Source organism: Actinomadura sp. DC4, from assembly GCF_030406325.1.
Classification (GTDB): Bacteria; Actinomycetota; Actinomycetes; order Streptosporangiales; family Streptosporangiaceae; genus Actinoallomurus.
Window position 1 is genome coordinate 1 of sequence record NZ_JAUEQY010000053.1, and the last position, 44,530, is coordinate 44,530.

Here is a 44,530-nt window from a genome sequence, read left to right on the forward strand (position 1 = left end):
AGCACCATGCGGACCGCTTCGTCCTTGAACTCCTGAGAGAACGCCCTACCGCGAGCCAATTACCCTTCCCTTCCGAACATCCCCAAGCCTACTTGGGGACGCTGTCCGGAAGATCCGAGGCACCTCACATCGACCAGCCCGGCACGGGGGGCGCACCCGATCCATCCGCCAAGCCGCCAGCAAATTCGACTACAACGATGGCGCAACGCGCCGCACCCTCGGCAGACACACCACGCTACGCAATCGCGGCGAGAATGCCGCGTTGGAACGTCGAGGGCGAGTCACCACTGACGTCACGTCTGCGCTAGCGACGCGGCAGCGACGAATAGGACGGCACCGCAGCAGACCAAAGGCCGTCCCACCGACCTCAACCCGTGGGGGGCCGTGAGGGAGAAGCCCCCCATAGCGGGGGGGTTCCGCGGGGGCCGCCCCCTGGCAGATACCGAGCCTCCGACCGGGCTCGAATCCTTCGCTGACCTTGATCAACGGGCGTAGCCGGCGGTCGATCTGGCCTCGGGACTCAACCGATCACTCAGGACGTCGGCTGCTGACCGCCAAACCACATCCTCTTGCAACCCCTGGATCGGCAACAGTCGCTCCCAGGTCGGGTTCTCCCACCGGGAGGAGGTGAACTCTGGTGTGGCGAGCTGAGCGAGCGTGCTGCGGACCGCCCCAGGATCGAACACTCGATGGCCACCGGGCGATCGCTCCGACGGGATGACGCCCCTGTCCGCGAGATGCCGCAGCCGGGAGGCTGAGACCCCCAGCTCGCGTGCGACGTCGCCGACTCTGACCAGCTTTCCCACATCCAGAATCTATCGGATGCGTGAAGTTCTGACGCTGACGGCAGATGAAGGATCTACTGGCGCCATGAAGTTCTTGGTCGCGGCGGCCCCGAGAACTTGCAGGTTCGATGAGATTTTGAAGATCAATAACGGATAAACGGGACGTCGACGACAGGCAGCGACCTGTCGTCAAGCCGCTTGGTGACCGTCACGGCGGTCGCCGACTCCGTGTATGGGCCCGCAACTGCGGCCTGTCCGTCAGCAAGATGATCACCTCGGCCTTCCCCCGTCCCTCTCGCGGATCCTGGCCTTGCCAGGTAGTCGGCGCCTGGACCCTGTTGGTGGTTGACAGCTTGCTGCGCAAATAACACGAAAATCTGGTGCATCAGCTAACGGCGCAGTCGGTGCGGGACGCGACGGTACGACGTGATTCTCGGATTGCAAACGGTCTAATCTGATTCCGTGAGGCGAGGACGACCGTGATAGAGGACAAGCCGACCCGGACCGCAGGGCCGTTTACGGCCCGAGGACCAGAAGCGGCGCGTCAGCCCATCGCCCTCGCTCCCACGGCGCGCAACCATCCCGGCGATCGTCACGGCCCAGGCCAAGACAGACCTGGCAGCAGTCGCTCTTCCACCTCGTTCTCACCTTTCGGCGAGATGAGGAGCCGGCCGGTGGATTCCGTGTACTCGATCAGCTTGTCGTCGTGCAGGCGATGGAGGACGCGGCGGTAGTTGCCCAAGCGCGCCTGTTCGTGGTCACGAGCCAGGCTTTGATCCGTCGAGTCACTAGATTGGTTGTACAAGAGGAGCAAGGTCGCGTCCGCTAGCCCCAGGGACGTGTCGAGGATGCGCCGGATCTCTCCCACCTTCCACACGACGGGCAAGGTTCGTTCGACCAGGGCGTCAATGATCTTGGCAGCCGTGTCGACATCGGTACAAGACGCCGTCCGCCTCTACGAGCAGGGCTGGACCGTCCGCCAAGTCGCCGAGAAATTCGACTGCAGCCACGGCGCCATGTCCCGGGTCCTCGGCAGACACATCACGCTACGCAATCGCGGCGGGAATGCCGCACTGGAGAGTTCGGCGAATGACCTCTGACGCCACGTCTGTGCTAGCGATGCGACGGCGATGATGGGACGGCACCGCAGCCAACCGAAGGCTGCCCCACCGACGCCAGCCCGCAGGGGGCTGTGGGGGGCGGAGCCCCCCATCGGGGGGTTCCGGGGGGTCGCCCCCCCGGGCCAACACGAGCCTCCGGCCGGGTTCGAACCGGCGACCTGCCGCTTACAAGGCGGACGCTCTGCCATCTGAGCTACGGAGGCCTGCTCACTTCAACAGCCTCACCAACGATAGCGCGTGCCGGCGGGCGGTTGGGCGGGTTTCCGCCTATTAATGAACTGTGGTTCAATAATTGCCATGGCACGGCCCAGGGAGATCACAGACGAGCGGTTGCTCGAGGCCGCGGCGTCGAGTATCAGTCGGCTCGGGCCCGGGTTCACGCTCGCCGACGTCGCCGCTCAGGCTCAGGTTTCCGTCGGGACGGTCGCGCAGCGGTTCGGGTCCAAGCACGGGTTGCTCGCCGCGATGACGAGGAGCGCCATCGACGGGATGCGCAGCGGTATCCGGGAGTCCGTCAAGGGCGTCGAACCGGCTCATGCCGCCGTTCACGCGCTTCTCGTCGCGTACGCGCCGCTCGATGACGCGGGTACGGCGGCCAACAACCTCGCTCAGCTCGCCGTCGACCTCGCCGACTCCGAGCTTCGCGGGCTCATGGCCGAGTTCTACGCGGTCATGGAGGCCGAGATCGCGTCGCTCATCGACGCCGCCGCGCTGCCCCTGGCGCCTCGGCCGGCCACGGCGGCCCGGATTCTCACCGCGATCGCGGACGGGACGGCGATCCACTGGTCGGCCCGGCCGCAGGGCTCGCTGCGCGAACGGCTTCAGGACGATCTCACCACGGTGGTCGACGGCTGGCGGCCACGAGAAAGGCAGGAAGCGTGAACAGACCACTGGACGGACAGGTCGCCCTCGTCACCGGCGGTACGCGCGGGGCGGGGCGTGGGATGGCGGTGGAGCTCGGGGCGGCCGGGGCCACGGTGTACGTCACCGGGCGTACGACCCGCGACGCGAAGAGCCCCATCGGGCGTACGGAGACGATCGAGGACACCGCGGAGCTCGTCACCGAGGCCGGCGGGCGCGGGATCGCGGTGCGCTGCGATCACATGCGGCCCGACGACGTACGGGCCCTCGCGCGCAGGATCGAGCAGGAACAGGACGGGCGCTTGGACGTACTGGTCGACGACACCTGGGGCGCGGACCAGCTGATCGAGTGGAAGCCGATCTGGGAGCACGATCTGGACAAGGGGCTGCAGGCCCTGCGCAACGGGCTCGAGACCCATCTCATCACCCTCCACACCCTGCTTCCGCTGCTCGTACGGCGCAAGGCGGGGCTGGTCGTGGAGATCACCGACGGCGATGACATGTTCAACGACCGCTACCGGGGGACGATGTTCTTCGACGTCGTCAAGGTCGCCATCACGCGGATGGGCAAGATGCTCAAGGAGGAACTGGAGACGTACGGCATCACCTCGCTGGCGCTCACCCCCGGGTTCCTGCGCTCGGAGGAGATGCTCGACCACTTCGGTGTCACCGAGGAGACCTGGCGCGACGGGATCGCCGACGACAAGTATTTCGCCATCTCCGAGACGCCGCGCTACATCGGGCGCGCCGTCGCCGCGCTGGCCGCCGACCCCGACCGGGCCCGGTGGTCCGGGCAGTCTCTCTCATCCGGCGTACTCGCCAAGCACTACGGTCTCACCGACCTCGACGGTTCACAGCCGGAGGCGAGCAGGTTCTTCGCCGAGACCTACTTCGGCGACAAGAAGGACGCCGACGTCGCCGACTATCGCTGACACCCCCGTCCAATAGGGTTTTCCCCGCCGGATTCACCCAACGGGGAGCTTCATGAACATGTCCACACCCCCGCCCCCGCCGGGCGGCCCGTACGGCCCCTGGAACGGCCCGCCCCAAGGGCCGCCTCAAGGACCGCCTCCGGGCCCACCCCAGGGCCCGTCGTACGGACCGCCTCCAGGCCCGCCCTACGGACCGCCGCAGGGACCACCGCCCTTCGGCGCGTACCCGCCCCCTCCCGCTCCGCCGCACAACCGCAGGCGAGCGCGGATCATCGTCGGTCTCGCGATCCCCGTCGTGATCGGCCTGTTCATCGTGCTCGTCGCCCTGTCGCCCGACACCTCGGCGCCGACCGGCGACTGGAAGGCGGGCCAGTGCGTGTCGCCGGCCGGTCTCGTCGGCGACCAGGAGGGCAAGGAGTTCCATCGCACGGGCTGCGACGCCGACGAGGCCGCGGCGAAAATCATCAAGATGACCTCCCGCCCGCTGGCCGGGCTCAGCTCCCCGACCGACTGCCCCGACGAGACCGACGCCATGGTCGGCGTCGAGCAGACCAAGGGCCACCTCAACCTGTCCAACAACGTCGCGTGCATCCGCAACATCAAGGCGCCGCACCCCGGCGACGCCGGCCAGGGCGGCGGGGTGTTCCGCGGCGGCGACTGCGTCGTCGACCCGCAACAGTCGAGCAAGCTGGAGGAGACGCCCTGCACGTCACCCCACTGGGCGACCGTCGTGCGGTGGGCCGAGAACAGCGCCTCCTGCCCCCAGGGCGGGTCCTACGACTCGGTCTCCCTCATCGCCGGCGCGAAGGTCCTCTGCGTACGGCGCATCTGACGAGGTAACGGCCTTCCGGCTGAGGGGCCGACCGGGCGACGGCCGAGGCCGGGCGAAGAGATGGGCGAGGGGACGGTCTGTCGGCCGGAGAAGCAGCCGACCCAACTGAGCAGGCCGCCCCGGCCAGAGGAACCGCCCGGGGCCGGCCGAACAGACGGCCTACCGGCCGAAAAGGCTCAGCGGTGGCGGGCGATCTCGTACAGCGCGATGCTCGCCGCCACGCCCGCGTTCAGCGACTCGGCCTTGCCCGGCATCGGGATGTTGACCAGCAGGTCGCAGGTGTCGGCCACGAGACGCGACAGCCCCTTGCCCTCCGAGCCCACCACCAGCACGAGCGGCCCAGTCGAGGCGTCCAGCGAGTCCACCCCCGTGGTCCCGCGAGCGTCCAGCCCGGCCACGAACAGCCCAGCACTCTGGTACGCCTTCAGCGCGCGTACGAGGTTGGTCGCGCGGGCGACGGGCACCGAGGTCAGCGTGCCCGCCGACGCCTTCCACGCCCCCGCCGTGACCCCGGCCGCCCGGCGCTCGGGAACGAGGACCCCGTGCGCGCCGAAGGCCGCCGCCGAACGTACGACGGCGCCCAGGTTGCGCGGGTCGGTCACGCCGTCGAGTGCGACGATCAGCGACGGGGTGCCGCGTTGCAGCAGGTCGTCCGGGTGCGCGTAGTTGTACTCGGGGACCTGTAGCGCGATGCCCTGGTGGACGGCGTGGTCGGTGAGGCGGTCGAGTTCGGTCTTACCCGCCTCCAGCAGCGGGACGCCCGCGTCGGTGGCGAGTTTGATCGACTCGCGGATGCGGTCGTCCGAGGCGCCCGACATGACGTAGAGCGTGCTCGCCGGGATGCCCGCTCGCAGGGCCTCGACGACCGGGTTACGGCCGGTGACGATCTCCGGGGCGTCCGGTGCGGAGCGCCGCTGCGGGCGCTCGCCGCCGGAGGACGGCTGGCCACGCCGTGAGCCGGTCGTGTCGGTCCCGGTCCGGGTGGCCGACTTGGTGGCGCGCGCCTCCTGGCGCTTGCCGTACCAGTGCCGGTCCTCGGCCTTGAGGGTCCGACTCGGCCCCTTCTTACGACGCTTGGCCATTCATGTCCTCCGCGAGTATCAAGAAACCCCAAGACTACGCGGAGTCGCGCCCTGGCCCGTCCCGAAGAAGCCGTTCGATGCGCTCCAGTCGGTCCTCGATCGCGGTCAGCCGGCTCTCCAGCGACGAGCCGCCCGAGGCGAAGACCGAACGCGGCTGCTGGCGCGAGCGGAGGACGGCGAGAATGCCGCCCCGGAGCTCGTCGAAGTCGACGTCGAGTCCGCGCAGCACCTGGGCGCCGCCGCCCGAGCCCTCCCGCAGGAGGCCGAGCAGGATGTGCTCGCTGCCGATGTAGTTGTGGCCGAGCTGCAGCGCCTCGCGGAGCGAGAGCTCGAGGACCTTCTTGGCGCGTGGGGTGAAGGGGATGTCACCGGGGTCGCCCGGCTGCCCGCGGCCGACCATCTCCTCGACCTGTGTACGTGCCGGCGCGAGTCCGGCGCCGAGTGACGTGAGGACGTTCACGGCCGTCTCGGTGTCGTCGCGCAACAGGCCGAGCAGGATGTGCTCGGTGCCGATGTGGTCGTGGTCGAGCAGCAGGGCCTCTTCTTTGGCGTAGACCACGACGCGGCGGGCGGTGTCGGTGAACCGCTCGAACAACTGGACCACCTCGAATGCGGTGGGGTGTGTAAGCCTCTCGAACGTTACGTCCCCGGACTCCCACCCACCAACCGCCTCAGGAACGCTTGAGTTCCCATCGGGGGCCGCGCGGAGTGTCCTCGATGAGGATTCCGGCGGCGGTGAGGCGGTCGCGGATCGCGTCGGCGGCGGCGTAGTCCTTGCGCGCCCGCGCGGCCTGCCGCTGTTCGATCGCCACGGCGACCAGCGCGTCGACCACCTCGGTGAGGTCGTCGCCGGCGCCCTCCCACTGCGGCGCCAGCGGGTCGATGCCGAGGACGTCGAGCATCGCGCGCAGCTCGCCGAGGACGCGGACGACCACGTCCTTGTCACCGGCGGTCAGCGCGGTGTTGCCCTCGCGTACGGACTCGTGGATGACGGCGAGCGCCTGCGGCACGCCGAGGTCGTCGTTCATCGCGTCGGCGAACGCCTGCGGCGGCGTGCCGGGCTCGACCCGGCCGGCCATCTCGACCGCGCGTACGACGAACGCCTCGATGCGCTGGTACGCGGCCGCGGCGTCGTGCAGGGCCTCGTCGGAGTAGTCGATCTTCGAGCGGTAGTGCGCGGAGCCGAGGTAGTAGCGCACCTCGACCGGGCGGGCCCGCTCCAGCAGGTCGGTCAGGAGCACGACGTTGCCGATGGACTTGCTCATCTTCTCGCCGCCCACGCTGAGCAGCCCGTTGTGGATCCAGTAGCGGGCGAACTCGTCACCCGCCGCGGTCGACTGGGCGAGCTCGTTCTCGTGGTGCGGGAAGATCAGGTCGACGCCGCCGCCGTGGATGTCGAAGGCCGGCCCGAGGTACTTCGTGGCCATCGCCGAGCACTCCAGGTGCCAGCCCGGGCGGCCGGGGCCCCAGGGGGTCTCCCAGCTCGGCTCGCCGGGCTTGGCGCCCTTCCACAGCGCGAAGTCGCGCGGGTCGCGCTTGGCGTCGTCGCCCACAGAGTCGCCGGCGGCGCGCATGCTGTCGAGCCGCTGGTTGGACAGCGAGCCGTAGCGGCCGGACCAGGACATGACGTCGAAGTAGACGTCGTTGCCGACGTTGTAGGCGTGCCCGTCGTCGATGAGCCGCCGCATCAGCATGATCATCTCCGGGACGTGCCCGGTCGCCCGCGGCTCGACGGTCGGCGGAAGGCAGCCGAGCTCGTCGTAGCCGCGGTTGAACACGCGCTGGTTCGCCTCGGCCACCGCGAACCACGGCCGGTCGCTCTCGGCGGCGACATTGATGATCTTGTCGTCGACGTCGGTGACGTTGCGGACGAAGGTGACCTCGTAGCCGGAGGCGACCAGCCAGCGGAACAACAGGTCGTACGTCACGCCGGAGCGCATGTGGCCGATGTGCGGGGCGGCCTGCGGCGTGGCACCACAGACGTAGACGCCCGCCTTGCCCGCTGTCAGCGGGACGAACGGCCGGATGTCTCGGGTGCCGGTGTCATAGAGGCGCAGGCTCACGCGTAAGAGGCTATTCGATACGGGTCGGCGCCCGACCCTGAAACGCGCTTTGTTGGGCGATCCTGGCCGCCGGTCCTCACTTCGGCCTCATTTTGAGCGCCCTTCTCGTGCATAACGCGCCAATTCCCCGAAAGCGACCGCATTGGGCACCTCGCCGGCCGTGGCCGTCATGCCGGACGTACGGTCGCGGCGGTTGACGTACACCATGCCGTTGCTGATCTCGACGCCGGTGACGTTCGGCCAGGCCACCTCCTCGCCGTCCTTGGCCACGTGGTCACGGGAGATCGAGAAGGGGCCGAAGCGTACGGTGCCGCCGGTGTCGATCCGGGAGATGTACTTCGGCAGCAGACGCTCGGTGACCTTGGAGGACACCGTCTCGACCACCTCCTGCACGCCGGGGAACTCCGGGCCGATGACGGCCTCGGTGCCGTCCTCGCGTACGAGCCAGCAGCGCCAGCTCACCACGTCCGTCGACCCCATGCGCACGCCCGAGACGCGGATCTCCCGGACGGCGTCCCAGGGGAAGGTGGCGACGTTGCGCACCTCGACCAGGATCAGGCCGTTCTCGTACAGGTAGAGCATCCGGCCGTAACCGGGCAGGACGTCGCGCATCAGGATGCGCCCGGCCGCGCCGAGGTAGGCCGCGCACAGCAGCACGCTCAGGACCGTCGCCCAGCCGAAGCCCTGCAGCACGAAGCGCACGGCGAACGGGAGCAGCAGCAGTCCGGGCAGGCCGAGCACGACGAGCCAGGTACGGGACTTGGGGTTCACGGTGTGCGGATCGTGCACCGTGTACGGCTCGCCGAGCCGTTCTTCTTTTGCGAGCGCATCGATGGGGGAGGGGACTGTCACATCTGTCAAGGGGACACCATGATCGGAAGCCGTGGCCGACAAAACAACACGAATGGCCGCATACCCAGTTGGGCACCGCCCGAAGCGGGACAACATCCTTCCCGCTCCGCATCCCAGCCGCGCACGGGGGGTATGCCGAACGTCGAGCGCGACCGATCTCACGGCGACACGCGGTCCGCGCTCACCCCGAGACCCGATGAATACGGCCAAGATGGTGCCACCCCGTCCGCCCCGATGGTTGGCTTCCCCCCAAATGACACTCACCCCCGCGCAGTACTCCACGACACAGAGACGGCTCCTCTCCACGCTCGGCGGCCTCGGCGTCGCCGCGCTGGCCGCGGGCACGTTCGTGCTGTCCTATGACGACCTGCGGCTGCTCGCGCTCCGCGGCGGCGCCGCCCGCCACTGGGCGTTCCTGTACCCCGGCATGCTCGACGGCCTGGTCGTCGTCGTCATCCTGGCGATCCTCACCGCCCGGCGCTCCGGCTGGTTCTCCCGCGCGCTGCGCTGGCTGCTGCTCATCGCGTTGATCGCCGGAGCCGGCGCGGCCGGCGTCCAGCGCGCCGTCAAGGGTTACGGCCCCCTGGCGAACACGCCGATGCACGTCGGCGTCGCCGTGGCGCCCTGGGCGATCCTGATCCTCGCCGTCTGGCTGTGGGTCGCGATGATCAAGCAGATGCTGAGTCTCCGGACGCGGAGCGGCCGGTCGCGCGCCGACGCTCCCGATCGCGGCATCGAGCCGGGCGACCCCGGTACGGAGCCCGTGCCCGCCACCGTGGTCGACAAGTCCTCGTTCATCCCCGGGCTCGACACCGGCGAGATCCGTACGCTGCCCCGCCCCGCCTCGATCCGGGAGCTGGAGCCCGTACGGGAGACGGTGCCCGCCACGCCTCCCGACCTCGAGGAGAACCCCTGGGACGCCGCGCGCCTCGACCCGGCCGGGGACGCCCCGGGCGACCCCGTGCCGCCGTCCTGGGGCTCCGCCGCCCGGCGCGAGGACACCGAGCCGACCACGCCCAACCCCGTGATGGGCGAGCCGCTCCGCGGGTCCTGGCACGACCCGGAGACGCCCGGCGACGCCACGCCCCCCGACTGGACCGACACGAGGTCGGAGGAGGCCACCGCGCCCCACACGGTGCACGCCGAGCCGAGCGACCCCGTACCCGAGTCGTGGCAGGAGCAGGCCTCCTCGGACCTGCCCGGACGAGACGAGCCCCTGCTCCCTCCGGCCCCCCGCCGCGCGGACGAGCCGCCCGACACCGAACCCGAACAGAAGGTGGAGGCGCCCATGAACGACCGGCCGGACGAGCCGGACGAGGAACCCGCACCGCGCCTGGTGGCCCGGACCTCCCTCCCGACCGACGTGAGACTCGTGGGCGGGCCGAAGCCGGCCTCGTCTCTGACCGACACCCAGCCGGACGGCATCAAGCTGCCCAACACCCAGCCCGACGGCATTCCGATGGTCGGCGCGTCCCGCGAGGAGCACGAGGACGACGAGGAGGAGATCTACGCGGACGAGCGCGCCGAGGACCCTGACGCCGGGGAGGACCTGACGCCGCCCTCCAGCAAGTTCCGCAGTGGCCCCACCCCGCCCCGGGGCTGACTTGCGGCAATACCCCCTCGACTTGGTGAATTCGGCGCTGAGGGGGAACGCTGAGTGAATGAGTACCTGGGTGCCCGTGCCCGAGGGCAGCGGCTTCGGCGTGACCAACCTTCCGTACGGTGTCTTCTCCCAGCGTGGTGAGCTGCCGCGCGTCGGGGTGGCCATCGGCGACCATGTGCTCGACCTGGCCGAGCTCGCGGGAGCGGGGCTGCTCGCCGACCGGCGCTGGTTCGCCGCCGGGTCGCTGAACGCGTTCATGTCCGCCGGGCGCGCGGTCTGGCAGCCGACACGCGACCGGATCATCACCCTGCTGACGGACATGTCCTACCGGGACGAGGTCGAGCCGGCCCTGTCGCCGATGGCCGACGTCGAGCTGCACATGCCCTTCGCGGTGCCGGACTACGTGGACTTCTACTCCTCGCGCGAGCACGCCGCGAACCTCGGGCGGATCCTGCGCCCCGGCTCCGAGCCGCTGCTGCCGAACTGGACGCACCTGCCGGTCGGCTACCACGGTCGCTCCGCCACGGTGGTGCCGTCGGGGACGCCGATCGTACGGCCGAGCGGGCAGCGGCGCGGCGATCACGGCCCGGTGTTCGGCCCCACGCAGAAGCTCGACATCGAGGCGGAGATCGGCTGCGTGGTCGGCATGCCGTCCGCGCTGGGGCAGCGGGTGCCCACGACGGCCTTCCGCGACCACGTGTTCGGCTTCGTGCTGGTCAACGACTGGAGCGCGCGGGACGTCCAGGCGTGGGAGTACCAGCCGCTGGGGCCGTTCCTGTCCAAGTCGTTCGCGACGTCGATCGCGCCGTGGGTGGTGCCGGTCGAGGCCCTGGAGGCGGCGCGCGTACGGCCGCCGGAGCAGGACCCGCCGCCCCTGCCGTACCTCCGCTGCGACGAGCCGTGGGGCCTGGACATCCGGCTGGCGATCGAGCTGAACGGGCACGTGGTGAGCCGCCCGCCGTTCGCCGGGATGTACTGGACGGCGCCTCAGCAGCTCGCGCACACGACGGTGAACGGCGCCGTGGTGCGTACCGGCGACCTGCTCGCCTCGGGCACCGTCTCCGGCCCCACACGCGACCAGCGCGGCAGCCTCATCGAGCTCACCTGGAACGGCAACGAGCCGCTGGAGCTTCCGGACGGCGCGCGGCGCGTCTTCCTGGAGGACGGCGACACGGTGCGCATCACCGCCACGGCTCCGGGGACGGACGGGACCCCGATCGGTTTCGGCGGCGTCGTCGGCACCGTCTATCCGGCCACGGAATGACCGGTCAGCGAAGCACGAGCGCGTTGGCGACGGCCGCGATGCCCTCGCCCCGGCCGGTCAGGCCCAGGCCGTCCGTCGTCGTGGCCGAGATGCCGACCGGCGCGCCGCCCAGAGCCTCGCTGAGGGCCTTTTCGGCCTCCTGGCGACGTGGGCCCACCCTGGGGCGGTTTCCGATGATCTGGACGGCGACGTTGCCGATCGTGAAGCCCGCCTCGTCGAGGCGGCGCAGCACCTCGCCCAGGAGGACGACGCCAGAGGCTCCGGCCCAGCGCCGGTCGGCCGTGCCGAAGACGGCGCCCAGGTCGCCCAGGCCGGCCGCCGTCAGCAGGGCGTCGCAGGCCGCGTGGGCCGCGACGTCTCCGTCGGAGTGGCCTTCGAGTCCGTCACCCTCGCCGGGCCATTCGAGGCCGGCGAGCCAGAGGGGACGGCCCACAGCGAACGGGTGGACGTCGACCCCGACGCCCACCCGTGGAAAAAGCGTTGCCAACCGTCTAGCCGGCCAGGACTTCGTCGAGGAGCGCCTCGGCCTTGTCCTCGTTGGTCTTCTCGGCGAGCGCCAGCTCACTGACCAGTATCTGACGTGCCTTCGCCAGCATGCGCTTCTCGCCTGCCGACAGGCCACGCTCCTTGTCGCGCCGCCAAAGATCCCGGACGACCTCGGCGACCTTGTTCACGTCGCCCGACGCGAGCTTCTCGAGGTTCGCCTTGTAGCGTCGCGACCAGTTGGTGGGCTCTTCGGTGTATGGTGCCCGCAGCACCTCGAACACCTTCTCCAGCCCTTCCTGGCCTACCACGTCACGAACGCCGACCAGCTCAGCGTTCTCCGCAGGGACACGAACTGTGAGATCGCCCTTGTCGACCTTCAACACCAGGTAGGTCTTGTCCTGACCCTTGATGGCACGAGTCTCGATGGCTTCGATCCGAGCAGCCCCATGATGGGGGTAGACGACAGTGTCGCCGACCTTGAAAGTCATGTGACAAGTACCCCTTCCGCTATGGATAAGGGTAGCACGCTGCACGGACCCGCTGTACCGGCGTTACAGGTATATGCGCAGGTCAGCACGGTAATTAGGGTATTGACAAAGTTCGAATCGCGTGTAACAGACGGCCTTGCCATCGTCTCGCCCCATCGTCTCGGCCGCCGTCTCAACATCCTCTCACCATCGGATTGCGGCCGCACCGCGCACACAGCGGCGGAAGCGGCTCATACTGGAGATGGACGGATCGGCACGGGTCTGACGCCCCCCTGAGCCCGGCTCGGCGGGGGGTTTCGGCTCCCGCGCAGACCACAGTGGTCCGAGAAGGTAGGTGTGGCGTGGGGCTTCACGGCGACCATGACGACTACGGGCTTCCCAAGGTCGACGTCGTCGTCCCTGACGACGCGAGAGAGCTCGACCGTGACGTCATCGCGTACCGGCGTGAGCAGCGGCAACGGCGCCGGCGGGCACGCTGGGGACGCCTCGGCCGGCCGTTCACACGCTATGGCATCGCCGCGCCGTTCATCGCGAGCGCCGTGCTCATCGCCCTGATCAGCGGCGTGCTGATGACCGTCATCTCACCCCGTCCCAACCCGCGCACGATGCAGGTGCCGCCCACCGGCCCGCAGCGGCTGCGCCCCGGCGACGTCGGCGGCGGCCTGCCCACCGGCAACGTGATCTACCGCAACAAGCGCGTCCCGGTCGCCGAGCTCGTCAACGTGGCCGGCGTGGCGCTCATCGTCCCGCGTGACTGCCGGTGCGACGCCGCCGCGCAGAACGCCATCCGGCAGGCGGGGGGCCAGCGGCTCCAGGTCTGGCTGTTCGCCGACGCCCGTACGGACAGAAGCGACAAGGACGTCAGCGCACTGGTGGCCGGGACCGCGCCCGGGACCGCCCTTCTCGCCGACGACCCCGACCGGGTGCTCTCCGCGGCGTACAAGGCCACCGGGCTGACCGCGGTGCTGGTCCGCACCGACCGGATCGTCCGCAAGATCCTTCGCGGCCTCCAGCCCGGCCGCGACCTCACCGCCGACCTTCGCGCGCTGCAGACCCCGAGCTGATCGGGCCCGGCACGGCCCCCCGCGTCCCCTCGATCGGGCTACCGCTACGCTTCCGTGTGGCGTTTCGCGCGCCCAGATCAAGGAAGCTTCCGCCAAGGAGAGTACGACGCCGTGAGCCGCAACAGCCGCCGGGCCGCCGCCATCGCCGTCGCCGGCGTCTTCGCCGTCGCCCCGCTGGTGTCCGCTTGCGCAGCCGGACAGCATCCGCAGAGCGCGCTGCCCACCCAGCTCGGCGAGGGCGTCAACGCCTCCGCGCGCCTGGTCGACATCCGCAACACCTTCATCCTGGGCCCGCAGCCCGGCCAGCGGCTGGCCGCGGGGAGCTCCGCGCCGCTCTACGCCTGGTTCGTCAACAACAGCGGCGCCGCCGACCGGCTCGTCGCCGTCGAGGCGCCCGGCGTGGCGCAGTCGGTCCAGATCGCCGGTGGAGCCCTCAACCTGCCGCCGAGCAGGCTCGTCAACACCGTCGAGTCGGCCCCGCCGCCGCAGCCGTCCCCCACCGCCACTCCCCCGGCTCCCCCGGCGCAGAGCCGCACGCCGAAGGCCGGCGTCACGCCGCGCACCCGCCGCACCCCGAACACCCCCGTGGCGCAGGCCGCTCCGGCCGCCCCGCCGTCGCCGTCCTCCAAGCTGATCCTCAAGGGGATCGCCCAGGCCTACTCCGGCGGCGAGACCGTACGGCTGACCCTGCACTTCCAGCAGGCCGGCACGGTCACGCTGAACGTCCCGGTCGTGCCGCGGAACGGCTCCTACGCGACCTTCTCCCCCGCGCCGGCCGCGCCGACGGCCCCGCCCACGCCGAGCACGACCCCGCTGCCGACGCAGAGCACGCAGCCGAAGAGCGGCGGAAAGAGCAAGGCCCGGGCCGGCAAGGCGAAGAAGGCCTCGGCCACCCCGGGCGTCTGAGCGCGAGCGCCCGTCTCGTGACCCCGGAACGGAGTCACGAGACGGAGCCTCACTCGTCCGGCTCGAACTTGTAGCCGAGCCCGCGCACGGTGATGATGAACCTCGGTGTCGACGGAGCGGGCTCGATCTTGGCCCGCAGCCGCTTGATGTGGACGTCGAGCGTCTTGGTGTCCCCGACGTAGTCGGCGCCCCACACCCGGTCGATGAGCTGCATCCGGGTCAGCACCCGGCCGGCGTTGCGCAGCAACACCTCCAGCAGCTCGAACTCCTTCAGCGGGAGCGGCACCTCGCGTCCGGAGACCGTGACGACATGGCGTTCGACGTCCATGCGGACCGGTCCGGCCTCGAGGGTGGGCGGTGCGAGCTCCTCGACGTCGCCGCGTCGACGCAGGACTGCGCGGATGCGGGCGACGAGCTCGCGGGAGGAGAACGGTTTGGTGACGTAGTCGTCCGCGCCCAGCTCGAGGCCGACGACCTTGTCCACCTCGCTGTCCTTGGCGGTCAGCATGATCACGGGGACGTTGGACTTGGTGCGGAGCTCTCTGCACACCTCTGTGCCGGGCAGCCCGGGCAGCATCAGGTCGAGCAGGACGAGATCGGCACCGGCGCGGTCGAAGGAATCGAGGGCGTCGGGACCGGTCGACGCGACGGCGACCTCGAAGCCCTCCTTCCGCAACATGTACGACAGCGCGTCGCTGAACGACTCCTCGTCTTCCACGACGAGCACTCGGGTCACTGGGGGGCCTCCCGTACGGTGGCATGGCCTGCGGACGTCTCCGCGGACGCGGAGGCCGTCAACAGCGGCAGGCGGATGGTGAACGTCGATCCGGAGCCTTCCTTGCTCCAGACGTTGACCTCGCCCTGGTGGCGGGTCGCGGCGTGCTTGACGATGGCGAGACCGAGGCCGGTGCCGCCGGTCTGGCGGGACCGGGCCGGATCGACACGGTAGAAGCGCTCGAAGATGCGTTGCAGGTCGGCCTCGGGGATCCCGATGCCCTGGTCGGTGACGCTGATCTCGGCGTGGCGTTCGTCGGCCAGCCGGGTGCAGACGACCACCCGGGTGCGTTCGGGACTGTAGGCGATGGCGTTGTCGATGAAGTTGCGCACCGCGGTGATGAGCAGCTCCTCGTCGCCGTGCACCTGGAGCCCCTCACGCCCTCCGATGGCGAGGGTGATGTCCTTGGGCTCGGCCTTGAGGCGGCAGCGGTCCACGGCGTCGTGGACCACGTCGTCAAGGGTGACGACCTTGGGTTCGGCGACCGGTTCCCCGCCCTGGAGCCGGGAAAGGGTGATCAGGTCCTGGACGACGTTGGTGAGGCGCAGGGACTCGTGCTGCATGCGCTTGGCGAAGCGTCGTACGGCCACGGGGTCGTCGGCGGCGTCCTCCACGGTCTCGGCCAGCAGCGAGAGGGCGCCGACCGGGGTCTTGAGCTCGTGGCTCACGTTGGCCACGAAGTCACGGCGGATGGCCTCGACGCGGCGGAGCTCGGTCAGGTCCTCGGCGAGGACGAGGACGAGGCCCTGGGTGCCCATCGGCGCCACCCGTACGGCGAACCAGCGCCCTTCGCGCCGGCCGTGGATGACCTCGATCTCCTTCTCGCGGATCTCGCCGTCGCGGCGTACGAGCCGGGCCATGGCCACGAGGGCGTCGATGACCAGCCGGTCACCGCTGACGAGGCCGAACGCCCGCGCGGCGGAGCTGGCCCGCAGCACACGGTCGTCGCTGTCGACCACCACCGCGGACGAGCGCAGGACACTGAGCACCGAGGCGACGCCGGAGGGCACCCCCGCGGTCTGGGCGGGAACGTCCACGGGGCGCTGGGCGCGCTCACTGGCGCGCACCGCCAATGCGGTCACCAGACCGGTCACCAGCCCAGCGGCGCCTGCCAGAGTCGCGACAACCTCCACATCCACATCTTGGATCGTAGGCGGGACTCTGGCCAGGTCCGTTCGCCCACCTGCCCACCTGCGGGTAGGTTCGTCCAAAGTTAACCTGCAACTACACAACCGTTCATGGCAGGCGACCATCCTGTCTAATCGGATAAACGTGCCGAATGAAGGATGCGAATGCGAGACGCCTACCACGATGAGCTCGACGGACTCTCCGACAGACTCGTGGAGATGACGCGGCTGGTGCGGTCGGCGATGGCCCGGGCCAGCACCGCTCTACTGGATGCCGACCTGCGCCTCGCCGAAGAGGTGATCAGCGCTGATGAGCAGGTCAACAAGCTGGAGACGGAGATCGAGGAGACCGTCTTCGAACTGATGGCCCGCCAGCAGCCGGTGGCGAGCGACCTGCGGACCCTCATCACCGCCCTGCGCATGAGCGGTGACCTGGAGCGCATGGGCGACCTCGCCGTACACCTGGCCAAGACGGCGCGGCGGCGCCACCCCGAGTCGGCCATCCCGCCCGAGCTCCACGCGACCGTGCTGGAGATGGGCCAGATCGCCGAGCGCATGATCGCCAAAGCGGGCAGCGTCATCGCCTCACAGGACGTCGCGATGGGCCTGGAGCTCGACGCCGACGACGACCAGATGGACCGCCTGCACCGCCGGCTGTTCGACGCGCTCCTGTCCCCGAAGTGGGGCCACGGCGTCGAGCCGGCCGTCGACATCTCGCTGGCGGGCCGCTACTTCGAACGCTTCGCCGACCACGCGGTGCACGTGGCCGAGAACGTCGTCTACCTCGTCACCGGCCAGCACCCGGAAGACCTCGGCGGCATCCTCACCTGAGTCCCGACAAGCACGCGAGCCCCGGCGGAACGCCGGGGCTTTCGTCGTTTCCGGCCACATACGGGGGCGTGGCAGACCACGAAGGGCCTCCTCACCTGCGGCAGAAGCACGGGCCGGAGGCGGCTGGGAGCGGCGACGCCGGCGGCCGGGGCTTCGCATCCGGGTTCGCCCAGGCACCCGCCCGCCCGCATGCGCCCAGGACGATCACGAGGGTGGTTGAAGCGCCGACTTCGTGCGGCTGTAAGAGCGGGGCTCATTCCCCTCGCACAGGCGGCGATGTGATGACGGTGATGCTCACACAGGCTCGGTCCTCGAGAGGAATGAGCGTGCCGTCGGAGCGGCGGCCGCTGCGTTGGGGGGTGACCCATTCGATGCCCTCGGCGATGTCGATCTGTGCTGGAGCCGCTGCCGGCGTCGCCCCAGCTCCGCCTTCGGCTCCGGTGACGGCGGCTGGAGAACCAGGAGCGACGGCCTGGCGCGCGATCCAGGCGGTCAGTGCGCGCCGCAGCAACCGGACGATTCCGTCGCCGGCCTGGAGGTCGTCCGCCTCGTTCGTCCGGGCGGCGTCACGTTCGCCCGTACGCCGCGCCAGGGCACGTTCGAGCCCGCTGACCATGGCACCCGCCGTCCGAGAGTCGTGGTCCACAGGGTCATCGCCTGGCATGAGTGAGGGAGAGTCGCGCCTTGCCTCCGGATCTCGCGGCTCGATGCGCCACTGAGCGGCCGTCTGCGTGACCATCCCCAGCAGCTCGATGATCTCGGGCTGGGCATCCGGCGATTCGCTCGCGCGAGCCTTCAGCTCCGCCAGCGTCCGGAGGAGACCGTGGCGCGTGGAGGCGTCAGTGAAAACCGACCGCGCATCGGATACCGGCCAGCCGATCGACGGCCCATACGAACCCGGCCCCTGCCCATGACCCGCCTCCCGCGGGAACGCGTACACCTGCTCAGAACCGCTGGAAGACGCCATGGCATGGTGCGGGGAAGATAGATGGCCGCCCTGTTCGTGTTGCCCATGGACCGATGAATGCCGATCCGGCCAGATCACGTTTTCGATTTCGTCGAGCCGTTGCTCCAGCATACGGATCTCGTGAAGTCCGAACTTTTCATCCGGGTCGAAACGAAACTCAACCGTTACTTTATCGCCCGATGGACCCAGTTTATATCCATCCTGCATTCCAACCGAGTCATATTGGCCGATTTTTTTAGACGGACTGTCGTATAGTGCGGATTCTAGGTATTCACGACTGGTCGCATCGTCCGCCAACCTCCTGTAATCAATATTAATGTCTGCGCCCCGCTTACGCTTGTCCGCACCATAACAGATTGCCGGCAGACTGGACCGCAAGTGATCAACGAAGAGATCGATAACTTTATCCGCGTTGGAGTCAAGGTAATTACGTACGCCGGATGGCAGCAAATTCCGGCGGTACAAGTGAAGTGGAGATCGAACCGCCAAGGCCAATAGGTTCTTCATCAAAGGTGGACTTTCAAGAACAAGCGTGACCTGCATTGCCGCCGCGTGAGTGTAGACCACAAGTACATAGTTCCGGAGAGCTGGAGCCCCCGAATCCAGTGCCGCCACAGCTTCCGGATGTGCACGTTCAACGTAAGCCACAAAAGCCTGCTTCACCTGCACGGCAAAGTCCATGCCAGCTTTTACGATATCACACGAGATAGGTATCGTATTTCTGTCCTCCACCGCCCAGAGATGAAGATCCCACAGTCTGTCCGGCGGAATATCGTAGGTATACTGGAAATTGATCTGCGAGCCCTTGATCGCATCCAATGGCTGCAGAAAACGAGCGTCGCTCGCCGCTGGCCTTATTTTCCACCCACTCTGCGGAGTAAATGCATCTGCGATGGACAGTCCATCCGCATGGAGTCTTTCGTGAAAATCTTTGACTCCGAGCGGAGGCTTCGATGAACGCGGCGCGGAATACAGGCGACGCACAATGTCATGGAATTCATCGAGTACTTGAGATCGCGGCGGCAGACCCTCGTCACCTGGTCCGATACGCCATATAGGGGAGACCACTTCGGCGATCGGCACCTTTACGAGAAAAACCCTGGTGTTTCCCTTTTCGCGCGCCTTACCGGGATCCCCATACAATAGGCCATCTTTATTGCCGCGATAGTACCCCGTGTAGTCCAGTACAAGCTTCGCGTGCTTCCTCGGCTGCCTATTATATTCGACTATCGTTTCACCCCCGTGCAGCGCCTCACGCTTGGAGGGGAAGAGCACGATAATGGGGGTCTCACCTTCCGTTCCACCTGCGCCGTAGTGGAGGAACTGCGATGGACCGACCAATGCGTTGTGTGTACTTGACGCAGTTCTCGCATACTTTCCGGTCAACGGAACAGCTTTGCCCACAGCATTGACGACGATCGCCCGCGCACCCGGAGATGACGGCCACCCCTCCCCAACGTGGAGAACCTCCGGCCCATCTTTTCGCTGGGTCTCGACCCGAAATATGGCGCCACCCTCGTTGACGACCACGAACCCGTGGCGACCACCCGCAGAAGGCCGAGATTCAAGAATGAACGCCGCCGACCGATCACCAAGCTCGGTCAGGTGGTCGACTACTACGTCCAGTGAGTGTTCGACCGGCTGCCAATCTCCGTCGACCGCCGCCGCGAACGCGTCCTGCCGCCGTGTCGTCAACCAACTCGTGCCGGGCGCGAACTCTTCTGGAGCCGTGCCGGTCACCCGCGAATCATCACGTACCGTCCGCTGGCCGTAAAAGCCGCGTCGCACTTCATCCAGCCGAATCATGCAGTCGTTGGAATCAAACGCAGGCAACTTGATCGACGCAAGCCGAGAACGCAGCCGCTCACGCATGTCGCCTATTGATGCCTCTGGCGTTTCAGACGACTCTGATCGGGCGTCTGACCGTAGACGATGGAACTCACCCGTGTGGTCCACGACCCCGGCCGTCGCTTCAACGCAAGCCCCGGCCGTGTGAGTCGACTTACGCCACAAAGAGGCACCCGCGGCCCGACTCGCTCCTGACGTCACAGGGATCCCTGTGGTCGACATGATGCCTGCGCCTCCAGCGGCCCTGAAAGTGTCCTCGACCACATACGGCCGTATCGCCGAGCTGCCGTTGATGATGGCCAGATCGCGAACGGCCCCCTGACCTGCGACGGACGCAGGTGAGGGGGCCGCTCCATGATCGGGACTACTTCTTGCCCTGGTTCTTGACCGCCTCGATGGAGGCCTGGGCGGCGTCGGGGTCGAGGTACTCGCCGCCCTTCTTCAGCGGCTCGAAGTCGTCGTCCAGTTCGTACAGGAGCGGGATGCCGGTCGGGATGTTCAGACCGGCGATGTCGTCGTCGGAGATGCCGTCCAGGTGCTTGACCAGCGCGCGCAGGGAGTTGCCGTGGGCGGCGACCAGCACCGTGTTACCCGCCGCGAGGTCCGGGACGATCGCGTCGTACCAGTACGGCAGCAGCCGGTCCACCACGTCCGCCAGGCACTCGGTGCGGGGTACGAGCTCCGACGGCAGCAGGGAGTAGCGCGGGTCGTCGACCTGCGACAGCGGGTCGTCGTCGGCGATCGGCGGCGGCGGCGTGTCGTAGGAGCGGCGCCAGGTCATGAACTGCTCCTCGCCGTACTCCTCACGCGTCTGCGCCTTGTTCTTGCCCTGGAGCGCGCCGTAGTGCCGTTCGTTGAGCCGCCAGGAGCGCCGTACGGGGATCCACAGCTGCTCGGCCGCGTCGAGCGCGATGTTGGCCGTGCGGATCGCGCGCTTCAGCACCGACGTGTGCAGCACGTCGAGCCGCAGGTCGGCGTCGAGCAGGAGGTCACCACCGGTGACCGCTTCCTCCTCGCCCTTCTCCGAGAGGTCGACGTCGACCCAGCCGGTGAACAGCCCCTCGGCGTTCCAGACGCTTTCTCCGTGCCGGAGAAGTACCAATGTCGCCATAACCAGCGAGCCTACTGGGTCCACCTGCGGCGCCGGAAAACGCGGGTCGTACGTCCGTCGACGACCGCGTTCCGCGCTGTCACCATGGGGCGAAAATCGAGCGAAAGGACGCGAAATGCGGACCGGACGGCCCAGTATCACGGCGTTAGGCGTGGCGATCGTGCGAGCGGCGCACCAGAAGATCGACGGCGGGTGCGTGTTCGACGACCCGCTGGCGGCCCGCCTCGTCACCGTCGCCGACGCGGATCACGTCTTCGACGCGGTCTTCGACCCCGAGCAGGAGCCGGTACGGCTGGCCGTCGCCGCCCGCGCCCGGTTCGCCGAGGAGGCCCTCGTGGCCGCGCTGGACGACGGGGTGTCGCAGGCGGTCGTGCTGGGCGCGGGCCTGGACACCTTCGCCTACCGCCACTCCTACGACGCGCGAGTGTTCGAGGTGGACTTTCCCGCCACGCAGGCGTGGAAGCGGGAGCTGCTGGCCGCCGCCGAGATCGCGGAACCGCCCTCGCTGACCTTCGCGCCGATCGACTTCGAGGCCATGAGCCTGGCGGACGGGCTGGCCGAGGCAGGCTTCGAGGCGGACCGGCCGGCGTTCTTCGTCTGGATGGGCGTCGTGCCGTACCTGACGCCCGAGGCGGTGTACGGGACGCTCGGTTTCGTCGGGAGCCGGCCGGGCGGGTCCGGGGTGGCGTTCGACTACGGTGAGCCGCCGGCCGCGATGTCGCCCGAGCAACGCGAGGGGTTCGAGCGCCGCGCCGCCTGGGCCGGGCAGAGAGGTGAGCCCTTCCTCAGCCACTTCGTCCCCGGAGACCTGTCCGCACGCCTGTCCGTGCTCGGCCTGTCCCTGGTCGAGGACGTGACGTACGAGGATCTCGCCGTACGGTACGAGAGCGGTCTGACCGGGCCGTCCAGGGGCTCGGGCGGCCATGTCGTCCACGCGTCAGTTCTTGCGCGCCACGCCCGCTAAGAAGTACGGGCGGCGATATTTGTCCGCGATGCGCTTGGTCTCCGGCGTGTCCGGCCGCCACTGGGCGACGTTGACCACGCCCGGCTCGACGAGCTCCAGGTCGCCGAAGAAGTCCTTGATGCGCTCGGGGTCGCGGGCCACGATCGGCGTCGAGGAGTGCTTGTAGACCTCGGTGACGCCGGGGACCGACTCCGGGAGCGCCTCGCCGCAGACGTGGCTGAGCACGAGGTGGCCGCCGGCCGGCAGGGCCGCGCGGAAGCGCGCCACGATCGACTCGGGGTCGTCGGCGTCCTGGAGGAAGTGCACGATGGCCACCAGCAGGATGGCGAGCGGCCGGTCGAAGTCGAGGCGCTCGCGCACCTCATGACACTCGAGGATCTCCTCGGGGCGGCGCAGGTCCGCCTGGACGATGTGGACGTTCTCGGTGCCGCCGAGGATGGCCCGGCCGTGGGCGAGCACGACGGGGTCGTTGTCGACGTAGACCACGCGGGCGTCGGGCGCGGCCTCACCCGCGACCTCGTGGACGTTGCTCTGGGTCGGCAGGCCCGTGCCGATGTCGAGGAACTGCCGGACGCCCGCCTCGGCGAGGTAGCGCACGGCGCGGCCCATGAAGGCCCGGTTGTGCTGGGCGGCGATGCGGATCTGCGGCGCGAACTCCAGCGCCTTCTCGGCGGCGTCGCGGTCGGCGGCGAAGTTGTCCTTGCCGCCGAGGTAGTAGTCGTACATGCGGGCGACGTTGGGGGTGCTCAGGTCGAGCGTCTCCGGTGCGGTTCGGTCGTCCAAGCCGTCCCTCCCTCCATCGATAGGGACAGAGCTTAACTACTGCGAGCCACCATCAGTCACGGAAACAGACAAGAAACTAGAATCTGTTCTCATTAACCGACGTCAGTTGCCGGCATCCGGGAGAATCCGGGCGAAAGGCTGAAGATTCGCGAGGCTCTCCCCTCGCTTGACCCGCCAGTCCCACTCCCGCTGGATCGAGCCGGTGAAGCCGATCTCCAGCGCGCGGTCGAAGTTGTCGTCGGAGTAGGTCAGCACGCAGCCGAGGATGCGGTCGATCTCCTCCGGCTCCACCGCCGACAGCGGCAGCCGCCCGACGAGGTAGACGTCGCCGGTCTGGTCGAGCGCGAACCCCACGCCGTACATCCCGCCGTTCTTGCGCAGCAGGTGGCGGTAGAACTCCTCGTGGTTCTCGTCGGGCTGGCGGCAGAAGAACGCCTCGACGTGCAGGCTGTGCTCTCCCGCGACGAGCCAGGTCATCGTCGCCAGCTTGTGCTGCCCGGGCAGTTTGACGAGGTACGCGCCCGGGCGCGGGCGTTCGTACTCCAGTCCCTGCTCGTCCAGGATCGCCTTGAGCGCCTCGTCCGTGGAACCCATCACCGCTCCTCAGCTCGCCGACGAAACCACCATCATGTACGACACGGGCTCACGCCGAGGCGGCCATCGCCCGTTCGCCCACGGTCTTGGCGTAGATCTCCAGCAGCCGGTCGACGGTCGCCTGCCAGCCGAACGCCTCGCCGTGCCGCACGGCGGCGCGCGACATCCGGCGCAGCCGGCGCGGCGCGCCGAGCAGGTCGCGCAGGACGCGCGCGTAGTCGGCCGGGTCGTGCCCGGGTACGAGAAGGCCGGACTCCTTGTCGCGTACGGCCGTGCGCAGGCCGCCGACCTCGGCCGCGACCACGGGTGTACCGCACGCCTGCGACTCGACCGCGACCAGCCCGAAGGACTCGCTGTGCGAGGGCACGACGGTGATGTCGGCCGCGCGGTACCAGTCGGCCAGCACCGCCTGGGGGCACGGCGGGCAGAACCGTACGATGTCGGCGACGCCCAGCCGGGCGGCGAGCGCGTGCAGCTCGTCCGGCCGCGTACGGCCGGAGCCGCTGGGGCCGCCGACGACGGCGACGAGCAGGCGGTCGCGCAGCCCGGGATCGCGTTCGAGCATCCGCGCGGCCGCCTTGATCAGCACGTCCGGGGCCTTGAGCGGCTGGATGCGGCCGACGAACAGCAGGATCGCCCGGTCCCGCGGCAGCCCGAGACGGCGGCGCGCCCCGTCGGTGTCCCGCTCCGGCGTGAACGTCGTCAGGTCGACGCCCGGGAGCACGGTCTCCACCTGCTCGGGGTCGGCGCCGTACAGGGTCCGCAGCTGGCTCGCCTCGTCGGCGGTGTTGGCGATGAGCCGGTCGGCGCTGTCCACCACCCGCTGCTCGCCCAGCACGCGGCCGAGCGGCTCGGGGGTGTCGCCGTCGGCGAGCGCGGCGTTCTTGACCTTCGCGAGCGTGTGCATCGAGTGGACCAGCGGGACGCCCCAGCGCATGCGCGCGGCGTGGCCGGCCTGCCCCGAGAGCCAGTAGTGCGAGTGGATCAGGTCGTAGTGGCCCGGGTCGTGCGCGGCCTCGGTACGCAGCAGGCCCGAGGTGAACGCGCACATCTGCCGCGGCAGCTCGGTCTTGTCCAGCTCTTCCAGCGGCCCCGCTCCGACGTGACGGACCAGCACACCGGGGGCCAGCTCGGCGACCTGCGGCTGGGCGCGCGAGGTCGCACGGGTGAACAGGTCGACCTCGACACCGAGTTCGGCCATGCGCTTGGCGACCTCGACGATGTAGACGTTCATCCCCCCGGCGTCCCCGGTCCCCGGCTGGTCCAGGGGCGACGTGTGAACACTGATCGTCGCCACCCGGGCAAGACGCGACACGGACACCACCTCCGATAAGAGAACCTACCGACCACAACCTGACATTCCCGTCGGCGAGGTATCCCCAGGAAGATCGGCCCCAACCACGCCCCGACGTTGATCAGTGCCCCGAATCGGGGCTCCCCCCGGGGGAAACGAGCCCCGGGCGGCTGAGAAGATGGATCTCGTGCGGAAGACAGCTGTGGTGACCGGGGCAAGCAGTGGCATCGGCGCGGCGACCGCGCGCCGGCTGGCCGCCGAGGGGTTCGACGTCGTCCTGGCCGCGCGGCGCAAGGACCGCCTGGAAGAGCTCGCGGCCGAGATCGAGGCCGCCGATCCGGCGGGCCGGCGCGGCGGCGCGGCGGTCGTCGTTCTCGACGTGACCTCCCAGGAGTCCGTCGACGCCTTCGCCGAGGCGGTGCGGCAGTGCCACGTGCTGGTCAACAACGCGGGCGGAGCGTTCGGCCTGGACCCGGTCGTCTCCGCCGACGCCGATGACTGGCGGCGCATGTACGACACCAACGTGCTCGGCCTGATGCGCACCACCAAGGCGCTGCTGCCCAAGCTCATCGCCAGCGGCGCGGGGCACATCGTCAACATCACCTCGCTGGCCGGCCACGCCGTGTACGAGGGCGGCGCCGGCTACACGGCCGCCAAGCACGCCGCCGCGGCCGTCAACGACACCCTCCGCCTGGAGCTGTACGACCGGCCCGTACGCGTGACCGAGGTCGCGCCCGGCATGGTGGCCACCGAGGAGTTCGCGCTCGTACGGTTCAAGGGCGACGCGGACAAGGCGGCCAAGACCTACGAGGGCGTGGCCGAGCCGCTCGTCGCCGACGACGTCGCGGACTGCGTCGCCTGGGCGGTGACCCGGCCCGCGCACGTCAACATCGACCGCATCGACGTCAAGCCGCGCGCGCAGGCCGCCGCGCACAAGGTCCACCGCGTCTGAGCCAGGGCCGCGGGCGTAGCACACTTGTGCGCATGCCCCGCCCCGAAGGGACCCTCACACGTGGGACGACGGCGCCCAACCGGCTGCGCCGCGTCGACCGCTGGATCACCGGCGTCTACGGCCCGCTGCTGCGGCGGCACGACCGGCCGCTGGTCGTCGACCTGGGCTACGGCGCCTCGCCGGTCACCACCGCGGAGCTCTTCACGCGGCTGCGTACGGTCCATCCCCGGGTGGACGTCGTCGGGATCGAGATCGACCCGGCCCGCGTCGCCGCGGCGCGGCCGCACCGGCGCGAGGGACTCGACTTCCGGCTCGGCGGCTTCGAGCTGCCGGTCGGGCGGCCTCCGGCGCTGATCCGGGCGTTCAACGTGCTGCGCCAGTACGAGGAGGCGGAGGCGTGGGCGGCCTGGGACCGCCTGTGCGCGCGGCTGGCCCCGGACGGCGTCCTCGTGGAGGGCACCTGCGGCGAGATCGGGCGGCGGGCCGTCTGGGTGGCGCTGCAACGGCAGGGCGCGGTGCGGCGGCCCGGCCGCGCCGTGGCCGTACCCCGGACCATCACCTTCGCGGCGCACGTGGCGTCGCTGCCGCGCCCCTCCACGCTGGCCGAGCGCCTGCCCAAGACCCTCATCCACCGCAACGTGCCGGGCGAGCGCGTCCACGACCTGCTCTCCTCGTTCGACCGCGCGTGGGCGACCGCCGCGCCGCGGTCGGTGTTCGGCCCCCGTCAGCGCTGGATCGGCGCGGTCGAGCTGCTCGCCCGCGACCATCCGGTCCACACCAGGGCGCCGCTCGGCGGGCGCGCCCGCTGGCGGCTCGGCGAGGTCACGCTCCCCTGGTCCGCCGTCGGCCCTGACCACGGCGCCGCCCGAGCCTGACCCGGCGTCAGAGCCCGCGCCGTGCCGTACGCCCGGTGGCCCCTGTACGCAGTCGGGCAACGTTGACCATTCCGTCAGGGCCGGCAGCGACCAGGGCTTGACCAGGCGTGACGCCGCCGCCATTCGGATGCCGGAAGTCAGGACTTTCGGCCATGGAAGCCGTCCCCGAAGCCGGTCAACGGTGGAACTACCGACTCGGCACTTCTGAGGAGATGGTTCTCATGCGTGAAGGCCACGAGATGCGGTGGGGTGGCCTGGCCGGCATCGGCGCCGTTGTCCTGGCGATCGTCGCGCGCATCGTCATGGGCGGCGCACCCCGGAGCACCGACACGATGGGTGTGATCGCCTCGTACCTGAACGACAACCGGGGCAGGATCCTGCTGGCGGTCATCCTCTACTCCATCGCGATCGCGCTGTTCCTGTGGTTCGGCGCGACGCTGGCCACCGCCTTCCGTCGCGCGGACGACACCAGTGACGCGCCCTCGGTCGTGCTCGCGGGCTTCACCCTCGTCTCCGCGCTCGCCTTCATCGCCATTTCGATGTTCGGCGCCGCGACGTACGCGCTGACCGTGCATGCCGGCCTGCTGATCCTGGCCGCCGTGCCGTACAGCACCTCGACGGTCATGGCCACCATCGCCGGAATCGCGATGGCACTGCCGCTGGCGGCGGTCGCGCTGGCCATCATGCGCACCCACGTCTTCCCGATGTGGATGGCCTACTTCGCCGGCATCGTCGCGCTGGTCTCGCTCGTGTCCGCCTTCACGGTGTGGGCGACCAAGGGGGCGTGGGCGCCGGGCGGCTGGATCCCGACCTACATCCCGATGGTGCTGCTGGGGCTGTGGATCCTGGCGGCGAGCGGACTGCTCGTCCGTGAGCACCTGCCGATGATGCGCCGTTCCCGTACCCCGCACGTCATGGGGGCCTAAGCCGGGGGCGGGGGCGCCGATGCCATGGGGCGTCCCCGCCAGAGGGCCCGGCGCGGAGCCGTCCGCGCCGGGTTCTCAGCCGTCCAGCGCCCGCTCGAACGCCTCGACGACGTCCGGGGTGAACAGGACGAACCGCGCCTCCTCCACGGGAACCTCCGTCTCCCGTACGGTGCGGACCGCGATGCGCGCGGCGTCGTCGAGCGGCCAGCCGTAGACGCCCGCCGAGACGGCGGGGAAGGCGACGGTCGCCGCGCCGAGTTCGGCCGCGACCCGGAGCGACTCCCGGTAACAGGAGGCGAGCAGTTCCGAGCGGTCCTCGGACTTGGCGTAGACCGGGCCGACCGTGTGGATCACCCAGCGCGCCGGCAGCCGGCCCGCCGTCGTGGCCACGGCCTGACCGGTCGGCAGGCCCTTGCCGTACCGCGAGGCGCGCAGCCCGCGGCACTCCTGGAGGATCTCCGGCCCGCCCCGGCGGTGGATCGCCCCGTCCACACCGCCCCCGCCGAGAAGCGAGGAGTTGGCCGCGTTGACGATCGCGTCGGCCTCTTCGCGGGTGATGTCCCCCTGTACGAGCGTGATGCGCATGTGACCTTCCCCGAGCGAGCGGATATCACCTCCGCATCCGATCACATCAGGAGGCCGCCGCAAGGATCGGCTTACGCATCCGGACCAGTGGAACGGGTGTGCCGCCGGTGGGATCCTCGACATGCTCGATCGGCACGAATCCGACAGCCTCATAGAGCGCCCGGCCCGACAGGGTGGCCATGAGCTCGAGCGAGGCGAACCCTTCGGCCGCGGCGGCGGCTTCGCACCGGGCGAGGATCAGCCGGCCGACGCCCCGGCGGGCGAAGCTCGGGTGGGTGTACATCGCCCGCACCTTGGCCGGGTCCTTACGGGGATCCAGAAGCGCCGGGTCTCGACCGCTGGAGTGATCGCCCCCGTACAGCGTCGCCCGGCGGCTCCAGCCTCCGCATCCGGCCACCTGCCCGTCCAGTTCGACGACGAAGTAGGTCCCGTCGTCGATGAGCTGGCCGTCGATGCCCATGATCGACCGGCTCGACTCGATCTGGGCGGCGTCGAGAAACCCCTTCTGCAACTCCTCGATGGCGGCGGCGATCAAGGGCAGGAGCGTGGGTACGTCCTCGCGGCGAGCGAGACGACTCGTCAGTGCCATGACCCCTCCTGCGTGCGGCCTCATCCGGCTGTCATTCAAACATCACCGCCTTCACGGCCGGTGCTTCCCACCGCTGCTGCGCCGTCTCGGTACCGCGCGCGGCACATGTCGATCGCTCGCGGAGGTACGCCGCCCGACCCCGATCGACATGTCCTGAGCATTGCCCTGGACGGATGCCGCTCCCCCTGAGCCAGGGGCGGAACCGGACGCAGACCCGCCGCCATGGCCGATCCGGCAGTAGCCCGAGTACAGAAAGCCTCGCTCGAACGGCTCTCCGAGGTCCAGCTCGATGTTCACATGGCTCGGGAGGTCGTTGAACGCCATGTTCGGGAGGATGAACTCTCTGCCGGTGTATCTCTGCCGGACCGTCTGCTCGGCGGCGGGCTTGCAGACGAACGGGTTCGCGTAGGTGTTGTACCCGAGCCCGACTCCGGTGTTGAGGAATCCGACGTCCTGACACTGGTACAACACTCCGCGCAGCGCGGCCGCGTTCCTGGGTCCCGGGTAGTTCGAGGCGAAGTTCTGGAAGCACGACTTCGACTCGCCGGTGGTGTACGGGGAAGGGCCGGCGGCCGCGATCGCGCCGAGAAAGGACCTGTTACAGCCGATCTTCGGCGACAGGTCCTGCCCTCTGAGCAGCGCGGCCCGCCTGCAGCCGGTCACCGTCTGGAACGCGCCGACGACGTCTTCGTTCGGGCGGAGCCGGGAGTACGCGAGGACGAGGTCGATCTGGGCCGCGAGCGGATACGCCCCGGTGTCGCCGAACTCCTGGTCGAGGATGCGGAACCACGTCTCGAAGCTCGGCACCTGGACCTGGGTACCCGGAGGCAGGGTGTAGACCGCGAGGTCCGTCGGGTCGTCGTAGTTTTCAAGGCCCGGAAACCCGACATAGGACAGGATCCCGATGCCGACCTTCGGTGGATCGTCACCGTAGATCCTGCGCAAGACCAGGTAGCGCTCGAGATTGGTGTTGGAGACCGCCCAGGCGTACCAGAAGCCGCTGGGATAGATCGTCGTGCTGCCGCGAGGGTGTGTCGTGGCGAAGAGAAAGGGCGAGACGCATCGAACCTGCCGGTTGTTCCATGCGGTCAGGTACTCACCTGGTGTGGAGATGCAGCCCACTTTGACCTGGGCCGCCGCTCTCGTCGAGTCTGAGGGCGCCGTCCAGGTCACGGTGAGCGCAAGGACACCGGCCGCGACGGCGCGAGACGATATCCGGGCGGCCGTCGGATGCTTGAGGTTCATGAACGCTCCTTAGGCCGATCGGCCGATCGGCCGATTCCGGCCGGATCAAAACGGGTCGGGCTACCTCCACCAATGTCGAGGACAGGAGTGATGCCGAGCCGGTGACGTGACCGTTGATTGCTTGACACGGAACGAACCGAGGCGAAGACCGCACCCGGGCAAAGGTCTGCGGCTCGCTCCTGGGAGGGAACCGCGGCTCCGGTGAGCCTGTACCACTGCGTCGAACGGTGGGGCTCGGGAGCCCTATGATCTCACCGCGCAGATCTTGATCATCTGTCCGGCGGCACGGACAACAAGCGAGAAAAAGGTGCGGTATGAGCTTCATAACCAAGGCATTCGAGATCAGCGAGAAGGGCCTTGATGCCGGCGTGGAGGCCGTCGAGGAGTGGAACGAGCATCGGCACGCGCAGAGGCTGCTGCTCAAGCTGGGCGTGGCCGTCTACGCCGAGCAGCGTCTGGGCCACGACCACGACACGGTGGAGCGCATCCTGAAGGCCCTCGATGGCCATGTCGCCGAACACGGCGAGGTCGAGCTGGATCATCTGCGGGTGGCCAAGGATGTGCTCGGCGAGGAGTTCGTCGCCGAGCACGCCGGCGACGAACCGGCCGGCGGCGAACTCGCTGCCGATGCCGCCGTGACCACCCCCACCGCCTGAGCGCACACCCTCGTCCCGCGCCAGGTAGGCGAGTGTCGCCGACGGCAGGACGCCGTTGTCACTCAGGACCCGGTGGCGCCGCTGCCGGCGCGGGCGGCCGGGGAGGGGTACGCGCGTTCGTGCCTTGAACGCGGCGCATGGGCGGTTCACGGTGTGGCGCGGAGGCCGTCCATCAGGATGTTCAGCAGGCGGTTCGCCCTGGCGTCGTGTTCGGGCGGGCGGGCCACGGTGAAGATGCCGATGAGGCCGGCGGCGAGGTCCTCGGCGGTGACGTCGGGGCGGAGTTCGCCCGTCGCACGGCCGGCGTTGAGGATTTCGTCGATGGCCGTGAGCAGCTCGGCCTGGGTCCGAGCATGGGCGATCTCACCCGATTCGATCATCGCGAGCAGCGTGTCGAGCATGCCGTTCTTGGTCGCGATCCAGTCCCCGAACAGCTCCATCCAGCGTCGTAGCGCCGCGGGCGGGGGAAGCCGGGCGAGGAGCTCGCGGGAGCCGTCGGTGAGCCGCGCGACCTGATCGCGGTAGACCGCGTCGACGAGGGACTCGCGGGTGGGGAAGTGCCGGTAGAGCGTGGCGATGCCGACCCCTGCCTCGCGGGCGATCGCGCGCATCGACGGTTCGGTGTCGGCGGACACGAACACGCGGGTCGCGGCATCGAGGAGCTGGGCGCGGTTGCGAGCCGCGTCCGCTCGCGGTACGCGAGTCTCCGGCTCTGTCAAAACGGATCACGCTCCGGTTGGGGTACGGTGCTCCCTATAAACGGAGCATAGTCCGTTTCTCGTTGCCTTCATCCGCCGCCCAAGGAGAGCACGTGAGCATGGGACAACCGAGCGCCGACACGTCGGCGACCACGAGCCGGGCGGTCCGGCTCGCGTCATTCGGCGGCCCCGAGGTCCTGGACCTCCGCGAGGTACCCGCACCGCAGGCCGGCCCGGGGCAGATCCGCGTGCGGGTCACCGCGGCCGGGCTGAACCCGATGGACTGGTTCATGACCTCCGACGCGGAGACCGCCGCCCGATTCGGTTTGAGCCTGCCGTCCGGGTTCGGAACCGACTATGCCGGGGTCGTGGACCAGGTCGGTGACGGCGTGACCGAGTTCGCGGCCGGCGACCGGGTGTTCGGCGGCGCCCTCTCCCGTGCGGTCGCCGACCACGTGGTGATAGACGTGGCAGGGACCATCGCGGCGGGCGGCGACGCGCACCACACCCCCGACGGCGTCGACGACCGCATCGCCGCGGTCCTCGCCATAGGCGGGTGCACGGCCGCCGCCGCGCTCGCCGTTGTCGAACCCCGCCTGGGCGACACGCTGCTCATCGGCGGCGCGGGAGGCGGGGTCGGCGTGTTCGCCGTGCAACTCGCCCGCATCGAGGGCGCGCGAGTGATCGGGACGGGATCGGCGACGTCGGCCGACGCCCTGCGTGCCCTCGGAGCCGAGCCGGTCGCCTACGGCGACGGCCTGGCCGGCCGGCTCCGTGCCCTGGCTCCCGCCGGCGTCACCGCCGCCATCGACCTGTACGGGACGGAGACGGCGCAGGCGGCACGAGAACTCGGCGTTCCGGACGAGCGCATCACCACCATCGCCGCACAGGTCGACGGAATCACCCCGGCGAACGGCGCCAACGCCGCCCCCGGCGCCATCGAGGAGATCGCCCGCCTGGTCGCGGCGGGCCGGCTCCATGTGCCCATCGCGGCGAGCTTCCCGGTCGAGCAGATCCGCGCCGCGGTCGAGCTTCAAGCCGGCCGGCACGTGCACGGCAAGGTCGTCATCGACCTCTAGCTCTCGCCCGCTGAGTCGGCCTTGGGGGTTCTCGCGCGCACGGGGTGTCAAGCGGCCGGTGCTCGGTGGCGGCGCCGGTGTCGCGGCCGGTGGGCCGCGGTGGCCGGTCCCGGCAGGCCGCGCGCACGGCCGATCCTCGTTCCGCCGAGCGCGCATTCCCGGATACGCCCGCCGCGGCCGCCCGGTCGATACTGATCACATCAGCGTCTCCTCGTGGGGGTAGGGACATGCCGGGACCGGCGACAGAGCGGCGGCCGTCCGTCGCGGAGTTGACCGAACGGCTCGCCGAGCTCGTGTCATGCGAGTCACCGCCCGGTTCGCTGCCGGAGCTGGCCGCGTGCGCCGACCTGCTGGCGGAATGGGGCGAGCGCGTGCTCGGCCGGCCCGCGAGCCGCGTCATGCGCGAGGGCCTGCCGCACCTGCTGTGGTCGGCGCCGGAGCAGGACGTGCTGCTGCTCGGCCACTTCGACACGGTCTGGCCGTCCGGCTCGATCGAGGACTGGCCCTTCACCGTCAGCGGCGGCACCGCGACCGGGCCCGGCGTCTGCGACATGAAGGGCGGCATCGTGCAGATGCTCGCCGCCCTCGCCATGATGAGGGACACCTCGCGGGTGGGCGTGCTGCTCACCTGCGACGAGGAGACCGGCTCGGGCACCTCCCGGCCCATCATCGAGCGCGAGGCCCGCCGCTCGGGCGCCGTCCTGGTCTGTGAGCCGAGCACGCCCGAGGGCGAGCTGAAGGTCGCGCGCAAGGGCGGGTCGATGTACCGCCTCACCGCCCAGGGCCGCGCCGCCCACGCCGGTGTCGAGCCCCACCGCGGCGTCAACGCCACCGTCGAGGTGGCCCACCAGGTGCTGGCCGTACGGGATCTGGCGGCGCCCGACGAGGGCACGAGCGTCACGCCGACCGTGGTGTCGGGCGGCACCACGACCAACACCGTGCCCGAGTCCGCGACGGTCTGCGTGGACGTACGGTCCTGGACCCGCGACGAGCTGGACCGGGTGGACCGGCGGATCCGCGCGCTGGCCCCGCGGCTCCCGGAGGCGACGCTGACCCTGGGCGGCGGCGTCAACCGCTATCCGCTGACGCCCGAGGTCGCGCTCCCCCTGCTCCGCGTGGCGCGCGCGGCGGCCGAGGACATCGGCATGCCCCCGCCGGACGGCGCGCACGCGCCCGGGGCCTCCGACGCCAACTTCACCGGCGCGCTCGGCGTGCCGACGCTCGACGGGCTCGGGTCGGTCGGCGGCGGTTCGCACGCCCGGAGCGAGTACATCGAGGTCACGTGCATGCCCGAGCGTTCCGCGCTGCTGGCGGCGCTCATGGAACGCCTGGTCGCGTGATCGAAGCCCTCTCGCGGTAGGCGTCCGCCCCGCTTAGGGTTGCCGGGAGCCGTGACCACGGCCTTCGCGCGCGACCCCGAGGTGCCCCCGAAATGACGCCTGAGCACGCCCCGGACCGGCCCCGGTTCGGGGTGGAAGAGGAGTTCTGGGTCGTGGACGCCACGACCCGCCACACGGTGCCGCGGGCCGGCGCCGTGATCCGCCGGGCCGGGCCGTTACTCGGCGACCGCGTGGGCGGTGAGATCACCGAGATGCAGGTCGAGACCCGGACCCGGCCCTGTCACACGCTCGACGACCTGCACGACCAGCTCCGCGAGGCCCGTACGCTCCTCGCCGCCGCGGCCGCCGAGGAGGGGCTGCGGATCGCCGGCGGCGGCACGCCCGTGCTCGGCCCGATGATCCCCTCGCCGATCACGCAGGGCCCCCGGCAGGACCTCGGCAACGCGACCTTCCGCGGCCTGCACCACGAGCTGGGCATGAACGCCGTGCACGTCCACGTCGAGGTGCCCGAGCGCGAGCGCGCGCTGATGGTGAGCAACCATCTGCGCCCCTACCTGCCCACGCTGATCGCGCTCACGGCCACCTCGCCGTACTGGGACGAGCGCGACACCGGGTACGCGAGCTGGCGGACCCTGCTGTGGCAGCGCTGGCCGGTGGCGGGACCGCCGCCGTACTTCACCTCCGAGGCGCACTACGAGGAGCTCATCGCCTCCTTCGAGGCGGCCGGCGCCATCGTCGACGTCGGCACCGTCTTCTGGGACATCCGGCCGTCGTCGCGCCTGCCCACGCTGGAGGTGAGGGTGGCCGACATGCCGATCACCGCCGAGGAGTCGGCGCTCCTTGCGGCCCTCGTACGCGCGCTGGTGGTGACCGTGCTGCCACTGGTCGACGCGGGCGACCGCGGGCCGGTCGTGTCGCCGGAGACGATGCGGCTCGCCTACTGGCGCGCGGCGCGCGACGGGCTCGGCGGCGACGGCATCGACCCGCGGACCGGGCGGCCCGCGCCGTCGGCCACGCTCGCCCGGCGCCTGCTGGAGACCGTACGGCCCGCGCTCGGCGGCGACGCCGGACGGGTGGCCGCCTGGCTGGACGGCCTGGTCGAGGACGGGGACGGGGCGACGCGGCAGCGCCGGGCACGGGAGCGCCAGGGTGGCCTCGCCGGCGTGGTCGACCACGTCGTCGCGCACACGGCGCCCGCCGTACCCCAAGAGAGCACGTCACAGTAAGGGCGGCGCGGGCGGCTGGGTGATCCTGGAAACGCTCACCCCGATCGGAGGCGTTCCCGTTGACCCAGGCCGCTTCGCCCCCCACCGTTCCGCTGAAGCACAGCCGGCTGCCGTCGGCCGACGCCGTACGGGCCGTGTGGACCTTCACCCACCTGATGGGCACCCGCAGGTCCGTACGGGACTTCTCGGCCGACCCCGTGCCGGACAGCGTCATCGAGGCGGCCGTCAGCGCCGCCGCGAGCGCGCCGAGCGGAGCGAACGTCCAGCCATGGCGGTTCGTGGTCGTGACGAGCCCGCAGCGCAAGCGGCGGCTGCGGCTGGCCGCCGAGGCCGAGGAGCGGGAGTTCTACGACCGCCGCGCGACAGAGGACTGGCTGGAGGCGCTCGCCCCGATCGGCACCGACTGGCAGAAGCCGTTCCTGGAGACCGCGCCCGCGGTGATCGTGGTCTTCGAGGTGCACCAGGGCCCGAACAGCCCCAAGCCGTATTACGTCAAGGAGTCGGTGGGCATCGCCGTCGGCCTGCTCATCGCCGCGCTCCACCACGCGGGGCTGGTGACGCTGCCGCACACGCCCAGCCCGATGCGCTTCCTCAACGAGGTGTGCGACCGCCCGCGGGAGGAGCGGCCCTACCTCGTGATGCCGGTCGGCTATCCGGCCTCCGGCGCACGTGTCCCCGACCTGGACCGCAAGCCGCTGAACGACATCATGATCCGGTGCTGAGCGACTCGGCGAGGAACGCCCGCAGCGGCGCGACGTGCCGGTCGGGGCGACGCCACTCGGCGAGCAGGTCCTCCAGCAGGTGCCGCTCGGCGACGAGCCGCCCGCCGGAGTAGCGCCGGATGACCGGATGGATGAAGGCGCTCTCGGCGGCGCGGCCGGGCTCGGGATGCCGCTCGATGGCGAAGACGTCGGCGTACTCATCGCGTCCCCAGCGCAGGGCGACCGTGTAGCAGTCGCCGAACCGGGACACCGCGTACTCCTCGGGCAGGTCCTCGTAGTGGCGCATCCGCCCGGTCGCCTCGTCGGCGACCAGCACGTCGCACAGGAACTCGAACTGCGTCCAGAGGGCCGAGCTCCAGTTCACCCGGTCCAGGATCAGCGAGGTCAGGGCATCGGGGTCGGCCGCCACCTCGGTGGAGGAGAGCGGGACGCCGTCGTAGCGCTCGCGCAGCAGCGTGGTGAGGGTGCGCAGGTTGTAGCGGAACCCGTCGATGAACGCCGACGACGCCCGCTTGAAGTCGCGGTCCTGGGCGATGGTGCCGGCGAAGTACAGCCCGTCGACGTCGGTGGACTGCCAGTCGGGGCCCAGCTCCGGCATCCGGTCGTCGCGGACGAGCCGCGGGCGGCAGTCCGGGGCGAAGACGGAGGTGTCGACGCGGAATCCGGTGCAGCGGAGCACCGACTCGTACTCCAGCGTGGCGCGCTCGTCCTCGGCGTGGGTGTAGGTGATGTCCACCTCGAAGCGGCCGTCGACCGGGCGGATCTCGTCGATGGTGCAGTCGAGGACCGAGTGCAGCGTCTTGAACTGGTAGCTGTCGAGCACCGCGCCGTGGTGGGCGCGCACGTCGCCGGGGTGCTTGGTGTTCCAGGCGAGCCGCAGCGGCCGGCGGCTGGCCAGGTGCACCATGGCCGCGTGGCCGAGCATCGAGGCCGCGGTCTCGAACGCGGAGTTGCCCTTGCCGACGATGAGCACCCGCTTGCCGGCGTACGCCTCGGGGTCCACGTCCATGTCCTCGTACCCGGTGGCGTACTCGATCCCCTTGATCGGCGGGGTGTAGGGCGCGCCCCAGCCGGTCGCCACCACGACGCACCGTCCGCGCAGGTCGCCCCTGCTGGTCCGAACGAGGAACCCGTCACCGTCCCGCTCGATCCGCTGCACCGTGCAGCCGTACCGTACCCCGAGACCGTGCCGTTTCTCGAAGTCGGTCAGGTAGCGCACGAGGTCGTCGGCATGGGGGAAGTAGTCGCGGCTGTACTCGGGGAACTTCGGCCCGCCGGCGTCGCTGAGCAGGGAGTTCCAGTCCCAGCGCAGCTTGATCTCCGGATCGTCGCTGGTGGTGTGGACCTTGTTGAGCGAGATCAGCCGGCGGTGCCGCGGATAACGCCGGAAGAAGCCTCCGGGGCCGTCATCGCGCTCCAGCGTCACGTGGTCGGCGCCCGCGCGCCGTAGGTAGTGGCTCAGCTGCAGCCCGGCCGGGCCGGCCCCGATGACGATGTACTGCCGCCGCTCGGCATCCAGATCCGCTGGCTCCGACACGTCCGCCTCCGCCTTGCTCCGGGGTCACCGCGACTCCGAAACTACCGGCGGATATCGGGTTTGTCCCGTACGCCGGTCACAGCACCCGGTCGGTCCAGCCGGCCGCCTCGGCGCGCAGGATCGCGGTCGTACGGCGGTGCAGCGCGGCGAGGTCGGCCCGCCCGTCGCCGTCGAGGCCGTCGCCGGACGGGTCCGCGCCGGACAGGTGCCGCCGCGCCTCCTCGACGTCCGCCGTGATGACGGCTCCGCCGTCCTCGCCGGGGACCGCGTAGTGGTGCGGCCCGACCCGGCTCGCCGGCGGCAGCCGCGTGCCCCCGTGGACGACGCCGCCCGCGCCGAGCCGTGTGCCCTCCCCGGTCACCGCGCCCGGCAGGACCAGGACGCCGGCGCCCACGTGGCACGCGTCCCCGATCAGGCAGCCCTCGAGCACCGACAGCGGGCCGACCAGGGTCTCGGCGCCGACGCGCACGGGGAAGGCGGGCCGGTGGAGGCCGCCGGACGAGCGCACCACGGCGCCGGACATCACGACGACGCCCACGTCGAGCCGCACCTCGGGACCGGAGCTCTCGATCACCGCGCCGTAGCCGATGACGCAGCCCTCGCCGATCAGCACATTGCCGATGATCTGCGCCGACTCGGCGACTCGTGCGTCACGGGCCACGATCGGGCCGACGCCGTTGCGTTCCACCAGCACGTCCGCACCCTATCCGGCCGGTCCGGAGTAGCCTGGTCACGGCGCTCAGGGCGCCTCCGGTCCGCGGAAAGGGCGAAACCCACCTGCGCTGCGATACCCATGGGCCCACGCCTCCTTTCAGCCTGACGAAGCGGACGGCAGGCACGAGAAGGGAGGTCGCCGTGCCGACCATCAGACTCCCCGCCGACGCCCGCCTGGACGGTCTCCGTGACCGGGCGCGCGCGCTTCAGCGCGCCGTGCGCGCGGGCGACGCCGCCGCCCTCGGACGCGTCGCCGCGCGGCACTCCGCCGAGGTCTCCCCCGGCGCGTTCCCGCTCTCCCTCGCCCGGCTCGTCATCGCCCGCGAGCACGGCTTCGCGAGCTGGCCCCGGCTGAAGCGGCACCTCGACGTCCTCGCCCGCCACCGGCGCGACCTCGACCCGGCGGCCCGCGCCGACCCGGCCGAGGAGTTCTGCCGCCTGGCCTGCCTCGCCTACGACGGCGACGACGCGCCGGAGCGCCGGGCGCGGGCCCGGCGGCTGCTCGCGACGCGGCCGGACCTGCCGCGCGGGGACATCGGGGCGGCGGCCGCCGCGTCCGACCCCGACGCGGTGCGCGACCTGCTCGCCGGCGACCGGTCCCTGGCCCGCCGCGAGGCCGGCCCGTACGCGCTGCCTCCGCTGCTCTACCTCACCTACTCCCGGCTCGACCCGGAGGTGCGCGAGGAGCCCGTGCTCGCCGTCGCCCGGCTGCTGCTGCGGGCAGGCGCGGACCCGAACGCCGGGTTCCTGTGGCAGGGCCTGGCGCCGCCGTTCACGGCGCTGACGGGAGCGTTCGGCGAGGGCGAGTCCGGGCCCGGCCGCCAGCCGCGGCACCCGCACTCAAGCGCCCTCGCCCGGCTGCTGCTGAGCGCCGGTGCCGACCCGAACGACGGGCAGGCTCTGTACAACCGCATGTTCCGCCCCGGCGACGACCATCTCGAACTGCTCTTCGCGTACGGCCTCGGCGAGGGCGACGGCGGGCCGTGGCGGGCCCGGCTCGGCGACGCGCTGGACACCCCGGCCGAGCTGGTCCGCGGCCAGCTGACCTGGGCGATCGACCACGGTTTCGCCGGCCGGGTGCGGCTGCTGGCCGCGCACGGCGCCGACGTACGGTCTCCGCTCCCCGACGGCCGCACGCCGGTCGAGGCGGCGGCGCGCGGCGGCCACACCGAGATCGTGACGCTGCTGGAGGCGGCCGGCGCGCGCGGACCGCGGATCACCGGCGTGGACGCGCTGGTCGCGGCGTGGCTGGCCGGCGACCGGGCGGCCGTGGCCGAGGCCGGCTCCGGTCTCCTCGCGCGGGCGAGGGCCGAGCGCCCCGCCCTCGTCGTGGAGGCGGCCGAGGCCGGGCGGACCGCCGCGGTCCCGCTGCTGGCCGAGCTGGGCTTCGACCTCGACGCCCGGCTCGACGCGGCCACGGCCGCCCGGCTGCGCCTCGGCGTGCCGGGCGGCACGGCCCTGCACTGGGCGGCCTGGCGCGGCGACCTCGGCCTGACCCGCCTCCTTCTGGAGCTGGGCGCGGACCCGGGCGTACGGGACGCCAGGTTCGGGACCACGCCGCTGGAGTGGGCCCGTCGCGCCTCACAGGACGCGTCCGCCGAGCTCCTCGCCGACTAGAGCCGGCGCGATGTTGTGGTTCAGGCGGAACACGTTGGCCGGGTCGTAGGCCGCCTTGAGCCCGGCGAGCCGCCGGAGGTCCTCCGGCTCGTACGCCTCGCGCACCTGGGCGGGGTCGTCGTCATAGAGGAAGTTGAGGGAGCGCCCGCCGGTCGCCCACGGCCGCATCGCCGCGAAGACCCGCTCGTGCGCGGCGCGTGCCTCCGCCGAGGCGTCGGCGGACAGCACCCGCAGCAGGTAGGCCGCGTCCCGGTGCCCGACCGCGCTCGGGACCTCGGGTGTACGGGCGAGCGCGCCGCCCAGGTGGCGCAGGTCCACCACGCGCGGGACCGGCGCGTCCGGCCCGGCCTCCTCGAACACGGTGCGCGCCGCCGTGGCGTCGAGGCCGGACAGCGTGATGGCGCTTCCGGAGTAGGCGTGCGGCCGCGTCGGGTCGTTGTAGATCGAGCCGCTTTCGGCGTACGGCATCTCGGCGAGCGTGTCGAGCAGGCGCGGCCCGACGGCCCGCAGGGGCGCCACGAGACGCTCCCCCGACGCCGCGTCGCCGAGGTGGGCGACACGGACGTGGGTCACGTGGCGGCCCCGCAGCGGTTCGGGGACCCCCGGCACGTCCGGGTACGGGATCATCCCGACCGAGGCCGTCGTCTCCTCCGGCAGAGCACGGGTCCACTCGGCGAAGGCGACCAAGGCGCCGGCGGCGAGGTCTCGGGGGAAGAACAGCCCTCCGCCGTAGAGCCGGGTGACCGGTACGAGGCCGATCCGCAGCCCGGTCACCACGCCGAAGTTGTCCCGCCCGCCGCGCAGCGCCCAGAACAGGTCCGGCTCCGACTCGGCGGTGACGTGCCGGAGCCGGGCGTCGGCGGTGACGACGTCGATCTCCCGTACGTGGTCCGCGGCGTAGCCGTAACGCCGGGACAGGAGTCCCAGGCCGCCGCCGAGCGTGTAGCCGATCGCGCCGGTGTGCGGGGCGCTGCCGTTCAGCGGCGCCAGCCCGTACGGCGTGACCGCGCGGACCACCTCGTCCCAGCGCGTACCGGCCTCGATCCACGCGGTGCGCGACGCGGCGTCCACCCGGACCCCGGTCATCCGGCGCGTGCTGATGAGCACGCCGCCGTCGGCCGGGACGGACAGCCCGTGCCCGGTCGCCTGCACCGCCACCGGGAGCCCGCGCGCGGCGGCGTAGGCGACCGCGGCGCGTACGTCGTCCGCCCCGGTCGCACCGGCGATCACGGCGGGCCGATGCCGCCGCGCGGTCTGGAAGCCGCCGCGCTCCTCGTCGTATCCGTCGTCGCCGGGCCGCAGCACCGGGCCTCGTATCTCCGGTTCAGAGCTCATCCCGTCCACGGTGGTCGCGTGCGGGCCATAAGTCCAAGAGCAGGTAAGTCTGGTGACTAGCATCGTTCGTTATGGAGCTTCGGCAGCTTGAGTACTTCGTGACCGTGGCCGAGGAGGCGAACTTCACGCGGGCGGCGGCCCGCCTGCACGTCGCCCAGCCCGGTGTCAGCGCCCAGGTCCGCCGCCTCGAACGCGAGCTCGGCGAGGAGTTGCTCGACCGCTCAGGGCGTACGGTGCGGCTGACGGAGGTGGGCGCCGCGGTGCTGCCGTACGCGCGTGCGGCGCTGGACGCGGTGTCGGGCGCCCGCGACGCCGTGGCCGAGTTCACCGGGCTCGTGCGCGGGCACGTCACGGTCGGGATGGTCTCCTCGATGTCCACCCACGACCTCGACCTGCCCGGGCTGCTGGCCGACTTCCACGACCGTCATCCGGCGGTGGAGATCGCGCTGTCCGAGGCCGGCTCCAGGCTCCTTCTGGACGGGCTGCGGGCCGGGCGGCTCGACGTGGCCTTCGCCGGCCTGGCCGCCGATCCCCCGCCGGACGTCGCCGTCCACGTCTTCTCCGACGAGCCTCTCGTCGCGATCGTCGGCCGGGAGGACCCGCTGGCCTCCGTCGAGACGATCACGCTGGCCGAGCTCGCCGGGCACTCCCTCATCGGCCTTCCTCGCGGCACCGCCATCCGTACGTGCGTGGACGACGCCTTCGCCGCGCTCGGCCTGCGGCCGCACTTCGCCTTCGAGGCCGGCGACCCTCGTCTGCTCGCGCGGCTCGCCGGCCGGGGTCTCGGTGTGGCCGTCCTGCCGGAGTCGGTGACGTCCGGCCGGGCCGAGCTGCACGCGATCGCGCTGCGGGCCGGGCGTACGGGGGCGGCTGGCGTTCGCCTGGCGGGCCGGAGGACCGGCCGGGCCGGCGGCGCGCCGGTTCGCCGAGCACGCGCGTACGGCCCTCAGGAAATGAGACAGGGCCTGCCGAAGCGCGTCCGCATCCGGCAGGCCCTGGAACGGGGGGCCTGTCAGTTGTCGCTGTGGCCGATGGCCAGGCCGCTCTCGGGGTCGAAGAAGTGCAGGCTGCGGTTGTCGACCGCGAGCTCGACCTGCTGGCCGGGCTGGATGCGGGAGCGCGCGTTGACGCGAGCGGTCCACAGCGCGCGGTTGGCGGACAGCGGCAGCGTCGCGGAGTCGTCGCCGTCGGTCGCGTCCTGGGCCAGGTCCGTCGCGTCCTTGTGCTGCACCGGCGGGGCGTCGATCGAGAAGATGACGTTGATCTCGCTGCCGAGCTCCTCGGTCAGGTCCGCCTTGGCGTGGATCCGCGCCCAGTCGGCGCTGGCCTGCGAGGCCTCCTCGAAGTCGGAGGGCCGTACGCCGAGGATGACCTCGCGGTCGAAGTAGTCGTCCAGGCCGGGCTTGGCGGCCAGCGTCTCGGCCGGGATCGGCAGCTTGGAGCCGGCGAACACGGCGTGCGGGCCGTCCTCGCGTACGAGCTTGGCCGTGACGAAGTTCATCGCGGGCGAGCCGATGAAGCCGGCGACGAACAGGTTCACCGGGTTGTCGAAGAGGCTCTGCGGGGTGTCGACCTGCTGGAGCTTGCCCTCCCGCAGCACGCAGACCCGGTCGCCGAGCGTCATGGCCTCGACCTGGTCGTGCGTCACGTACACGGTCGTGACGCCCAGCCGCTCGTGGAGCTGGCTCAGGGAGGCGCGCATGGACACGCGGAGCTTGGCGTCGAGGTTGGACAGCGGCTCGTCCATCAGGAACGCCTGCGGCTCGCGGACGATCGCCCGGCCCATCGCGACACGCTGCCGCTGACCGCCGGACAGGTTGCGCGGCTTGCGCTCCAGGTAGTCGTTGAGCCCGAGGATCTCGGCCACCTCGTCCACGCGCTTGCGGATCTCCGCCTTGGGGACCTTGCGCAGCGTCAGTCCGAACCCGATGTTCTGGCGGACCGAAAGGTGCGGGTAGAGCGCGTAGCTCTGGAACACCATCGCCACGTCGCGGTCACGCGCCGGCGTCCGGTTCATCAGGCGGTCACCGATGCGGAGCTCGCCTCCGGTGATCTCCTCAAGGCCGGCCATCATCCGCAACGCCGTCGACTTGCCGCATCCGGACGGTCCGACGAGCACCATGAACTCGCCGTCCTTGATGTCCAGGCTCAGCGAGTCAACGGCCTTGTTGCCGGCCGGGTAGGTCTTGTCAAGCCGATTCAGCGTGATCGCGGTCATATCGGCGGTCTCCTTTCGGGCGGGTCACGGCCCGTGCGGCGCGACCCCTGAACGATGAGTGTGAGGGCTACTACGTAGGTCTGATGTCGCTGGACGACGGGCGTCCGGGGTCGGGCGGAACATGCCAGCGGATCTCGGCCCAGGAGACCTGGCCACCGGCCGCCGGCTCGTGACCGGCCTGGTCGGCGAGCACGTTGACGATGACGAGTCCGCGGCCGCACTCGTCCGCCTCGCCGGTCGTCCGCGACTCGGCCCAGGAGGTGCTGCCGAGGTCGCTGACCTCGATCCGGGCCCAGCCGGCCCCGCCGCGGATCCGAAGGGTCAGCAGGGAGCCGGCCTCGCCGCTCGGTGTGTGGCGGATGGCGTTGGTGACCAGCTCGCTGGTGACGAGCTCGAGGTCGTCCAGCCGCGGTGAGTCTTCGTGCGTGGCGCGGACGAGCTGGCGGGCGACCGCCACGATGGCGGGCACACCGGGGAAGGAGATCCGCCAGTCGAGTGGCGCGTCGTCGTCGAGAGAGTCGCGAGTCGGGTTGATGTTCACCGGAAGCGGCTCATCGGCCGCGCGGCGCCGCCCGGCCGGTGCCTGGTGGTTCGTCATTCGGCCACCTCCGTGGCTCGATCGCAGGCGCCGGAGATCCCGGAGTCCGTCCCCCCGCCTCGGGCGACCCAACGTCACAGGGTCATCGATCATGGATCGCATCTCGACTCCTCCCATGTCGGCCGCATATACTCGTATACATGCTTGTTATATATTGACGTTATCTACTAGTCAATAGAGGATGCCGAGATTGTGGGCACCAGTGGCGCTTGACAGAGCGCCCTAACATGGCTGACATGTAGGTAGGAGAAAGGGGGTGGGCGTAGATGCGACCGGTGTTGCTGGCGCTGCTGGCCAAAGAGCCGGCTCATGGTTATGAGCTGAAGCAAGCGCTCGAACAGACCTTCGGAGGCGCTTACCCCTCTCCGAACATCGGCCAGATCTACGTGACGCTCGGGCGGCTCGAGAAGGACGGCCTCGTCCGCAGCCAGGACGTCGCACAGGCCAGCCGGCCGAACAAGAAGGTCTACGAGCTCACCCCGGCCGGCCGTGACGCTCTCGCCTCGTGGGTCGATGAGCAGAGCGACGGCCCGCGGCTGCGCGACGACTTCTTCGTCAAGCTGGCCCTCGCCCCGATGACCGGGGCGGCCGACCGCATGACCCTGATCAACAGGCAGCGGCGTCATCTCTTGAACCTCATGCGCGGCCTGTCGGACCTCAGCGCCACCACCGAGCGCGACAACACGGTCGCCCTCCTGCTCATCGAAGGCGCTCGCCTGCATCTCCAAGCCGACCTCGACTGGCTGGAGCGCTGCCAGGAAGAGCTCACCTGAGCGGTCGCCCCCAGGGCCTGCACCGGAAATGTCACGCGAACCGGAGTGCGGTTCGCGTGACATTTCCGGCTTCTGCTACTTGACGGAGCCGGCGAGGACGCCCTGGACGAAGTAGCGCTGGAACGCGAAGAACACGGCCAGGGGTACGACCAGGGACAAGAACGCGCCGGGAGCCAGGATGTCGATGTTCCCGGTGAACTGCCGCATCTGGG

43 protein-coding genes, 1 tRNA gene and 2 pseudogenes are annotated in these 44,530 nt (G+C 70.5%); 20 read left to right on the top strand and 26 right to left on the bottom strand.

What is annotated here, in order from left to right:
- Positions 1–482: 482 nt before the first annotated feature.
- From QWU11_RS47590 to QWU11_RS45260, 3 genes are all read right to left on the bottom strand, one after another.
- Positions 483–806, bottom strand: a complete 324-nt coding sequence (locus QWU11_RS47590; RefSeq protein WP_354670957.1) for a MerR family transcriptional regulator — start codon at positions 804–806, stop codon at positions 483–485.
- Positions 807–1,377: 571 nt separating this feature from the next.
- Complete coding sequence (locus QWU11_RS45255; protein WP_290120794.1) at positions 1,378–1,662, bottom strand: hypothetical protein; 285 nt, start codon at positions 1,660–1,662, stop codon at positions 1,378–1,380.
- 374 nt (positions 1,663–2,036) lie between these two features.
- A tRNA-Thr gene (locus QWU11_RS45260) sits at positions 2,037–2,109 on the bottom strand.
- A gap of 94 nt (positions 2,110–2,203) precedes the next feature.
- Between QWU11_RS45260 and QWU11_RS45265 the strand changes: the two genes are divergently transcribed.
- The 3 genes from QWU11_RS45265 to QWU11_RS45275 all read left to right on the top strand — a co-directional run bounded on the left by QWU11_RS45265 (position 2,204) and on the right by QWU11_RS45275 (position 4,531).
- Entirely contained in the window at positions 2,204–2,788 is a 585-nt protein-coding gene (locus QWU11_RS45265; RefSeq protein WP_290120795.1) for a TetR family transcriptional regulator, read from the top strand.
- Positions 2,785–3,699: an SDR family oxidoreductase gene (locus tag QWU11_RS45270; protein WP_290120796.1), complete on the top strand. Its 915-nt coding sequence runs from the start codon at positions 2,785–2,787 to the stop codon at positions 3,697–3,699. Before QWU11_RS45265 ends, QWU11_RS45270 begins: the two co-directional genes overlap by 4 nt.
- Positions 3,700–3,994: 295 nt before the next feature.
- Entirely contained in the window at positions 3,995–4,531 is a 537-nt protein-coding gene (locus QWU11_RS45275) for a hypothetical protein (RefSeq protein WP_290120797.1), read from the top strand.
- 176 nt (positions 4,532–4,707) lie between these two features.
- On the opposite strand, the gene rlmB is transcribed toward QWU11_RS45275, so the two are convergent.
- The 4 genes from rlmB to QWU11_RS45295 form a co-directional block, all read right to left on the bottom strand.
- Positions 4,708–5,613, bottom strand: a complete 906-nt coding sequence (gene rlmB, locus QWU11_RS45280) for a 23S rRNA (guanosine(2251)-2'-O)-methyltransferase RlmB (protein WP_290120798.1) — start codon at positions 5,611–5,613, stop codon at positions 4,708–4,710.
- 34 nt (positions 5,614–5,647) lie between these two features.
- Positions 5,648–6,208, bottom strand: coding sequence for a Clp protease N-terminal domain-containing protein (locus tag QWU11_RS45285; RefSeq protein ID WP_354670958.1), 561 nt, complete (start codon positions 6,206–6,208; stop codon positions 5,648–5,650).
- A gap of 76 nt (positions 6,209–6,284) precedes the next feature.
- Positions 6,285–7,676: a cysteine--tRNA ligase gene (gene cysS, locus QWU11_RS45290; protein ID WP_290120799.1), complete on the bottom strand. Its 1,392-nt coding sequence runs from the start codon at positions 7,674–7,676 to the stop codon at positions 6,285–6,287.
- A gap of 87 nt (positions 7,677–7,763) precedes the next feature.
- Positions 7,764–8,528: a DUF6585 family protein gene (locus QWU11_RS45295; protein ID WP_354670959.1), complete on the bottom strand. Its 765-nt coding sequence runs from the start codon at positions 8,526–8,528 to the stop codon at positions 7,764–7,766.
- 253 nt (positions 8,529–8,781) lie between these two features.
- Here QWU11_RS45295 and QWU11_RS45300 point away from each other — a divergent pair, with 253 nt between their 5' ends.
- A complete protein-coding gene (locus tag QWU11_RS45300; RefSeq protein WP_290120801.1) occupies positions 8,782–10,131 on the top strand; it encodes a DUF2637 domain-containing protein in 1,350 nt (449 codons plus the stop codon).
- Between the two features lie 58 nt (positions 10,132–10,189).
- The gene (gene fahA, locus QWU11_RS45305; protein ID WP_290120802.1) at positions 10,190–11,395 is read left to right on the top strand and encodes a fumarylacetoacetase; all 1,206 of its coding nucleotides are present in this window, start codon (positions 10,190–10,192) and stop codon (positions 11,393–11,395) included.
- Positions 11,396–11,399: 4 nt separating this feature from the next.
- Here fahA and ispF read toward each other — a convergent pair whose 3' ends face one another.
- Positions 11,400–11,861, bottom strand: a complete 462-nt coding sequence (ispF, locus tag QWU11_RS45310) for a 2-C-methyl-D-erythritol 2,4-cyclodiphosphate synthase (protein WP_290120803.1) — start codon at positions 11,859–11,861, stop codon at positions 11,400–11,402.
- Between the two features lie 25 nt (positions 11,862–11,886).
- Positions 11,887–12,369: a CarD family transcriptional regulator gene (locus QWU11_RS45315; protein WP_141955139.1), complete on the bottom strand. Its 483-nt coding sequence runs from the start codon at positions 12,367–12,369 to the stop codon at positions 11,887–11,889.
- 341 nt (positions 12,370–12,710) lie between these two features.
- Here QWU11_RS45315 and QWU11_RS45320 point away from each other — a divergent pair, with 341 nt between their 5' ends.
- Together QWU11_RS45320 and QWU11_RS45325 are read left to right on the top strand one after the other, a co-directional pair.
- A complete protein-coding gene (locus QWU11_RS45320; RefSeq protein WP_290120804.1) occupies positions 12,711–13,433 on the top strand; it encodes a hypothetical protein in 723 nt (240 codons plus the stop codon).
- Between the two features lie 111 nt (positions 13,434–13,544).
- A complete protein-coding gene (locus tag QWU11_RS45325; protein WP_290120805.1) occupies positions 13,545–14,339 on the top strand; it encodes a hypothetical protein in 795 nt (264 codons plus the stop codon).
- 49 nt (positions 14,340–14,388) lie between these two features.
- Here the strand turns inward: QWU11_RS45325 and QWU11_RS45330 are convergent, their stop codons facing one another.
- Together QWU11_RS45330 and QWU11_RS45335 are read right to left on the bottom strand one after the other, a co-directional pair.
- Positions 14,389–15,075, bottom strand: coding sequence for a response regulator transcription factor (locus tag QWU11_RS45330; RefSeq protein ID WP_290120806.1), 687 nt, complete (start codon positions 15,073–15,075; stop codon positions 14,389–14,391).
- Positions 15,072–16,253 (bottom strand): ATP-binding protein, encoded by a 1,182-nt coding sequence (locus QWU11_RS45335; protein WP_290120807.1) that lies wholly within the window; start codon positions 16,251–16,253, stop codon positions 15,072–15,074. The genes QWU11_RS45330 and QWU11_RS45335 overlap by 4 nt, the downstream gene beginning before the upstream one ends.
- Positions 16,254–16,406: 153 nt before the next feature.
- Between QWU11_RS45335 and phoU the strand changes: the two genes are divergently transcribed.
- The gene (gene phoU, locus QWU11_RS45340) at positions 16,407–17,072 is read left to right on the top strand and encodes a phosphate signaling complex protein PhoU (RefSeq protein WP_290120808.1); all 666 of its coding nucleotides are present in this window, start codon (positions 16,407–16,409) and stop codon (positions 17,070–17,072) included.
- 253 nt (positions 17,073–17,325) lie between these two features.
- Here phoU and QWU11_RS45345 read toward each other — a convergent pair whose 3' ends face one another.
- Positions 17,326–19,911 carry a hypothetical protein gene (locus tag QWU11_RS45345; RefSeq protein WP_290120809.1) on the bottom strand — a complete coding sequence of 862 codons (2,586 nt, stop codon included), beginning with the start codon at positions 19,909–19,911 and terminating at the stop codon, positions 17,326–17,328.
- A gap of 340 nt (positions 19,912–20,251) precedes the next feature.
- Entirely contained in the window at positions 20,252–20,998 is a 747-nt protein-coding gene (locus tag QWU11_RS45350) for a phosphoglyceromutase (protein WP_290120810.1), read from the bottom strand.
- A 151-nt stretch (positions 20,999–21,149) separates the two neighbouring features.
- Here QWU11_RS45350 and QWU11_RS45355 point away from each other — a divergent pair, with 151 nt between their 5' ends.
- Positions 21,150–21,962 carry an SAM-dependent methyltransferase gene (locus tag QWU11_RS45355; protein ID WP_290120811.1) on the top strand — a complete coding sequence of 271 codons (813 nt, stop codon included), beginning with the start codon at positions 21,150–21,152 and terminating at the stop codon, positions 21,960–21,962.
- Here QWU11_RS45355 and QWU11_RS45360 read toward each other — a convergent pair.
- From QWU11_RS45360 to mshA, 3 genes are all read right to left on the bottom strand, one after another.
- Complete coding sequence (locus tag QWU11_RS45360; protein ID WP_290120812.1) at positions 21,936–22,745, bottom strand: SAM-dependent methyltransferase; 810 nt, start codon at positions 22,743–22,745, stop codon at positions 21,936–21,938. The two genes, QWU11_RS45355 and QWU11_RS45360, sit on opposite strands and share 27 nt — an antisense overlap.
- Positions 22,746–22,847: 102 nt before the next feature.
- Positions 22,848–23,339 (bottom strand): YbjN domain-containing protein, encoded by a 492-nt coding sequence (locus QWU11_RS45365; RefSeq protein ID WP_290120813.1) that lies wholly within the window; start codon positions 23,337–23,339, stop codon positions 22,848–22,850.
- Positions 23,340–23,388: 49 nt separating this feature from the next.
- Entirely contained in the window at positions 23,389–24,660 is a 1,272-nt protein-coding gene (gene mshA, locus QWU11_RS45370; RefSeq protein ID WP_290120814.1) for a D-inositol-3-phosphate glycosyltransferase, read from the bottom strand.
- Between the two features lie 160 nt (positions 24,661–24,820).
- Between mshA and QWU11_RS45375 the strand changes: the two genes are divergently transcribed.
- The 3 genes from QWU11_RS45375 (at position 24,821) to QWU11_RS45385 (ending at position 27,386) form a co-directional block, all read left to right on the top strand.
- Positions 24,821–25,585 (top strand): SDR family NAD(P)-dependent oxidoreductase, encoded by a 765-nt coding sequence (locus QWU11_RS45375; protein WP_290120815.1) that lies wholly within the window; start codon positions 24,821–24,823, stop codon positions 25,583–25,585.
- A 32-nt stretch (positions 25,586–25,617) separates the two neighbouring features.
- A complete protein-coding gene (locus QWU11_RS45380; RefSeq protein ID WP_290120816.1) occupies positions 25,618–26,460 on the top strand; it encodes a class I SAM-dependent methyltransferase in 843 nt (280 codons plus the stop codon).
- Between the two features lie 221 nt (positions 26,461–26,681).
- Positions 26,682–27,386 carry a hypothetical protein gene (locus tag QWU11_RS45385; protein ID WP_290120817.1) on the top strand — a complete coding sequence of 235 codons (705 nt, stop codon included), beginning with the start codon at positions 26,682–26,684 and terminating at the stop codon, positions 27,384–27,386.
- A 75-nt stretch (positions 27,387–27,461) separates the two neighbouring features.
- Here the strand turns inward: QWU11_RS45385 and QWU11_RS45390 are convergent, their stop codons facing one another.
- Genes QWU11_RS45390 through QWU11_RS45400 form a run of 3 tightly spaced genes read right to left on the bottom strand, consistent with a single transcriptional unit; the run spans position 27,462 to position 29,805 of the window.
- Complete coding sequence (locus tag QWU11_RS45390; protein WP_290120818.1) at positions 27,462–27,971, bottom strand: O-acetyl-ADP-ribose deacetylase; 510 nt, start codon at positions 27,969–27,971, stop codon at positions 27,462–27,464.
- Positions 27,972–28,017: 46 nt separating this feature from the next.
- Positions 28,018–28,560, bottom strand: coding sequence for a GNAT family N-acetyltransferase (locus tag QWU11_RS45395; protein ID WP_290120819.1), 543 nt, complete (start codon positions 28,558–28,560; stop codon positions 28,018–28,020).
- A 51-nt stretch (positions 28,561–28,611) separates the two neighbouring features.
- Complete coding sequence (locus tag QWU11_RS45400) at positions 28,612–29,805, bottom strand: hypothetical protein (protein WP_290120820.1); 1,194 nt, start codon at positions 29,803–29,805, stop codon at positions 28,612–28,614.
- Between the two features lie 314 nt (positions 29,806–30,119).
- On the opposite strand from QWU11_RS45400, the gene QWU11_RS45405 reads away from it, so the two are divergent.
- Entirely contained in the window at positions 30,120–30,461 is a 342-nt protein-coding gene (locus QWU11_RS45405; protein ID WP_290120821.1) for a hypothetical protein, read from the top strand.
- Between the two features lie 146 nt (positions 30,462–30,607).
- Here QWU11_RS45405 and QWU11_RS45410 read toward each other — a convergent pair whose 3' ends face one another.
- A complete protein-coding gene (locus QWU11_RS45410) occupies positions 30,608–31,180 on the bottom strand; it encodes a TetR/AcrR family transcriptional regulator (protein ID WP_290120822.1) in 573 nt (190 codons plus the stop codon).
- A 98-nt stretch (positions 31,181–31,278) separates the two neighbouring features.
- Between QWU11_RS45410 and QWU11_RS45415 the strand changes: the two genes are divergently transcribed.
- The 4 genes from QWU11_RS45415 (at position 31,279) to QWU11_RS45430 (ending at position 35,526) form a co-directional block, all read left to right on the top strand.
- Positions 31,279–32,238, top strand: a complete 960-nt coding sequence (locus QWU11_RS45415; protein ID WP_290120833.1) for an NADP-dependent oxidoreductase — start codon at positions 31,279–31,281, stop codon at positions 32,236–32,238.
- A 227-nt stretch (positions 32,239–32,465) separates the two neighbouring features.
- Positions 32,466–33,578, top strand: a complete 1,113-nt coding sequence (locus QWU11_RS45420; RefSeq protein ID WP_290120823.1) for a M20 family metallopeptidase — start codon at positions 32,466–32,468, stop codon at positions 33,576–33,578.
- A gap of 92 nt (positions 33,579–33,670) precedes the next feature.
- A complete protein-coding gene (locus QWU11_RS45425) occupies positions 33,671–34,804 on the top strand; it encodes a glutamate--cysteine ligase (protein ID WP_290120824.1) in 1,134 nt (377 codons plus the stop codon).
- Between the two features lie 59 nt (positions 34,805–34,863).
- Positions 34,864–35,526: a nitroreductase family protein gene (locus QWU11_RS45430; RefSeq protein WP_290120825.1), complete on the top strand. Its 663-nt coding sequence runs from the start codon at positions 34,864–34,866 to the stop codon at positions 35,524–35,526.
- Here QWU11_RS45430 and QWU11_RS45435 read toward each other — a convergent pair.
- Positions 35,510–37,063 carry an NAD(P)-binding domain-containing protein gene (locus tag QWU11_RS45435; protein ID WP_290120826.1) on the bottom strand — a complete coding sequence of 518 codons (1,554 nt, stop codon included), beginning with the start codon at positions 37,061–37,063 and terminating at the stop codon, positions 35,510–35,512. The genes QWU11_RS45430 and QWU11_RS45435 overlap by 17 nt on opposite strands.
- A 76-nt stretch (positions 37,064–37,139) precedes the next feature.
- Positions 37,140–37,757: a hypothetical protein gene (locus tag QWU11_RS45440; protein WP_290120827.1), complete on the bottom strand. Its 618-nt coding sequence runs from the start codon at positions 37,755–37,757 to the stop codon at positions 37,140–37,142.
- Between the two features lie 161 nt (positions 37,758–37,918).
- On the opposite strand from QWU11_RS45440, the gene QWU11_RS45445 reads away from it, so the two are divergent.
- The gene (locus QWU11_RS45445; protein WP_290120828.1) at positions 37,919–39,394 is read left to right on the top strand and encodes an ankyrin repeat domain-containing protein; all 1,476 of its coding nucleotides are present in this window, start codon (positions 37,919–37,921) and stop codon (positions 39,392–39,394) included.
- On the opposite strand, the gene QWU11_RS45450 is transcribed toward QWU11_RS45445, so the two are convergent.
- Positions 39,359–40,729, bottom strand: coding sequence for an FAD-binding oxidoreductase (locus tag QWU11_RS45450; RefSeq protein ID WP_290120829.1), 1,371 nt, complete (start codon positions 40,727–40,729; stop codon positions 39,359–39,361). The genes QWU11_RS45445 and QWU11_RS45450 overlap by 36 nt on opposite strands.
- Before the next feature lie 71 nt (positions 40,730–40,800).
- Between QWU11_RS45450 and QWU11_RS45455 the strand changes: the two are divergent.
- Positions 40,801–41,520: pseudogene (locus QWU11_RS45455) on the top strand (LysR family transcriptional regulator); the annotation flags it as partial.
- Positions 41,521–41,741: 221 nt separating this feature from the next.
- Here the strand turns inward: QWU11_RS45455 and ugpC are convergent.
- Both ugpC and QWU11_RS45465 read right to left on the bottom strand, forming a co-directional pair.
- Entirely contained in the window at positions 41,742–42,947 is a 1,206-nt protein-coding gene (ugpC, locus tag QWU11_RS45460; RefSeq protein WP_290120830.1) for a sn-glycerol-3-phosphate ABC transporter ATP-binding protein UgpC, read from the bottom strand.
- Between the two features lie 70 nt (positions 42,948–43,017).
- Positions 43,018–43,545, bottom strand: coding sequence for an ATP-binding protein (locus tag QWU11_RS45465; RefSeq protein ID WP_290120831.1), 528 nt, complete (start codon positions 43,543–43,545; stop codon positions 43,018–43,020).
- A gap of 266 nt (positions 43,546–43,811) precedes the next feature.
- Here QWU11_RS45465 and QWU11_RS45470 point away from each other — a divergent pair, with 266 nt between their 5' ends.
- Positions 43,812–44,318 (top strand): PadR family transcriptional regulator, encoded by a 507-nt coding sequence (locus QWU11_RS45470; RefSeq protein WP_290120832.1) that lies wholly within the window; start codon positions 43,812–43,814, stop codon positions 44,316–44,318.
- Positions 44,319–44,393: 75 nt separating this feature from the next.
- Here QWU11_RS45470 and QWU11_RS45475 read toward each other — a convergent pair.
- Positions 44,394–44,530, bottom strand: a pseudogene (locus QWU11_RS45475) (carbohydrate ABC transporter permease); the annotation flags it as partial.

Bases quoted from the DNA above. Each gene is read 5' to 3' on its own strand.
- phoU (WP_290120808.1), top strand. From the start codon at position 16,407: ATGCGAGACGCCTACCACGATGAGCTCGACGGACTCTCCGACAGACTC.
- QWU11_RS45345 (WP_290120809.1), bottom strand. From the start codon at position 19,911: ATGCGTGAGCGGCTGCGTTCTCGGCTTGCGTCGATCAAGTTGCCTGCG.
- QWU11_RS45300 (WP_290120801.1), top strand. From the start codon at position 8,782: ATGACACTCACCCCCGCGCAGTACTCCACGACACAGAGACGGCTCCTC.
- QWU11_RS45265 (WP_290120795.1), top strand. From the start codon at position 2,204: ATGGCACGGCCCAGGGAGATCACAGACGAGCGGTTGCTCGAGGCCGCG.
- QWU11_RS45350 (WP_290120810.1), bottom strand. From the start codon at position 20,998: ATGGCGACATTGGTACTTCTCCGGCACGGAGAAAGCGTCTGGAACGCC.
- QWU11_RS45385 (WP_290120817.1), top strand. From the start codon at position 26,682: ATGCGTGAAGGCCACGAGATGCGGTGGGGTGGCCTGGCCGGCATCGGC.
- QWU11_RS45400 (WP_290120820.1), bottom strand. From the start codon at position 29,805: ATGAACCTCAAGCATCCGACGGCCGCCCGGATATCGTCTCGCGCCGTC.
- QWU11_RS45465 (WP_290120831.1), bottom strand. From the start codon at position 43,545: ATGACGAACCACCAGGCACCGGCCGGGCGGCGCCGCGCGGCCGATGAG.
- QWU11_RS45365 (WP_290120813.1), bottom strand. From the start codon at position 23,339: ATGGGTTCCACGGACGAGGCGCTCAAGGCGATCCTGGACGAGCAGGGA.
- QWU11_RS45450 (WP_290120829.1), bottom strand. From the start codon at position 40,729: ATGAGCTCTGAACCGGAGATACGAGGCCCGGTGCTGCGGCCCGGCGAC.
- QWU11_RS45390 (WP_290120818.1), bottom strand. From the start codon at position 27,971: ATGCGCATCACGCTCGTACAGGGGGACATCACCCGCGAAGAGGCCGAC.
- QWU11_RS45425 (WP_290120824.1), top strand. From the start codon at position 33,671: ATGACGCCTGAGCACGCCCCGGACCGGCCCCGGTTCGGGGTGGAAGAG.
- ugpC (WP_290120830.1), bottom strand. From the start codon at position 42,947: ATGACCGCGATCACGCTGAATCGGCTTGACAAGACCTACCCGGCCGGC.
- QWU11_RS45380 (WP_290120816.1), top strand. From the start codon at position 25,618: ATGCCCCGCCCCGAAGGGACCCTCACACGTGGGACGACGGCGCCCAAC.
- fahA (WP_290120802.1), top strand. From the start codon at position 10,190: ATGAGTACCTGGGTGCCCGTGCCCGAGGGCAGCGGCTTCGGCGTGACC.
- QWU11_RS45470 (WP_290120832.1), top strand. From the start codon at position 43,812: ATGCGACCGGTGTTGCTGGCGCTGCTGGCCAAAGAGCCGGCTCATGGT.
- QWU11_RS45415 (WP_290120833.1), top strand. From the start codon at position 31,279: ATGGGACAACCGAGCGCCGACACGTCGGCGACCACGAGCCGGGCGGTC.
- QWU11_RS45315 (WP_141955139.1), bottom strand. From the start codon at position 12,369: ATGACTTTCAAGGTCGGCGACACTGTCGTCTACCCCCATCATGGGGCT.
- QWU11_RS45405 (WP_290120821.1), top strand. From the start codon at position 30,120: ATGAGCTTCATAACCAAGGCATTCGAGATCAGCGAGAAGGGCCTTGAT.
- rlmB (WP_290120798.1), bottom strand. From the start codon at position 5,613: ATGGCCAAGCGTCGTAAGAAGGGGCCGAGTCGGACCCTCAAGGCCGAG.
- QWU11_RS45395 (WP_290120819.1), bottom strand. From the start codon at position 28,560: ATGGCACTGACGAGTCGTCTCGCTCGCCGCGAGGACGTACCCACGCTC.
- QWU11_RS45420 (WP_290120823.1), top strand. From the start codon at position 32,466: ATGCCGGGACCGGCGACAGAGCGGCGGCCGTCCGTCGCGGAGTTGACC.